The 56,566-nt window shown below is 62.3% G+C and carries 54 protein-coding genes, 2 pseudogenes and 1 riboswitch (1 of these 57 cut by a window edge); of the genes and pseudogenes, 35 read left to right on the forward strand and 21 right to left on the reverse strand.

The annotated features are described in order from the left end of the window. Positions 1-286 precede the first annotated feature (286 nt). Positions 287-1,074: pseudogene (locus GNZ13_RS01785) on the forward strand (transposase); the annotation flags it as partial. A 101-nt stretch (positions 1,075-1,175) separates the two neighbouring features. On the opposite strand, the gene ltrA reads toward GNZ13_RS01785, so the two are convergent. After that, entirely contained in the window at positions 1,176-2,483 is a 1,308-nt protein-coding gene (ltrA, locus tag GNZ13_RS01790) for a group II intron reverse transcriptase/maturase (protein WP_172159939.1), read from the reverse strand. A 537-nt stretch (positions 2,484-3,020) separates the two neighbouring features. On the opposite strand from ltrA, the pseudogene GNZ13_RS01795 reads away from it, so the two are divergent. After that, positions 3,021-3,410, forward strand: a pseudogene (locus GNZ13_RS01795) (transposase); the annotation flags it as partial. A gap of 115 nt (positions 3,411-3,525) precedes the next feature. Here the strand turns inward: GNZ13_RS01795 and GNZ13_RS01800 are convergent. Together GNZ13_RS01800 and GNZ13_RS01805 are read right to left on the reverse strand one after the other, a co-directional pair. Beyond that, positions 3,526-3,714: a DUF2934 domain-containing protein gene (locus GNZ13_RS01800; protein ID WP_172159941.1), complete on the reverse strand. Its 189-nt coding sequence runs from the start codon at positions 3,712-3,714 to the stop codon at positions 3,526-3,528. 51 nt (positions 3,715-3,765) lie between these two features. Further along, a complete protein-coding gene (locus GNZ13_RS01805; RefSeq protein ID WP_172159943.1) occupies positions 3,766-4,125 on the reverse strand; it encodes a superinfection immunity protein in 360 nt (119 codons plus the stop codon). 378 nt (positions 4,126-4,503) lie between these two features. Between GNZ13_RS01805 and GNZ13_RS01810 the strand changes: the two genes are divergently transcribed. Both GNZ13_RS01810 and GNZ13_RS01815 read left to right on the forward strand, forming a co-directional pair. Then, positions 4,504-5,388, forward strand: coding sequence for an SDR family oxidoreductase (locus GNZ13_RS01810; protein WP_172159945.1), 885 nt, complete (start codon positions 4,504-4,506; stop codon positions 5,386-5,388). A 421-nt stretch (positions 5,389-5,809) separates the two neighbouring features. Further along, positions 5,810-6,139 carry a hypothetical protein gene (locus tag GNZ13_RS01815; RefSeq protein ID WP_172159947.1) on the forward strand — a complete coding sequence of 110 codons (330 nt, stop codon included), beginning with the start codon at positions 5,810-5,812 and terminating at the stop codon, positions 6,137-6,139. 125 nt (positions 6,140-6,264) lie between these two features. Here GNZ13_RS01815 and GNZ13_RS01820 read toward each other — a convergent pair whose 3' ends face one another. Continuing rightward, positions 6,265-6,708, reverse strand: a complete 444-nt coding sequence (locus tag GNZ13_RS01820) for a MarR family winged helix-turn-helix transcriptional regulator (protein ID WP_172159949.1) — start codon at positions 6,706-6,708, stop codon at positions 6,265-6,267. 156 nt (positions 6,709-6,864) lie between these two features. Between GNZ13_RS01820 and GNZ13_RS01825 the strand changes: the two genes are divergently transcribed. Next, a complete protein-coding gene (locus GNZ13_RS01825) occupies positions 6,865-8,403 on the forward strand; it encodes a DHA2 family efflux MFS transporter permease subunit (protein ID WP_172159951.1) in 1,539 nt (512 codons plus the stop codon). Positions 8,404-8,450: 47 nt separating this feature from the next. On the opposite strand, the gene GNZ13_RS01830 is transcribed toward GNZ13_RS01825, so the two are convergent. Then, positions 8,451-9,128: a FadR/GntR family transcriptional regulator gene (locus GNZ13_RS01830; protein WP_407945598.1), complete on the reverse strand. Its 678-nt coding sequence runs from the start codon at positions 9,126-9,128 to the stop codon at positions 8,451-8,453. Positions 9,129-9,380: 252 nt separating this feature from the next. Here GNZ13_RS01830 and dgoD point away from each other — a divergent pair, with 252 nt between their 5' ends. From dgoD to GNZ13_RS01845, 3 genes are all read left to right on the forward strand, one after another. After that, positions 9,381-10,529 carry a galactonate dehydratase gene (gene dgoD, locus GNZ13_RS01835; protein WP_172159953.1) on the forward strand — a complete coding sequence of 383 codons (1,149 nt, stop codon included), beginning with the start codon at positions 9,381-9,383 and terminating at the stop codon, positions 10,527-10,529. Positions 10,530-10,816: 287 nt separating this feature from the next. After that, entirely contained in the window at positions 10,817-11,119 is a 303-nt protein-coding gene (locus GNZ13_RS01840; protein ID WP_172159955.1) for a hypothetical protein, read from the forward strand. Positions 11,120-11,145: 26 nt separating this feature from the next. After that, on the forward strand, positions 11,146-11,385 hold the full coding sequence (locus tag GNZ13_RS01845; RefSeq protein WP_172159957.1) for a YodC family protein: 240 nt from the start codon (positions 11,146-11,148) through the stop codon (positions 11,383-11,385). An 84-nt stretch (positions 11,386-11,469) separates the two neighbouring features. On the opposite strand, the gene GNZ13_RS01850 is transcribed toward GNZ13_RS01845, so the two are convergent. Further along, the gene (locus GNZ13_RS01850) at positions 11,470-12,399 is read right to left on the reverse strand and encodes a CopD family protein (protein ID WP_172159958.1); all 930 of its coding nucleotides are present in this window, start codon (positions 12,397-12,399) and stop codon (positions 11,470-11,472) included. Then, positions 12,396-12,773, reverse strand: coding sequence for a copper homeostasis periplasmic binding protein CopC (copC, locus tag GNZ13_RS01855; protein ID WP_172159959.1), 378 nt, complete (start codon positions 12,771-12,773; stop codon positions 12,396-12,398). The genes GNZ13_RS01850 and copC overlap by 4 nt, the downstream gene beginning before the upstream one ends. Positions 12,774-13,141: 368 nt before the next feature. Here copC and GNZ13_RS01860 point away from each other — a divergent pair, with 368 nt between their 5' ends. The 4 genes from GNZ13_RS01860 to GNZ13_RS01875 all read left to right on the forward strand — a co-directional run bounded on the left by GNZ13_RS01860 (position 13,142) and on the right by GNZ13_RS01875 (position 17,727). After that, positions 13,142-13,873, forward strand: a complete 732-nt coding sequence (locus GNZ13_RS01860; RefSeq protein ID WP_172159960.1) for a c-type cytochrome — start codon at positions 13,142-13,144, stop codon at positions 13,871-13,873. 21 nt (positions 13,874-13,894) lie between these two features. Beyond that, positions 13,895-15,193: a c-type cytochrome gene (locus tag GNZ13_RS01865; protein ID WP_172159961.1), complete on the forward strand. Its 1,299-nt coding sequence runs from the start codon at positions 13,895-13,897 to the stop codon at positions 15,191-15,193. Between the two features lie 121 nt (positions 15,194-15,314). Next, positions 15,315-15,935, forward strand: a complete 621-nt coding sequence (gene trhA / locus GNZ13_RS01870) for a PAQR family membrane homeostasis protein TrhA (protein ID WP_172160061.1) — start codon at positions 15,315-15,317, stop codon at positions 15,933-15,935. 223 nt (positions 15,936-16,158) lie between these two features. Further along, entirely contained in the window at positions 16,159-17,727 is a 1,569-nt protein-coding gene (locus GNZ13_RS01875; RefSeq protein WP_172159962.1) for a DEAD/DEAH box helicase, read from the forward strand. Positions 17,728-17,765: 38 nt separating this feature from the next. Here GNZ13_RS01875 and GNZ13_RS01880 read toward each other — a convergent pair whose 3' ends face one another. From GNZ13_RS01880 to ggt, 4 genes are all read right to left on the reverse strand, one after another. Then, the gene (locus GNZ13_RS01880; RefSeq protein WP_172159963.1) at positions 17,766-18,290 is read right to left on the reverse strand and encodes a hypothetical protein; all 525 of its coding nucleotides are present in this window, start codon (positions 18,288-18,290) and stop codon (positions 17,766-17,768) included. Positions 18,291-18,418: 128 nt separating this feature from the next. Further along, complete coding sequence (locus tag GNZ13_RS01885) at positions 18,419-19,246, reverse strand: ferritin-like domain-containing protein (RefSeq protein WP_172159964.1); 828 nt, start codon at positions 19,244-19,246, stop codon at positions 18,419-18,421. 341 nt (positions 19,247-19,587) lie between these two features. After that, positions 19,588-20,964: an MFS transporter gene (locus tag GNZ13_RS01890; RefSeq protein ID WP_172159965.1), complete on the reverse strand. Its 1,377-nt coding sequence runs from the start codon at positions 20,962-20,964 to the stop codon at positions 19,588-19,590. After that, positions 20,965-22,602: a gamma-glutamyltransferase gene (gene ggt / locus GNZ13_RS01895; RefSeq protein ID WP_172159967.1), complete on the reverse strand. Its 1,638-nt coding sequence runs from the start codon at positions 22,600-22,602 to the stop codon at positions 20,965-20,967. Between the two features lie 331 nt (positions 22,603-22,933). Between ggt and GNZ13_RS01900 the strand changes: the two genes are divergently transcribed. The 3 genes from GNZ13_RS01900 (at position 22,934) to GNZ13_RS01910 (ending at position 24,942) form a co-directional block, all read left to right on the forward strand. Beyond that, on the forward strand, positions 22,934-23,713 hold the full coding sequence (locus tag GNZ13_RS01900) for a DeoR/GlpR family DNA-binding transcription regulator (protein ID WP_172159969.1): 780 nt from the start codon (positions 22,934-22,936) through the stop codon (positions 23,711-23,713). A 308-nt stretch (positions 23,714-24,021) separates the two neighbouring features. After that, positions 24,022-24,219 carry a hypothetical protein gene (locus GNZ13_RS01905; protein ID WP_172159971.1) on the forward strand — a complete coding sequence of 66 codons (198 nt, stop codon included), beginning with the start codon at positions 24,022-24,024 and terminating at the stop codon, positions 24,217-24,219. A 96-nt stretch (positions 24,220-24,315) separates the two neighbouring features. After that, positions 24,316-24,942, forward strand: coding sequence for a TetR/AcrR family transcriptional regulator (locus GNZ13_RS01910; protein ID WP_172159973.1), 627 nt, complete (start codon positions 24,316-24,318; stop codon positions 24,940-24,942). 88 nt (positions 24,943-25,030) lie between these two features. Here GNZ13_RS01910 and GNZ13_RS01915 read toward each other — a convergent pair whose 3' ends face one another. After that, a complete protein-coding gene (locus tag GNZ13_RS01915; RefSeq protein ID WP_172159975.1) occupies positions 25,031-25,405 on the reverse strand; it encodes a hypothetical protein in 375 nt (124 codons plus the stop codon). A gap of 202 nt (positions 25,406-25,607) precedes the next feature. On the opposite strand from GNZ13_RS01915, the gene glpD reads away from it, so the two are divergent. From glpD to GNZ13_RS01935, 4 genes are all read left to right on the forward strand, one after another. Continuing rightward, complete coding sequence (gene glpD / locus GNZ13_RS01920; protein WP_172159977.1) at positions 25,608-27,137, forward strand: glycerol-3-phosphate dehydrogenase; 1,530 nt, start codon at positions 25,608-25,610, stop codon at positions 27,135-27,137. Between the two features lie 265 nt (positions 27,138-27,402). Beyond that, entirely contained in the window at positions 27,403-28,902 is a 1,500-nt protein-coding gene (gene glpK / locus GNZ13_RS01925) for a glycerol kinase GlpK (protein ID WP_172159979.1), read from the forward strand. Between the two features lie 85 nt (positions 28,903-28,987). Further along, positions 28,988-29,701 (forward strand): MIP/aquaporin family protein, encoded by a 714-nt coding sequence (locus GNZ13_RS01930; RefSeq protein WP_172159981.1) that lies wholly within the window; start codon positions 28,988-28,990, stop codon positions 29,699-29,701. Between the two features lie 198 nt (positions 29,702-29,899). Beyond that, a complete protein-coding gene (locus GNZ13_RS01935) occupies positions 29,900-30,586 on the forward strand; it encodes an HAD family hydrolase (RefSeq protein WP_172159982.1) in 687 nt (228 codons plus the stop codon). A 110-nt stretch (positions 30,587-30,696) separates the two neighbouring features. Here the strand turns inward: GNZ13_RS01935 and ribB are convergent, their stop codons facing one another. The 4 genes from ribB to GNZ13_RS01955 all read right to left on the reverse strand — a co-directional run bounded on the left by ribB (position 30,697) and on the right by GNZ13_RS01955 (position 34,401). Further along, positions 30,697-31,416 carry a 3,4-dihydroxy-2-butanone-4-phosphate synthase gene (gene ribB / locus GNZ13_RS01940; protein WP_172159984.1) on the reverse strand — a complete coding sequence of 240 codons (720 nt, stop codon included), beginning with the start codon at positions 31,414-31,416 and terminating at the stop codon, positions 30,697-30,699. Positions 31,417-31,562: 146 nt separating this feature from the next. After that, a riboswitch (FMN riboswitch) is annotated at positions 31,563-31,745 on the reverse strand. Between the two features lie 133 nt (positions 31,746-31,878). Beyond that, complete coding sequence (locus GNZ13_RS01945; protein ID WP_172159986.1) at positions 31,879-32,568, reverse strand: helix-turn-helix domain-containing protein; 690 nt, start codon at positions 32,566-32,568, stop codon at positions 31,879-31,881. A 233-nt stretch (positions 32,569-32,801) separates the two neighbouring features. Further along, complete coding sequence (locus GNZ13_RS01950) at positions 32,802-33,968, reverse strand: MFS transporter (RefSeq protein ID WP_172159988.1); 1,167 nt, start codon at positions 33,966-33,968, stop codon at positions 32,802-32,804. Positions 33,969-33,999: 31 nt separating this feature from the next. Then, positions 34,000-34,401, reverse strand: a complete 402-nt coding sequence (locus GNZ13_RS01955; protein WP_172159990.1) for a VOC family protein — start codon at positions 34,399-34,401, stop codon at positions 34,000-34,002. A 115-nt stretch (positions 34,402-34,516) separates the two neighbouring features. Between GNZ13_RS01955 and GNZ13_RS01960 the strand changes: the two genes are divergently transcribed. The 7 genes from GNZ13_RS01960 to lnt all read left to right on the forward strand — a co-directional run bounded on the left by GNZ13_RS01960 (position 34,517) and on the right by lnt (position 42,280). Next, entirely contained in the window at positions 34,517-35,500 is a 984-nt protein-coding gene (locus tag GNZ13_RS01960) for a LysR family transcriptional regulator (RefSeq protein WP_172159992.1), read from the forward strand. Between the two features lie 172 nt (positions 35,501-35,672). After that, positions 35,673-37,046 (forward strand): tRNA (N6-isopentenyl adenosine(37)-C2)-methylthiotransferase MiaB, encoded by a 1,374-nt coding sequence (gene miaB / locus GNZ13_RS01965; protein WP_172159994.1) that lies wholly within the window; start codon positions 35,673-35,675, stop codon positions 37,044-37,046. Positions 37,047-37,093: 47 nt separating this feature from the next. Beyond that, the gene (locus tag GNZ13_RS01970; protein ID WP_172160011.1) at positions 37,094-38,167 is read left to right on the forward strand and encodes a PhoH family protein; all 1,074 of its coding nucleotides are present in this window, start codon (positions 37,094-37,096) and stop codon (positions 38,165-38,167) included. A gap of 83 nt (positions 38,168-38,250) precedes the next feature. Beyond that, positions 38,251-38,712 carry an rRNA maturation RNase YbeY gene (gene ybeY, locus GNZ13_RS01975; protein ID WP_054034485.1) on the forward strand — a complete coding sequence of 154 codons (462 nt, stop codon included), beginning with the start codon at positions 38,251-38,253 and terminating at the stop codon, positions 38,710-38,712. A 27-nt stretch (positions 38,713-38,739) separates the two neighbouring features. After that, entirely contained in the window at positions 38,740-39,420 is a 681-nt protein-coding gene (locus GNZ13_RS01980) for a gamma-glutamylcyclotransferase (protein ID WP_172160012.1), read from the forward strand. A 198-nt stretch (positions 39,421-39,618) separates the two neighbouring features. Beyond that, on the forward strand, positions 39,619-40,512 hold the full coding sequence (locus GNZ13_RS01985) for an HlyC/CorC family transporter (protein WP_172160013.1): 894 nt from the start codon (positions 39,619-39,621) through the stop codon (positions 40,510-40,512). A 49-nt stretch (positions 40,513-40,561) separates the two neighbouring features. Continuing rightward, positions 40,562-42,280 (forward strand): apolipoprotein N-acyltransferase, encoded by a 1,719-nt coding sequence (gene lnt, locus GNZ13_RS01990; RefSeq protein WP_172160015.1) that lies wholly within the window; start codon positions 40,562-40,564, stop codon positions 42,278-42,280. Positions 42,281-42,417: 137 nt separating this feature from the next. Here the strand turns inward: lnt and loiP are convergent, their stop codons facing one another. Together loiP and GNZ13_RS02000 are read right to left on the reverse strand one after the other, a co-directional pair. After that, on the reverse strand, positions 42,418-43,176 hold the full coding sequence (gene loiP / locus GNZ13_RS01995) for a metalloprotease LoiP (RefSeq protein ID WP_172160017.1): 759 nt from the start codon (positions 43,174-43,176) through the stop codon (positions 42,418-42,420). A gap of 287 nt (positions 43,177-43,463) precedes the next feature. Then, on the reverse strand, positions 43,464-44,078 hold the full coding sequence (locus GNZ13_RS02000) for a glutathione S-transferase family protein (protein ID WP_172160019.1): 615 nt from the start codon (positions 44,076-44,078) through the stop codon (positions 43,464-43,466). Positions 44,079-44,282: 204 nt separating this feature from the next. Between GNZ13_RS02000 and GNZ13_RS02005 the strand changes: the two genes are divergently transcribed. From GNZ13_RS02005 to ruvB, 8 genes are all read left to right on the forward strand, one after another. Next, positions 44,283-45,689, forward strand: a complete 1,407-nt coding sequence (locus GNZ13_RS02005) for an aminopeptidase P N-terminal domain-containing protein (RefSeq protein WP_172160021.1) — start codon at positions 44,283-44,285, stop codon at positions 45,687-45,689. Between the two features lie 55 nt (positions 45,690-45,744). Beyond that, entirely contained in the window at positions 45,745-46,980 is a 1,236-nt protein-coding gene (locus GNZ13_RS02010; RefSeq protein WP_172160023.1) for a UbiH/UbiF/VisC/COQ6 family ubiquinone biosynthesis hydroxylase, read from the forward strand. 262 nt (positions 46,981-47,242) lie between these two features. Continuing rightward, a complete protein-coding gene (gene dusB, locus GNZ13_RS02015) occupies positions 47,243-48,310 on the forward strand; it encodes a tRNA dihydrouridine synthase DusB (protein ID WP_172160025.1) in 1,068 nt (355 codons plus the stop codon). Then, on the forward strand, positions 48,307-48,540 hold the full coding sequence (locus GNZ13_RS02020) for a Fis family transcriptional regulator (protein ID WP_007180440.1): 234 nt from the start codon (positions 48,307-48,309) through the stop codon (positions 48,538-48,540). The genes dusB and GNZ13_RS02020 overlap by 4 nt, the downstream gene beginning before the upstream one ends. A gap of 46 nt (positions 48,541-48,586) precedes the next feature. Further along, positions 48,587-50,152 carry a bifunctional phosphoribosylaminoimidazolecarboxamide formyltransferase/IMP cyclohydrolase gene (gene purH, locus GNZ13_RS02025; RefSeq protein WP_172160027.1) on the forward strand — a complete coding sequence of 522 codons (1,566 nt, stop codon included), beginning with the start codon at positions 48,587-48,589 and terminating at the stop codon, positions 50,150-50,152. A 177-nt stretch (positions 50,153-50,329) separates the two neighbouring features. After that, positions 50,330-50,872 carry a crossover junction endodeoxyribonuclease RuvC gene (ruvC, locus tag GNZ13_RS02030; RefSeq protein ID WP_063497310.1) on the forward strand — a complete coding sequence of 181 codons (543 nt, stop codon included), beginning with the start codon at positions 50,330-50,332 and terminating at the stop codon, positions 50,870-50,872. A gap of 180 nt (positions 50,873-51,052) precedes the next feature. Beyond that, positions 51,053-51,634, forward strand: coding sequence for a Holliday junction branch migration protein RuvA (gene ruvA / locus GNZ13_RS02035; RefSeq protein ID WP_172160029.1), 582 nt, complete (start codon positions 51,053-51,055; stop codon positions 51,632-51,634). 161 nt (positions 51,635-51,795) lie between these two features. Then, positions 51,796-52,860, forward strand: coding sequence for a Holliday junction branch migration DNA helicase RuvB (ruvB, locus tag GNZ13_RS02040; RefSeq protein WP_172160031.1), 1,065 nt, complete (start codon positions 51,796-51,798; stop codon positions 52,858-52,860). A 125-nt stretch (positions 52,861-52,985) separates the two neighbouring features. Here ruvB and GNZ13_RS02045 read toward each other — a convergent pair whose 3' ends face one another. The 3 genes from GNZ13_RS02045 to tyrS all read right to left on the reverse strand — a co-directional run bounded on the left by GNZ13_RS02045 (position 52,986) and on the right by tyrS (position 55,531). After that, positions 52,986-53,663, reverse strand: coding sequence for a histidine phosphatase family protein (locus tag GNZ13_RS02045; RefSeq protein WP_172160033.1), 678 nt, complete (start codon positions 53,661-53,663; stop codon positions 52,986-52,988). Positions 53,664-53,774: 111 nt separating this feature from the next. Continuing rightward, positions 53,775-54,233 (reverse strand): D-aminoacyl-tRNA deacylase, encoded by a 459-nt coding sequence (gene dtd / locus GNZ13_RS02050; RefSeq protein WP_172160035.1) that lies wholly within the window; start codon positions 54,231-54,233, stop codon positions 53,775-53,777. Between the two features lie 53 nt (positions 54,234-54,286). Then, positions 54,287-55,531, reverse strand: coding sequence for a tyrosine--tRNA ligase (gene tyrS, locus GNZ13_RS02055; RefSeq protein ID WP_172160037.1), 1,245 nt, complete (start codon positions 55,529-55,531; stop codon positions 54,287-54,289). Between the two features lie 206 nt (positions 55,532-55,737). Between tyrS and GNZ13_RS02060 the strand changes: the two genes are divergently transcribed. Continuing rightward, on the forward strand, positions 55,738-56,566 hold the 5' portion of the coding sequence (locus GNZ13_RS02060) for an anhydro-N-acetylmuramic acid kinase (RefSeq protein WP_172160039.1). Its footprint extends 302 nt past the window's final position; only the first 829 of its 1,131 coding nucleotides appear in the window; it begins with the start codon at positions 55,738-55,740; the stop codon falls past the right edge of the window.

Raw genomic sequence — 56,566 nt, forward strand, 5'->3', positions numbered from 1 at the left:
TGTCAACCATCAGTCACTGGCTCGGTCACGCCAGCATCAACACCACCAATCGTTACGCAAGTGCCGACCTGGAAATGAAGCGTCAAGCAATTGCTCGCGCAGGAGTCGCTAATCCTATCAGGCCAAACGCTTCATGGCGTCGCGACACTTCCGTGATTGAGTGGCTTGCTGCGCTTTAGGGGCGATCTAATGGGGAGTCCGGTCGCTCGGACTCCTCTACCTGTAACCGCTTCCATTGGCGACTCCACATTACTGAACTCTCGACATTAGTCAAGTAACGTTATGTGTAGCATTAATCGACGACGAAGGGGTGTACCAGCCCAGCGAATCGAGCTTCCAGTGCGTGCTGCGCGAGCATGGGCCGACCCAACACCGAGGCCATGCCAAAGCACCGCGCAAGAACCGTCCGCCAACCACGCATGTAGCCATCGCACCGCGCCAGTTGCGATGTTGGGACATGACGTACTTGCCTGCCGAGATCGTTGGGCGCTGGATTTACTTGTGCCTGATTCTGGACGTGTACAGCCGCAAGATTGTGAGCTTCGAGGTGCACGACAGTGACGACGCCGACCATGCGGCGCACCTGGTCAAGCGCACGGCGCTGGCCGAAGGCACCAACGCCATGACGGCCAAGCGTGTGCCGCACGGTGACAACGGCTCGACACTCAAAGCCACGACCGTCTTGGCGATGCTGAACCGGCTGGGCGTTAAGCCGTCGTACTCCCGCCCGCGCGCGAGAGCAATGACAATGCTTACGTCGAAAGCCTGTTCCGCACGGCAAAGTATCGGCCGGAGTTCCCCGACAAGGGCGTCGCCAGCCTCGACGAGGCTCGCGCTTGGGCTTCGCGTTTCGTGCATTGGCTCAACCACGATCACCGGCACAGCGGCATCCGCTACGTCAGCCCCGCACAACGTCATGCGTGTGAAGACGCCACGATCCTCGCCGCTCGTCACGAGGTATATCTCCAGGCCCGTGAACGAAGTCCGCGGCGCTGGTCGGGCACCAGGCGGAACTGGGCACCCATCGGCGCGGTGACCCTGAACCCCGAACGTGATTCCATCGTCAAGACACATTCTGGAGCGATATACAGCCATTGGCCGCATGACCGAAGGTCGAGTGGCCCGAGGGAACTGCCCCCTCAGGCTCTCACAGATCCGTACGTGAATCTCTCGATTCATACGGCTCCTCGTGTCCGCCGTTCTTCGAAACAGAAATCCCAGTGCGCGAACAGTTGGGGAAGACTCTCCCGACATCGTTTGAGCCATGCCCAAGATCGTCGTTTGTGTCCCCTCAGCCGCTTGTACTTGTTGCGCGCCCACCCGCCAAGCCGTAAGTCTATTCTGACCAGGAACCGTTTTAGCGGCTCCGGATAGAAGGCACCGTAGTAATTCACCCATCCCCGTACCATTGGGTTTATGCGCCGCGCCAACTCGCGCAGTGTCAATGAGGTACTCCGATTAAGACTCATGCTTCGGATGGCCTGAGACATACGCTTCAGCGCCTTTTGACTCACCGCGGGTCCGAAACCCGTGAACAACTGCCCCGCTCGGTCTTGCACTGTCCGAGCGTGAAAGCTGAAACCAAGGAAGTCGAACTTAGTGTGGGTATGTTCCTCTCGACGTCGTCCATCTCTGCAGTAAACCAAGCGCGTCTTTTCCGGGTGTAGCGAAAGCCCACAAGCGGTAAGCCGCGCCCGCAAGGCAGACAAAAACTTTTCCGCCTGCTGCTTCGTCCTGCAATGACAGACAACATCGTCGGCATACCGTTCAAACGGCACCTCCGGATGCTCAGTCTGAACCCATCGATCAAACGCGTAGTGAAGAAAGAGATTAGCCAATAGCGGACTGATCACTCCACCTTGCGGAGTGCCTCGATCCCGAGCAACCAGCTCCCCGGTTTGCTTCTGTACCGGACTCTCTAGCCAGCGTCTGATGTAGAGTCGTGCCCATGGCTCCGAAACGTGCTTTTCTACCGCACGCCTGAGAAGCCCGTGGTCGATGGTGTCAAAGAAGGATTTCAGGTCAATGTCGACTACCCAGTCGTAGCGCCAGCAGTTCCTTCTCGCTTGCGCAACAGCTTGCTTCGCCGATTTGTTAGGCCGATAACCGAACGATGATGAATGGAATATCGCATCGATTCCCGGCTCAACCAGTAACTTGACCGCCATCTGAGCCACTCGGTCAGTGATTGTCGGTACCCCGAGAGGACGAAACCCGTCCCCCTTCGGTATCAGCACCTCCTTGACCGGTTGAGGAAAGTAACTCCCCGAACTCATTCGATTCCACAGAGCGTACAGATTTCTCGCCAAACGATTGCGGAAGGTTTCAATACTCTCCCGGTCCACGCCCGGTCCGCCTTGATTGGCAGCCACGCGTTTCCAGGCTTCCCAGATCAATCGCTTGGGTATCTCGAACGACTTGGCGTCAACCCCGGAATCATCCCGCGTCGCAGTTGTTCCATGATCTCCACCAGACAAGGTCATGCCTTCGCTCCGGAAGTCATTACAACCCCTTCAACGCTACTACGCATGACTCCGCCCCTGTGCCTCGCATCGGTACTCTCACTCTCACGGGTTCTCCGCTTGAGTTTCTCCCTTGACATCGAGACGACAGGTTCCCAAGTTCCATATCCACGCCTGCAGAAAGGTCGCGCCACCTCTATGCCGGATGCCGTCAAACCCACCTTCAGGTTGCCGTTTGACTGATCCCGAGGCGTTGTCGAGTCCTCGGTTTTGACATCATTGCAATTATCGACACTTCTTCGATGGTTCACTTTCGTTCGCCTCCTTACTGCACACCTGACGGGATTCATCCCGCCTTTTCCACAGACGCTCACCACACCCGCTCTTAACGAGTGCAGCTCTGGGTGGTTTGGTATCACCGCCTGATCGGCGACACCGAGGGGCCGGCCCTCATCACGGATACAGCATGTACAGCGACGTACTATCGCTTTCCTTCTTGGCACACCGACAACTATCTTGTCACGTCCGGACAAGATAATTGTCGCCGCCCAGTCAACCGTTCTTGCTGCCGTGCTGCGTGACGCCGGCGCCGATCCCAAGCAAGTCCTTGCCGACGCGGGCTACCGGTCGGAAGCGACGTTCGAACAATTACGCGAGCATCCGGCCGAGCTGATCGTGGCGCTCGGACGCGAGGGCAAAAAGGACGTGAAGATCGATGCCAGCAAGCGGCCGCTGTGCGCCGCGATGGCTGAAAAATTCACGTCTGCCGAAACACAGGCCGCCTATCGCAAACGCAAATGGCTATCCGAGCCGCCAAACGCCTGGGTAAAAAGCGTGCTCGGGTTCCGCCAATTCAGCATGCGCGGACTGGCCAAGGCCCAGGCCGAGTGGAAGCTCGTCTGCACGGCGTTGAACCTGCGCCGAATGGCGAAAATGATGTACGCGTAAGCCCGGAAAGGGGGGCCATTTCAAGCAATTTCGTCGTCGACCAAGCCATTCTTTGGTAGGTCGGCGCGCCAAACCGAAAGCGGTCGCGATGCCGGACGCCGCAGCGTCCCCGCTGTCAGCTCAAAACTCGTCTGCCGCGCAGACTCCTAGTATCTGAATCCAATTCTGCGAGCGAGCCATCTGCGCCTAGCTGCTGCCGTGCCTTTCCCCAATATTCCTGGGAGCGCCCGTCCGGACTTCCTTCTTTCTCCCAAAGATAGAACGCGAGCGTACGAATTTGCTCCTCGGTAACAGGTACATCCATTTTCAATCTCCCAAAAAATACCTTCAATTCATGCGTGGTCCGCGACAACCGCTAACCTCTTTGTTGGTAACGACGGTTTGCTGCGATTCGCGCGACTACTGGCACCAAACGAGGGTTCAACACAGGAATTGAGCCAGCACGACTTTCAGCTCGAGCAACTATTGCATCAATGGTGACTCGTGCGACCGCGCGTTGTGCCCGCCTCGCGAAGTGCTTCAGTCGACGGTCGCTGACCGGATGCCGCGCCCATACTAGCGCTGCGAACCAACCGATTACCGTCCATCCGAGCAGGATGTTCACCATGGTCACCGCAAAGGCGTCTTCGCGTTCTCTTGCGTCTGCAATCATTGCAGGCACCAGATAAAGCATCAGCGCACCTAGGAACGCTGCACCCTCAATAATCTTCAGCATTTCGACACCTCGCTACAGCCTTGGTCAGTTGACGAACTTCAGATTAGTGGCCTGCGTACACACGTCCGACAGAGGTAGTAGCTGCAACGAGCAACGCCGCAAGAATTTTGCTTTTCATGATGCAATCTCCAATCCGATTCCAGGAGCGCCGCAAGTCCGGTGAGACGCGCGCCGCTTACAGGAATCAGTTTAGATGCGGCCTATCTTTTTTCTAGACCGATAGCGTGAAATCACTATTGCAAAAGGCCAAACAATGGCGCTCCCTACCGCCCATCGCAGGTTCGCGGGTATCCCTATGCTGGAGGAGGTCTTCGCACTGTCCCCTGCGCGCCAATGACTGCAGAAGCGTATGCTGCTGTAAGTCATCAGGAGACGACCATGACCCTTGCTGGCAAGACACTATTCATGTCTGGTGGCAGTCGCGGCATCGGACTCGCGATTGCACTCAGAGCCGCACGCGACGGCGCGAATGTCGTGATTTGCGCAAAGACTGCCGACCCAGACCCGCGTCTCGAGGGGACGATTTATACGGCGGCTGCAGCTGTTGAAGCTGCTGGCGGCAAGGCGCTCCCGCTTGTTGTGGATATTCGCGACGAAGAACGCGTGAAAGCCGCAGTTGCCGAGACCCTTGGGTTGTTCGGTGGCATCGATATCCTCGTCAACAATGCCAGCGCCATTCGACTGACCGGCACGCTTGACACACCCGTCAAACGGTACGACCTGATGCATGGGGTCAATGGCAGAGGAACGTTCGTGTGTGCACAAGCGTGTCTGCCTCACCTCCTCAATTCGTCGAACCCGCACATCCTTACGCTGTCACCGCCACTGGTCAGCGACGCGAAGTGGTTTAAGGATTTTCCGGCATACGCCATCGCAAAATACACGATGAGCCTATTCACGCTGGCTCTTGCCGGAGAGTTCAAAGACCGAGGTGTCGCAGTCAATTCGCTATGGCCCCGAACAGCTATCGCGACCGCTGCTGTGCGAAACGAGATTGGCGGTGCGGAAATGATTGCAGCATGTCGCAAGCCCGAGATAGTCGCCGACGCGGCCCACTATATCCTGACGCGCCCGGCCAAAGAGTGTTCGGGAAATTTCTTCCTCGACGACGAAGTCCTGCTGGCAGCCGGTGTGCGCGACTTTGCACAGTACGACGTGCAGGCTGGGGCTGCATTGCAAGCGGATTTCTTTGTGGAGGCCTTGCCGGGCATGTTGGCGGCGGACAATATGACGAAGCGTACCTCCCGCAACCCACTCCTCTAAAAAGTTAGGGTGTGCGGAAACGGACGCAGTTACGTGCGCTAGAATCGCTAACTTCGTTGACCTGGCCGAGTAATTCTGAAGTGCGCGGTCGCGCGATTCGCTGGCCGCACAATGAGCGCAGGCTAGCCGCCGAGCACCGAGTCTAACGAACTGAAGTCACAACGCCGACGGGACACCTTGACCACACCGGAAGCAACGCGGAAACCGTCCCTGAAACCGATTGTAAAACTAGGCGCGACTGCTACCTGGAGCTGCTATCCTGAGAACCTTAGCAGCCGCGAAACCAAGCCGGACAAGGCTCACCGGCCATCTGCCGCGAGTCCCTGATTCGCCACCAGTTGCAAGAGAAAGCCGCTGATCCACAAGGTCAGCGGCTTTTTTGTTTTGGCTTTCCAAACAGCAACTTCAAGGAGGGTTCTTGATGACGTTCCGTACCGCCGCGCTTGCCGTGGCCACCGCATCCGTCGCGCTTGTCACCGCCGCATCATCGCTTTGCGCTAACGCCCAAACGCCGCCCGACAGTCAGTGGCGCGCCAGTCCGATCACGCTTCCGACGTTGCTGCAGGACGGCTACAAAATCGTCGCCGTCGTAAACGGCGCTCGTGTCAATGCCGGCTCGGCCGATACGATTTTCGTTCAGCGCGATCAGAGCGCCTTCAAATGCATCGACCCGTCGCCGGCCGATGCGAAAGCCAGGGCTGCGTGCTTCGAACTGGTTCAGCCGTCGGGCGCCGCGCCTGAATCCAAATAAGCGGATGACTTTGCAGATGCGAGCCATCGGCTTTAACGCTCGCAACAAAAAAGGAGCTGGCTTGCCAGCTCCTTCGCAATCTCTTCTCCCGGTCCTGCTCCAACTAAAACAGGCAAGCCCCGCGCTCAGCGATCCACCAACCGGCTGAGATTTCCGCGCACCCGTTGCAGCAGCGCGATGAGCTGCTTCGCTTCTTCGTCGGTAAAACCGTTCAGCGCTTCGAGCGCGATTTCATCGCCCACTTTGCGGGCCTTGCCGAGCGTGCGCTCGGCCTTCGGCGTCATACGCACCTGGCGCTCGCGGCGATCCTGCGGATTGGGCGTGCGCTCGATCCAGCCGCCCTCTTCCATACGGTCCAGCAGACGTCCCGCCGAAATCGGCGCGACTTCGAGCAGGTCCGCGAGTCGCGCCTGGTTGACGTCGCCGTAATGGGCGAGGTTGGCCAGCACGCGGCACTGCGCGCGCGTCAGATCGACCGATGACTTCGCGAGATCGTCGAAACGCTTGCCTGTCAGGCGGCCGACGTCGGAAATCAGAAAGCCGAAGCGTTCTTCGAGTTGGATGGTCATGCCCGGATTATACGAAAGGCTTTCGTTTGTCATCGTCGAAACGGGTGCAAAACCGGCGCAGCGTGCGCAATTCAGGCTCCGCATAAATCCTGGTGGGCGGATGCGCTTGCAGCCAATATAATAAGCATGCTTACTATCTCGAAGATCCCCCTCCCCATGTCCTCCGACTCCCCGTCGACGAGTGCCGCCGCCCCGCTCAACCGGCCGATGATCACCATCTCGATCATGCTCGCGACGCTGATCCAGACGCTCGACAGCACCATCGCCAACGTCGCGCTGCCGCATATGCAGGGCACGCTGTCGGCGTCGCAGGATGAGATCACGTGGGTGCTGACCTCGTATATCGTCGCGGCCGCGATCGCCACGCCGCTGACCGGCTGGCTGTCCGACCGGCTGAGCATCAAGCGGCTGCTGATCTTCTCGATCGGCGGCTTCACGGTGGCCTCGGCGCTGTGCGGCTTGTCGGAAACGCTGACGCAGATCGTCGCGTCGCGTTTGCTGCAGGGGATTTTCGGGGCCTCGCTGGTGCCGCTGTCGCAGTCGATCCTGCTCGACATCAATCCGCGCGAAAAGCAGGGCCAGGCGATGGCGGTGTGGGGCATGGGCGTGATGGTCGGACCGATTCTCGGGCCGACGCTCGGCGGCTGGCTCACCGATAGCTACAACTGGCGCTGGGTGTTTTTCATCAACGTGCCGATCGGCGCGTTTGCGCTGTTCGGCGTAGCGACCTTCCTGCCTGCGCGTGAACCGAAGCACGACGCGAAGTTCGACGCGTTCGGCTTTGCCACCCTGGGTCTCGCCATCGGCGCGCTGCAGGCGATGCTCGACCGCGGCGAGCAGCTCGACTGGTTCGGTTCGCATGAGATCGTCATAGAGGCGCTGGTCGCGGCGATCAGCTTCGCGTTCTTCCTCGTGCATACGGCGACGGTCGGCAAGAAATCGTTCTTCAAATATGAGTTGCTGAAGGACCCGAACTTCGCCACCGGCACGTTCTTCATCTTCGTGATCGGCGCGGTGATGTATGCGACGCGCGCATTGCTGCCGCCAATGCTGCAGAACCTGATGAACTATCCGGTCGCGACCACGGGTCTCGTCACGGCGCCGAGCGGCGCGGGGACCATGGTCGCGATGCTGTTTGCCGGGCGGCTATTGAAGCGGATCGATGCGCGGCTGTTGCTGCTCGCCGGCTTCCTGATCTCGGCGTTCGCGCTGTGGCAGATGATGCATTACACGATCGTGCTGTCGGCATCGGACATTGTCTGGCCTGGCGTGATCCAAGGCTTCGGCCTGGGCCTTGTGTTTGTGCCATTGAGCGCGCTGACCTTCTCTACGCTCGCGCCCGAACTGCGTGCGGACGGCACCGCGACGTACAGCCTGATGCGCAATATCGGCAGCAGTATCGGCATTTCGATCGTGCAGACATTGATGACGCGCAACACACAGGTCTCGCATGCTGACCTCGCGGCGAATATCACACCCTTCAATCCGGCGATCCAGCCCATGCTCAACAGCGGTTCAAATTACGACCTGGCGGCGCTGAACGCGTCGATTACGCAGCAAGCGTCGATGATCGCGTATCTGAACGACTTCAAGCTAATGTTCCTGGCCACGCTGCTGGTCATTCCGCTGCTGCTGTTGATCCGCCCAGCGCGCCAGGCACCGGATGCTTCTGTGGCGCATGCGGCGATGGATTAAACGCGATGAAGGAGTCAAGCGGGAGCGGTGGCGCACTCGCGTCACGCTCACCCCTCGATTCTTCCGCGCGTCACGCCCAGCAACCCCGCCATCGCCTCTCGCGCCGCCACGGCATCACGGTCGCGGATCGCTTCGAACACCGCCGTGTGTTCGGCCAATGATGCGTTGAACACATCCGCGCGTTTCGCATTCAGGCGTAACTGCGCTTCCAACGTTCGCTCGATCAGCGTGCCGAGCGGAATCAGCAATTCGTTGCTGCATGCCGTCAGCACGCTCAAATGAAACTGCAGATCGGCACGGACCCATTCATCGACATTGCGCGCCGCGACCATCGACGCATGCGCTGCGGCCAGCGCGTTGAACGTGTCGTCCATATGCGAGGCCGCCGCCAGACCTGCCGCGTACGGCTCGATCATCTCGCGCATTTCCTGCAACTTGAGCGCGAAGGCCATCGGCTCGGCGACGCGCGAGTACCAGTCGAGCACATCGACATCGAGCAGATTCCAGGCGTGTTTCGGCCGCACCCGCGTGCCCACCCGCGGACGCGACTCGATCAGTCCTTTCGACGTCAGCGTACGCAGCGCCTCGCGCAACACCGTGCGGCTCACGCCGAAGGTGTCCATCAACTCCGCTTCACGCGGCAGGATCGAGTCGGGCGCGTAGTCGCCGCGCAGAATCGCGGTCGCCAGCAGATGGGCGACGCGCCCATGCAGATCGTGCTGAATAGCTTTCTCCCTGCAGCCTCTCGGCGCTATTGATATCGGACCTGAGCCCGGAATGGATGGCGATTATCCAGCATCTCGACCTTGACACCCACTGCTTCGCCTCAGTCCCAGGTAGCCACCACCTGACCACCCATCGGCCAATATTTGGCCAATAGTACTATTAATAGTACTTAACCGCGCTTTTGTTGTAGCATGTGAATCCTCGAAATTGGCCGCACACGCAGGCGCCCAGGCCGCAAGGAGACGCACACCATGAAAATCACCAAGCTCGAAACCTTCATCGTTCCGCCGCGCTGGTGCTTCCTGAAGATCGAAACGGACGAAGGCATCGTCGGCTGGGGCGAGCCGGTGGTCGAAGGCCGCGCGCATACGGTGGCGGCTGCCGTCGAGGAACTGTCCGACTATCTGATCGGCAAAGACCCGCTGCTGATTGAAGACCACTGGCAGGTGATGTATCGCTCAGGCTTCTACCGCGGCGGCCCGATCACGATGAGCGCGATCGCCGGTGTCGACCAGGCGCTGTGGGACATCAAGGGCAAGCATCATGGTGTGCCGATTCATGCGCTGCTCGGCGGCCAGGTGCGCGACAAGATCAAGGTGTATTCGTGGATTGGCGGCGACCGTCCGAGCGATGTCGCGAACAACGCGCGCGCCGTGGTCGAACGCGGCTTCAAGGCCGTGAAGATGAACGGCTCGGAAGAGTTGCAGATCATCGACACCTTCGACAAGGTGCAAGGCGTCATCAACAACGTCGCCGCCGTGCGCGAAGCGGTTGGGCCGAACATCGGCATCGGCGTGGACTTCCACGGCCGCGTGCATAAGCCGATGGCGAAGGTGCTGGCCAAAGAACTCGACCCGTACAAGCTGCTCTTCATCGAAGAGCCGGTGCTGTCGGAAAACGCGGAGGCCTTGCGCGACATCGTCAACCAGACCAACACGCCGATCGCCTTGGGTGAACGTCTGTATTCGCGCTGGGACTTCAAGCACATTCTGTCGTGCGGCTACGTCGACATCATCCAGCCGGACGCGTCGCACGCGGGCGGCATCACCGAGTGCCGCAAGATCGCGTCGATGGCCGAGGCGTACGACGTTGCGCTCGCGCTGCACTGCCCGCTCGGCCCGATCGCTTTGGCCACCTGCCTGCAGATCGACGCGGTGAGCTACAACGCGTTCATTCAGGAACAGAGCCTGGGTATTCATTACAACCAGGGCAACGACCTGCTCGACTACATCAAGAACCCCGAAGTCTTCAAATACGAAGACGGCTTCGTGTCGATTCCGCAAGGCCCGGGCCTCGGTATCGAAGTGAACGAAGAGAAGGTACGCGAGATGGCGAAGGTCGGCCACCGCTGGCGCAATCCGGTGTGGCGCCACGAGGATGGCAGCGTCGCGGAATGGTGATTGTGTAACGGCTTAACGGCTTGATGGAGCGCCGCCTGCGGGCGGCGTTTTCTTTCCGGCGCCCGGCGCGCGCGTTACGGCGGCGTGACGCGCACGCCGTCGCAGTTACGTAACATCACGGACCGGAACGGCCCGAAGTTGCACTTCCCAGCCTTTTAAACACCCCGCCCCGCATTGCGCAAAGCCTTATCCAGAAAGGCTTTCCCGCCGTTGGTTCGGCATCAGACATACGCATGGCCCGCTCCTTGCTCAAATGCATTCAAACAACACATGCATCGGGGAACATCATGGGCGAATTCCTTCCAGACTATCTGCTCCGCGAACAGGCCGCCGTCGGCGCGCTGGTGGTGTTCGGCGTGCTTCGCATCATCGGCGCGATGCTCGCCTATGAACGCGGCTGGCGCATCTCCGTGGTCGAAAAATGCTTTATCGCTGCCGCGGTGCTGTACTGCCTGCCGCAGCTCTTCGATCTGCTGACGCATATGTACGGCTCGCGTGCCGCAGGCGCGGAACTGGAAGGCAAAGCAGCGGGCTGCGCGATCGCGCTCTTCTGCGCGCCGATTCTCGGACATCGGCTCGGCCTCGAATAATCCGGCTGATCGAACGGATGCTCACCATGCGACTGGGAAAGAGACCTGCAAGGCCCCCGAAGCCCGCAAAACCCGCTTACCGCACCGGCGACGTCGTGACGCTCAAGTCCGGTGGACATCCAATGACGGCCACCTGGACCGGGCCGGTGCTGTTCGCGCCGGGCAACTGGCTGATCTGCCAGTGGTTCGGCGACGACGGCGAACTACAGCAGGAGATGTTTCCGGAAGAGACGCTGGAACGAGCGCACAACGCGCTCGCCGCCTAGAGTGCAGCAACGGATAGCCGGCCACCGCCGAGCGACCGTGTGTATTGCGCCGCACGCTTTTGCTGTGCGGCGCTTTTTTTAATCTCAGCCCAACGCAGCGAATGCCGGCACGCTGTGCGACAACACCGCCGCTGCGACGAACACGCCGATGATCGCCAGCGCTTCCAGATACAGCACGTTGACGAAGGTGTGCGCGTCCATCGTCGAGGCCGTGCGGCGCAAGCGCGGCAGCGCCAGGAAGCGGTTGAGTCCGCCGAGCACCAGCGCGAGCGCGACCAGCGTAAGCTTCAGCGTCAGCACATGGCCCCACGTGCTCATCTCGATCGCTTCGAACGAGCCGCCCGAACCGCGCACGGCATTGAAGATGCCCGTCAGCAGTACCAGTCCGACCGCCGCCAGCGATACGTTCGACACCTGCGTCGCCGTGCGGATCAGCATCCCACGGGCGGTGGACGTGCCGAGCGCGGGCAATACCGAGAGCCCCGCCGCCATCGCCAGGCCGCCCCAGACGCCCGTGACCAGCACATGCAGCGTCTGCATGCCGATCGCCGCCGAGACGGGGCCGGCATCGGCCGCGTGCCCAAGCGACGCCTTGCCCGCCGCAATCGCGATCACCGCGAGCCACAGCAGCGCATTGCGCAGCATGCCCGTATGGCTGGCCATGGCCGTGCCCAGCAACACCAGCGCGCCGGCGAACGCCACGCTCCAGCCGTAACCGACATGGGTTTGCGTCAATACGGTCGGCACCACGCCGATGGCCGACGGCAACGCGACGCCACTCATCGACGCCGCCTGATACAACAGCCAGCCGAGATCCGCGAGCACAAGCACGACGGTGGCTATCAGCATCGACCGTTGCGCGCGCAACCAGGCCGGCCGCGCAGGGTTGATCTTGGCCTGCGCGTCCTTGGCAAGCCACGCGCCGAGCAAGGCCGAACCGACGGCAAACGCAAAGGCGACATTCATGAGCGCGGCCATGGCGACCTGCCCGATCCACAGTCCGTCCATGCTCATTTGACGATGAACGCGAAGTTGCCTTGCGTGCGGTGGCCATCCGTGGCAACCGCAGTCCAGTGCACCGCATAGCGGCCGGCCGTCAACTGCGGCAGCGCCAGATGCATCACCTTTGCGTCACTTTGGTCGACTTGCGACGCAGCCGTCGCGGCCGGTTTGCCGCTCGCGTCGCTCAGTTCGATCCTGCTGAAAGCCGGCTCGAGCGGTTCGGTGAAACGGATCGTCACTTCAGTGGCGGCGGCCACTTCGGCGTTCGCCGCCGGCTCGCTCGACACCAGATGCGCATGCGCGAACGCCGTGAACGTCATGACCAGCGCGGCGGCGCCGAACGTCAACGCACGCTGCGCCGGACGGGAAAAATTGAATAGCTTCATGTAAGGCCGATAGCTTGTGGAAAGTAAACGGTGGACGTTGAGCCAGGGAGCGTGGGCGTCGGACAGACGCCGGCGCGCCCGGAAGTGTACGCTTCGATGGTCGGCGCGCGCGTCGGTTCAACCTGCTTTGTTATGCAAACCGACGGAAACGAGACTTGTACCCGCGGTCCCACAGACAAAATCGAGATGGCCGGCCCACTTGTCAGACGGTGGCGCGCGGCAAACTGTCGCATAGCTGTGACACCCGGAACCTTCTCTAATGTGGCAAATAGTCACCATCACCCTTCGATGATAGAATGCTGCGTCGCCGCAGCGCCGGCTGCCCTTCACACCGAGCCGCTCGAAGTTCGGTCAGGTCCCCGATTTTGATGGAGTTACGCGTGTCTTCAAGACGCATTTTCCGCCCGTTGCTTGCCCTTCTGCTGATCGGCTCCGCGGGTGTCTATAGCGCTGCGAAAGCGCAGACTCAACCGAAGGCCCCCGATACGATGGAAGCGCGCGTGCAAGGCTGCACGGCCTGCCACGGCTCGCATGGCCAAGGTACCGACAACGACTATTTCCCGCGTCTGGCGGGCAAGCCGGCCGACTATCTGTACAACCAGTTGCAGAACTTCCGCGAAGGGCGCCGCAAGTACCCGCCAATGAACTACCTCGTCACGTACCTCTCGGACGACTACCTTCACCAGATCGCCACGTACTTCTCGCAGCAACGCCCGCCCTACCCGGCGCCGGCCAAGCCGACCGTGTCGGCGGCCATCGTTGCGCGCGGCCAGCAGATCGTGCTGAACGGCGACGCATCCAAACAGATTCCGGCCTGCGCGGCCTGCCACGGCAAAGCGCTGACCGGCATGGAACCCGCTATCCCTGGTCTGGTCGGGCTGCATGCTGATTACATGAGCGCGCAGTTGGGCGCATGGCGTTCGGGCTCGCGTCATGCCATCGCACCTGATTGCATGCACACCATCGCCACGCGTCTGACCGATGACGACGTGAACGCCGTCGCTTCATGGCTTGCCACGCAAACGGCCCCACAAAACCCCGTGCCGGCTCCGGCCCGCTCGATGAAGACTCCGCTTGCCTGCGGCAGCGAACCGCAATAAGGCACCGGGAGAGACACTCAAATGAAACGCAAGTCTTTGTTCGCCCTCTCGGCAGTCGTCGTCGTTGCGGCTGCCGCACTCGTTCCCGTCCTGTGGTCGGGCGGCGACAACCTGCATAACGGCACGGCCATGGCGGCAACGCCCGCCGACCAGGCCGCACTGATCAAGAAGGGCGAGTATCTCGCCCGCGCCGGCGACTGTATCGCCTGCCACACGGTGCGCGGCGGCAAGCAGTTCGCCGGCGGCCTGCCGATGGCTACGCCGTTCGGCACGATGTTCACGCCGAACATCACGCCTGACGACGAGTACGGTATCGGCAAGTGGACGCAGGACGACTTCTACCGCGCGATGCACACGGGCCGTTCGAAAGACGGCAGCTTGCTGTACCCGGGCTTCCCGTTCACGAGCTACACGAAGGTCACGCGCGCCGACTCGGACGCGATCTACGCGTACCTGCGCTCGGTTACGCCGGTCAATGTGCCGAGCCGTCCGCACGAACTGAAATTCCCGTTCAATCAGCGCAACATGCTGATCGGCTGGCGCACGCTGTTCTTCCGCGAAGGCGAGTACAAGGCTGATCCGACCAAGTCGGTCGAATGGAACCGTGGCGCGTACCTGATCGAAGGCCTCGGCCACTGCGGCATGTGCCACACGTCGATCAACGCAATGGGCGGCCCGGTCAGCTCGGCTGCGTTTGCCGGCGGCTTGATCCCGCTGCAGAACTGGTATGCACCGTCGTTGACGTCGAACAAGGAAGCCGGTCTCGGCGACTGGGAAACCAAAGACATCGCCGATCTCCTGAAGACCGGTGTGTCGAACCGCGGCGCGGTGTTCGGTCCGATGGCTGAAGTGGTTCACAACAGCCTGCAGTACATGTCGGACGAAGACATCAACGCGATGGCTACGTACCTGAAGACGATTCCTCAGAAGAGCGAAGCGCCGGAACCGCTGCAGCTCGAGACCTCGGAAAAGTTCGGTGGCGAACTGTTGAAGCAAGGTCAGAAGATCTACGCTGACAACTGCGCGAAGTGTCACGCGGAAAATGGCTTGGGCATGCCGTCGTCCTTCCCGCCGCTTGCGAACAACCAGTCGATCCAGATGCCGTCGGCGGTCAATCCGATCCGTATGGTGCTGAACGGCGGTTACCCGCCGAGCACGGAAGCCAACCCGCATCCGTACGGCATGCCGCCGTTCGCACAGGCGCTGTCGAACACGGAAGTGGCAGCCGTCGTGACGTACATTCGTATGTCGTGGGGCAACCACGGTACGGCTGTGTCGCCGCAGCAAGTGTCCGATCTGCGTTCGGCGCCACTCGACTAAGCAGCGTGAGATGCACCTGGGGCGCGGCCTGCGAATAACGCGGCCGCGCCCTTCGTTTTTTCAGGACCGGTATCATGTGGGTGGTATAAACCCTTATGAAACCGTGCAGGAGGAAAGAGCCGTGCATGTCGGTGAGCGTTTCAACAGCATTACCCATCTCGTCGGCGCCGTGCTGTCGGTGGCGGGGCTGGCTACGCTCGTGACAATGGGCGCGCTCGACGGCGACGCGTACAAGGTGGTGAGTTTCAGTGTCTACGGTGCGATGCTGTTCGTGCTGTATGCTATCTCGACGCTTTACCACAGCGTGCGCAACCCGCGTGTCAAAGCGGTTCTGCAAAAATGCGACCATTCGGCGATCTATCTGTTGATCGCCGGCAGCTACACCCCGTTCACGCTTGTCACCTTGCGCGGACCGTGGGGCTGGTCGCTCTTCGGCGTAAGCTGGGGGCTTGCCGCTCTCGGCATCGTGCAGGAACTGACGCTCGGGCGACGCACCCGCAGCGTTTCGATGGTGCTGTATGTATTGATGGGATGGCTCGCGCTCGTTGCCGTCCGCCCGCTGGTTCAAGCTTTACCAGCAGCGGGTACCGCCTGGCTCGTGGCCGGCGGGATCATCTACAGCGTCGGTATCTACTTCTTCATCAACGACGAGCGCATCCGGCACGGACATGGTATCTGGCACCTGTTCGTACTGGCGGGCAGTCTGTGTCAATTCGTCAGTGTTGCGCGCTACGTCGCGTGACATCCCACGGCGGCGAAATGCAACTTAAGGCCAGTCAACGTGTCTGCATAGCGCGTTGAAGCATTCGGCACGCATTTGAGCGTGCCGCCGATTTCTCTGCGACCGGAACCGGGCTTTGGCCTCGAACGCGCCATGCGGGCGTGTTCATGCCGTGCTTGTATCAGCTTGGGCCCAATTGGTGCCGTCTGGTGCCGTTCGCGAAACTGCATTGCAAAGAGCATTTATGTCTTTTGATTCCCTCGGCTTGTCCGAACCGCTGGTCCGCGCTGTACACGAACTCGGCTACACCACCCCGACTCCGATCCAGACGCAAGCGATCCCCGCCGTGCTCAACGGAGGCGACCTGCTGGCCGGCGCGCAGACCGGCACCGGCAAGACCGCCGGCTTCACGCTGCCGATCCTGCAGCGTCTGAACACCATGCCCGCTGTCACCACGGCCTCGGGCAAGCGCGCCGTCCGCGCGCTGATCCTCACGCCGACGCGTGAGCTGGCCGCACAGGTCGAAGAAAGCGTGCGCGCCTACGGCAAGTATCTGAAGCTGAAGTCGACCGTGATGTTCGGCGGCGTCGGTATCAATCCGCAGATCGGCGCGCTGCGCAGCGGCGTGGACATCGTCGTCGCGACGCCGGGCCGTTTGCTCGACCACATGCAGCAGAAGACCATCGATCTGTCGCATCTCGAGATTCTCGTGCTCGACGAAGCCGACCGCATGCTCGACATGGGCTTCATCCACGACATCAAGCGCGTGCTCGCGAAGTTGCCGCCGAAGCGTCAGAACCTGCTGTTTTCGGCCACCTTCTCCGACGAGATCAAGACGCTCGCCGACAACCTGCTTGACTCGCCGGCGCTGATCGAAGTCGCCCGCCGCAACACGACGGCTGAGACGGTCGCGCAGAAGATCCACCCGGTCGACCGCGACAAGAAGCGTGAACTGCTCACGCACCTCATCAAGCAGCACAACTGGCACCAGGTGCTGGTGTTCACGCGCACCAAGCACGGCGCGAACCGCCTCGCCGAACAGCTGACCAAAGACAGCATCAGCGCACTGGCGATTCACGGCAACAAGAGCCAATCGGCCCGCACACGCGCGCTCGCCGAGTTCAAGGACGCCACGCTGCAAGTGCTGGTCGCGACAGACATCGCCGCACGCGGCATCGATATCGATCAGTTGCCGCACGTGGTCAACTACGATCTGCCGAACGTGCCGGAAGATTACGTGCACCGCATCGGCCGCACGGGCCGTGCAGGTGCGACGGGCGAAGCGATCTCGCTGGTGTGCGTCGACGAACTGCAACTGCTGAAGGACATCGAGAAGCTGATCAAGCGTCAGGTGCCGCAGGAAGTGATCGCCGGTTTTGAGCCGGATCCGACTGCGAAGCCGGAACCGATTCTGCGCCGTGGCCAGGGTGGTGGTGGTGGCGGCGGTGGCCGTTCGCCGCGCCAGGGCCAAGGTGCGCCGAAACGCGACGGCGCCCGACGTGAAGGCGCATCGTCGTCTGCAAAGCCGGCGCAACGTTCGGGTCAGCGTCCGGCGAATGGTCAGCAGCAGCCGAAACCGCAAGGTGCGAAGCCGGCCGGCAACGGTGGCCAGCCGCGCCGCGACGGCCAGCGTCATGACGGTCAGCCGCGTGCAGCGGCGCACGAAGGCAGCGCCGCGCAACATGCGCCGCGCAAGCCACAGGGCGCAAAGCCGCAAGGCGGCAATCCGGGTGCGTTGCTGGGTGGCGCAAAGCCGCGCAACGACGCGCCGCGTGGCGGCCAGCCGACGCGCAGCGGCCAACGCGGCCGTTAAGTTTTAAGCACTGCCTGCTCGCTAGCTGTCGTCCCAGACTAACGGCTAGCCGCAGCGGCAGCTTGCTTCAGGTGCTCGATCTGCCGTTCCCATCGATCGAGCACCGTCTCCCCTTCCCCTTCCAGTTCAAACGTAATGCCGCTTGTCAGGCGCGCATAACGCACGCTCTGCGCCTCCCCTGTGTCGATCGAGCCGATGAGGTACACGAGGCCGCTGTCATCGCCTGTCACGCCCGCTAGCGGCGTCCAACGCAACTGCACTTGATAGAACGCCTCGTCGCAGACGAACGTCAGCGCTGCCTGGCCGCTTTGCGCGATCACGCGCGCCGCCCGAGCCTGTGGCCACAATGCGATGCACAGCGAGCGCGAATCAGGCGCGTACAACTCGCCGACGCCGACGAGCGACGTGCGCACGTGGCCGTTCGCATCGACGGTGAGCAGCGACGCGGTGAATCCCGTCTTGCTCGCCAGTGAAGAACCGTCGAATAACGTGCGGACGGCGTCAGGCCATTCGTCGAACACGTTCTGTTCGAGCGGACTTTCGGGGGAAGGAGAATCGCTCATCGTATCGATCCGGTCAGAAACAAGTTGCGAGGGTTGCCAGGATCAATCATGCCTCGAAAAACGAATGGCCCGCACAACAAGCGGGCCATTCATCTTTTTCTGTACGCTGCGGACTCAGCAGAAAAACATCAGCGAAAGAACACATGCTGCGTGATCTTGGCAAGCGGGTAATGCACGCCCGGCTGAATCTTGGCCGGCAGATTAAGCGGCTTGAGCAGCATCTTCACGCACATGTCCGCCGACAGATTGCGCCGCACCAGTGCATTGATGCGCGCCGCGCGTTCGCGGTTATAGGCCGAATCGTGCACGCGCTCAGGATAACGAATCGCGAAGACATGGCGCAACGCGATCTCCGAGTCTTCGTTCTTGATTTCCATCACACGGCGCATCAACGCGCCGAGAACCGCAAGACGGCCATTGCCTTCGATCTTGTTGTACTTCTTGAAGAACTTGAAAAAGTGCTTGTAATGGCGGACTTCGTCCGTGCGGATGTTGTCGGTGATCTGCTTGAGCACCGGTTCGTCCGAACATTCGCCGATCGCGCGATACAGCGTTGCGGTGCCCGTTTCCACCACACAGCGGGCGACCATCTCGAGCGCGCGGGTCTTTTCGAAGTCTTCGACCGAGCAGGTCAGCGAATACTCTTCCATGAAATTGCGGAATGCGGTGTCCCAATCGAACTCAGGCCAGACGTAGGCGACATACGTCTTGAGCGCGCGGCCATGCTGCATTTCTTCTGGCTCCCACTCCTGGTTGAGCCAGGCCGAAACTTCCGGGTCGCCGTTGAAAAAAGTGCTCAGATTGCTGGTGTAAAGATCGGTGCCGCTTTCGATAAACGAAGCGGCGCACAACAGAAGCAGCAGGTCTTCGTTAGCGACTGCCTTCTGGCGATCTATGCGGGTGAGGTCGATATCCTCGATCCGCCAGGGCATCACATGGTTCAGCTCAGTGTGCATTGTGTCTTTGCTCCGAAAACTGTATCGACTCGTGGAGCGCGCTCGGAACCGCCCGCTATCGCAAGGGCAGCCCGCCGTGCCAGATACAGCGCCTTGAATTAGAGTTAACCCCTTGTATCTTGCATCTTAGCCGGTGTTTAGCAACTCTGCAGATAACCCAGCACAGACCCTGCCGGATCGCCGCAGTTCCAATTTCACGGTAGTCGAATCCTTCGGTCGGTTACAAGCGGCGCACGCAAGGCACAAAAAAGCCAGCTCGAAGAGCTGGCTTTGACTTGAACAGGGTGCACGTCTAGCGCGGCAAGGCTCGCTGCGGAGCACAACGGCCGCCGGCAAGATCATCACGCGAGCTGAATGCCCGCGAGGTGCCGGACGCGCCGCATACGCCACGCGACCACCACGAGCGACAACCCCGACAGCACTGCGGCAATCAGCACGTAGTAACTTGGTGCGAGCTTGTCGCCGGTCAAGTGAATGAAGGTCTCCACAATCGTCGGCGCAAAGCCGCCGAAAATCGTCACGCCGATGCTGTAACCGATTGAAAGACCGGTCGAACGCACCTGCGTCGGGAAGATCTCGGACATCAGCGCGGGCATTGGTCCGGAGTAGGCCGCCTTGAAAATTCCGGCTGTGCCTTGCAACAGTAGCAGCCAGCCGATCGTCGGATGTGATTGCAGCAAAGCGAACATCGGGTAGATCAGCACGCCCATCAGAATCGACGTGGTGAGCATGATGCGAATCCGGCCGATGCGGTCGGACAATGCGCCCATCACCGGCGACAGTAGGAACTGCAAGCCGCCGTTGAGCACCACCACACCGAACGACGCCGCAGCCGGCATGTGCAACTGCTTGACCGCGTACATCGGCATGTAAAGTTGCAGCACGTAAACGCCGACCGTGGATTGCGCAACGATGCCCACAGCCAGCAGCAGATTCACCCACTGGTTGCTGAATGACGCGCTCTTTTCCTCGGGCATCTCGTGACGCTTGCTCGCGGTCTCACGCGCCGCTTCACGCACTCGACGCAACGCGAGAAACTCCGGCGTCTCGTCGAGATGCGAACGGATGTAATAGCCTACGGGCCCAACCAGCAGGCCGAACACGAACGGCAGGCGCCAGCCCCAGCTATTAAGTTGCTCGGGCGGCATCCATGCGGTCAGGAGCGAACCAAAGGCCGCTGCGGTGATCGCGGCCAGGCCCTGGCTCGCGAACTGCCAACTCGCGTAGTAGCCACGCCGTGACGCGCTGTGCTCGACCATGAAGGCCGTCGCGCTGCCGAATTCACCGCCCACCGCGAAGCCTTGTACGAGCCGCGCAAGCAGAATCATCACGGGCGACGCCATCCCGATCGACGCATACGGCGGCATCACCGCCATCGTGAAGGTGCCGACCATCATCAGCGCGATGGCGAGCGTGAGCGCCGCCTTACGGCCCTTGCGGTCGCCGTAGACGCCCAGCACGACGGCACCTAGCGGCCGCATCAGGAACGAGATGCCGAAAGTGGCGATGGCGAGCAGCGTCGAGAGCCACTCGTCCTGCATCGGGAAGAACTGCTTCGCGATGATGGTCGCGAAGTAGCCGTAGACCAGAAAGTCGAACCACTCGAGCGCATTGCCGACCGACGACGAAAACACGATCCGCCGCACCATCGCTTTGGAAAGCGGCGCGGGCGTGGAATGAGGGGAAGCTGTCGCGGGTTGCGACGCGGGGATGTTCATTTAGAACCCGGCTGCCAGCCCGTCGCGACGACTGTCGCTCGCCGCCACGTAGCCGCGGTCCGGATCGTTACGGTCGAGCTTCCAGATGTACTGGCCGGAGCCGAAGTCCATGTACGGATCGTCGACCGACTTGATCGTGTGGCCCAGCTTCTGCAGTGCCGCGGCGGTCTTCGGATCGAGCGTCGATTCGATGTCGATCGTGAAGTCGCGGTTGACCTTCCAGCGCGGCGCATCGCACGCGGCCTGCGGCTGCTGACCGTAGTCGAGCATCCGCACGATCGATTGCAGATGGCCTTGCGGCTGCATATCGCCGCCCATCACGCCGAAGCTCATCACCGCTTCCTGCTTGCCGTCCACCTGCTGTGTGAGGAACGACGGGATGATGGTATGGAACGGCCGCTTGCCGCCTTCCACCACGTTCGGCGATTTGGGGTCCATTGAGAATCCGCAGCCGCGGTTTTGCATTGCAATGCCGCTGTCCGGCACCACGATGCCCGAGCCGAAGCCCATGTAGTTCGACTGGATGAAGCTGACCATCATGCCCCGCTCGTCCGCCACCGACATGTAGATCGTGCCGCCGGCCTTCGGCATGCCGAAGTCGAACTGCGTGGCGCGCTTGGGGTCGATCAGCTTCGCGCGCGACGTGAGGTACGCGTCGTCGAGCATCTGCTCGGGCGTGACTTCCATCGAACGCGGATCGGCGACGTAGCGGTAGACGTCGGCGAACGCCAGCTTCATGGCTTCGATCTGCAAATGCTGCGACTCGACGTTGTCGACGGCGAGTTCTTTCACGTCGAACTTTTCGAGGATGCCCAGCGCGATCAGCGCCGCGATGCCCTGGCCGTTCGGCGGAATCTCATGCACGGTGTAGCCGCGATAGTCCTTGCCGATCGGCTCGACCCAATCCGCGCGGTAGTTGCGCAGATCGTCGAGGGTCAACGCGCCGCCGCCTTCACGCGCAAACGCCGCGATCTGTTCGGCGATCTCGCCTTCGTAGTACGCACGCGGACCTTGTTCAGCGAGCTTGCGCAACGTCTTCGCGTGGCCGGGAAAGCGCACCAGTTCGCTCACTTCCGGCGCGCGGCCGCGCGGCATGAAGGTTTGCGCGAAGCCCGGCAGATCCTTCAATTCCGGCACGGCCGCCGCCCACTTGTAGGCGACGATGCTCGCCACCGCATGACCACGCTCGGCGATTTCGATCGCCGGCTCCATCAGATCGGCGAACGGCAGCGAGCCGAATTTCTGATGCAGCGCTTCCCAGCCGGCGATCACGCCCGGCACGGTCACAGCGTCCCAGCCGCGCTTGGGCTGTTTCGCGAGACCGCTTTCCTCACCGTACTTGCGCTTGAAGTAGTCGACATTCCACGCCGCCGGCGAGACGCCCGATGCATTCAAGCCATGCAGCTTCTTACCGTCCCACACCAGCGCGAAGGCGTCGCCGCCAAGGCCGCACGACACCGGTTCGACCACCGTGATGGCGGCAGCCGCCGCGATTGCCGCGTCGACGGCATTGCCGCCTTTCCACAACATCCGTAGCCCGGCTTGCGCGGCGAGCGGATGCGAAGTCGAAACGATGTTGCGCGCGAATACAGGCAGACGCGGCGTCGGGTAGGGGTTTTGCCAATTGAAGCCAGTCATGTCGAACACTCTCGAAAGCGCGGCCCGGCGCGTTCTCGAACGCCGGAAACCATGGGAAATGGGTAACACGCGGGTAAAACGCGGAGCCTTGGATTGCAGCGCGATCCGGCACAAAAAACAAATTCATTTATCAAATGAATAAATGCGCAAATTACCTGAATGGGTCGCTGCACGGTCGTCCAGGATCCGCTGCATGTCGCACGAGTTGGCAGACAAGACGTGCGATGGTCTTACAATACGCTCACCCTTTTTCACGCATGACCCGTTTTCCGGCCCGGCTTATCGCGCCAGTGGCGGGCAGCGCCGACAAAAAACCCACGACCCGAGACACATGACCCGAGACCCCCGCCTGACTCTCAACGCCCGGCAACAGGAACTGCTGGAGTGGGTGCAACGCGACGGCTTCGTGACCGTGGACGACCTCGCGGCCCACTTCGACGTGACGCCGCAGACGATCCGCCGCGACGTCAACTGGCTCGCCGACATGAACCTGCTGCGCCGCTATCACGGTGGCGCCAGTCTGCCGACCAGCTCCGAGAATGTTTCGTACACGGCGCGTCAGCGGATGTTCCACGAAGAGAAGCGGCGCATTGCGGCGCTAGTGGCCACTCACATTCCCGACCAGGCGTCCCTCTTCATCAACCTCGGTACGACTACCGAGGAAGTCGCACGGGCGCTCAACCGGCATCGCGGCCTGCGCGTGATCACCAACAATCTGAACGTCGCCAGCATGATGAGCGGCTATCCGGATTGCGAAGTGCTGGTGACGGGCGGCATCGTGCGGCCATGGGACAAGGGCATCGTCGGCGAACTGGCGATCGACTTTATCCGGCAGTTCAAGGTGGATTTCGCGATCATCGGTACGTCGAGCATTGAAACGGACGGCACGCTGCGCGATTTCGACACCCGCGAGGTGCGCGTGGCCGAGGCGATCATCCAGCATGCGCGCACGGTGTTTCTCGCCGCCGACAACTCCAAATTCGGCCGTCCGGCGCTCGTCCGCCAAGGTCATCTCGACCAGATCGACGCGCTGTTCACCGACGCCGCCCCGCCCGCCGAGATGGCCGAAACACTCGCTGCCGCCAATTGCCAGGTGTTTATCGCCGAGTAATCCAGGCGACTTCGGCCATGTTGCAGCGCACGCGAAACTTCGAGTGAAATCAAGGATTTGACCGCTGCCCCAAACCGCCTCTGAGGGTCCCAATTGTCAAACGGAAAATTTACAGTGGCCCCTTTGGTGTTTATCTGGCGGTTGACTACACTCCAGTTCCCCGGCGTCCGTTCCGCGCTACGCGGAGTGCCGGTTGCCTAAACCTGTGTGCATGAGCCGTACCTCCCGCCTGATCCTCTAGCGGACTTCACTGGCATTGGGCCAGTCGCCGGCAAGGCCGTCCGCGTTAGCTTGACATGGAGAGAACGATGCTGAGTCCGCATGAATTCGCCACGTTGTTGCTCGTCAAGGACGCCCCCAATCAAGTCGATATGGAGCGAGAAGAACTCGACGCCTTGCTGGAACGCCAGCTTGTACAACTCGAACTGCTCGCGTCGGGCAACGAACAATGGCGCGTGACCGAAACCGGCGACAGCGCACTCCGGGCCATCAAGCGTTTCTCATAGCATGTTGGATATTGAAGCGGCCGCTCACACGGCCGCTTTGTTGTGTCCAATTCATTTACACGGTAAATTGACGCGACGGACCTTCTGCCTTCGCGCATGCCAAAAACGCTCTCCTCCGACGACATCCAGCAATTCCGCGAAACCATGCGGCGCGTGGCCGAAAACGCGTTCGCCACGCGCGGCGCGCAAGGCGTGACGATGCGCGAACTGGCAAAGGAGCTGGGTTGCAGCGCGATGACGCCCTATCGCTACTTCCGCGACAAGGACGAGATTCTTGCGATGGTCCGCGCTGCGGCGTTCAACCGCTTCGCGGCTCGCCTTGAAGCAGCAGCGAGGGAAGCGCCCGCGACTGACCACTCCGCCGTCAGCGACGCCTATGTGGCGTTCGCACTCGACGAGCCGCACGCCTACCGCCTGATGTTCGATCTGACCCAGCCGGAAGGCGCCTACCCGGAACTCACGGCCGCGTCGCAGCGCGCCTGGAAGATGCTCGGGGCGCACTTCGAGCAGCTCGTTGCCGCGGGCATTATGGAAGGCGATCCACAATTGATCGGCTACGCATACTGGGCAAGCCTGCACGGCTTCACGATGCTGGCGCTCGCCAATCAGTTGCCTTTGCCACAGGCGCAACAAGTTGCCGGGAGCAACGCGCCGACGCGCGAAGCCGTGTTCGCGCAGATTCGCCGGATGTTGTGGCGCGGGGCCCAGCCGCAGCGCGGCTAGCCCCGCGTTAGCCCGAGTTAGCCCCTAAACTCGCTCGACGCGAATATCCCGCCGGGAAGGACTGGATTGAGAAAGCCGGGCGCGAAGTTCAGCCCGCGCGCAAGGTCGGATCGACCGCCGCGCGCCAGCTCAACGCCTTGGCTCGCTGGTCGGTGAAGAACGCAACCCACTGATTACGCACCTGCGGATCGGCACTCGCCCCTTGGCTCGTATAGCGCTGCGCGAGCGACGCCTGGAAGGCGCAGTAATCGTCCTTCGACAACTTGCCGCGCCGGTTCGCAACGTACGCATCGAACAGCGTCGCGTAGACGCCTTGCGCGTCGTTGCCGTAGTCGACCGTCTGGGCACTGCACATCTGTTGCAACGATGCGAACGAGGGCGCGCCCATCGTCCCGTTCAAGCTCGGCGAGCTGACGCACCCCGTCAGGAGCGCAGCGGCGCCGATCATCCAAAGTCCACGCATGAATTCACCTCGAAATGGCTGCTGCCGAAAGTATCGTCCGTGCCCGCGCGTTGCGCCACCACCTTAGCCAACCACTAGAGGGGCGCCTAAGCAAACCGAACTTTACTTTTTCGAATATGTTCATTAAAGTTCGAAAACGAACACTATGGGTTCGATAGTTTTTCCCAACAGCTTTCCGGATACGACGTAGGGGACACAGCAGGTGACGCAAGGCTCGAGATACGATTTGCTCGTCGTGGGCGGCGGGATCAACGGCGCAGGCATCGCACGCGATGCGGCGGGCCGCGGCCTGTCGGTGCTGCTCTGCGAACAGGACGATCTGGCATCCCATACGTCGTCGGCCAGTACCAAGCTGATTCACGGCGGTCTGCGCTACCTCGAGTACCGCGAGTTCGGGCTGGTGCGCAAAGCCCTGCAGGAGCGCGAAACGCTGCTGCGCGCAGCACCTCACATCATGTGGCCGCTGCGCTTCGTGATGCCGCAAATGCCCGATCTGCGCCCGGCCTGGCTCATTCGCGCCGGCCTGTTCCTTTACGATCACCTCGCCAAGCGCGAACTCCTGCCCGGCTCGCGCGGCATTGTGATGCGCAACCATCCTGCTGGCGCACCGCTGATCGATTCGATCAAGCGCGGTTTCGTGTATTCGGATGGCTGGGTGAATGACGCGCGTCTGGTCGTGCTGAACGCGCTGGATGCGCAGGAACGCGGCGCAAAGATTCTCACGCGCACCAAGCTACTGAGCGCGGTCCGCGCCGGTGGCGAATGGCGCGCGCAACTCAAGCGCGCGGACGGCACGATCCTCGACGTGCGCGCTGCTTCGATCGCAAACGCCGCCGGTCCGTGGGTCGGCGAACTGCTGCAAGGCGCGCTCGGCCGCGAGGCGACGCACAGCGTGCGCCTTGTGAAAGGCAGCCATATCGTCACGCGCCGCCTGTTCGAGCACGATCACGCGTACATCTTCCAGAATCCGGACAAGCGGATCATCTTCGCGATTCCGTACGAACACGATTACACGCTGATCGGCACAACCGACCTCGAATATCGCGGCGACCCCGCGCAAGTAGCGATCGACGCCGACGAAACACAGTACCTGTGCGATTCGATCAACCGCTACTTCAAGCAGAAGATCTCGCCGCAAGACGTGCGCTGGACCTACTCGGGCGTGCGTCCGCTGCTCGAGGAAGAAGGCGCAGACAACCCGTCGGCGGTCACCCGCGATTACTCGCTCGAACTCGACGCGCCCGCGGGCGAAGCACCGCTTCTGTCCGTGTTCGGCGGCAAGATCACGACATTTCGCAAGCTGGCGGAAGAAGCCGTCGGCAAACTCGCGCACGCGCTGCATAAGGGCACGCCTTCGTGGACGGCCGGTGCGCCGTTGCCCGGTGGCGATATTCCGCAAGCCAACTTCGAACGCTTCCTCACCGGCTTCAAGCAGCAGAATGCATGGCTGCCCGCCGATCTGGCTCACCGCCTCGCTCGTGCGTACGGCACGCGCGTGAAGCATGTCATTGGCAATGCGCGCTCGGTGGCAGACCTCGGCCGCGCTTTCGCGCCAGGTCTCTACGAAGCCGAACTCACTTATCTGCGCGACACCGAATGGGCGCGCAGCGCGCAGGACGTGTTGTGGCGCCGTTCGAAACTCGGCCTCCACGTCGAACCGGGCACGCTCGATTCGATCACACACGACATTGACGCATGGTTCGCCCGCGAGCCGGTCCGACAGAGCGCTTAGTTACGTCACTTAGTTAGGTCGTTCAGTTAGGCCACGTAGTTGAGTCACTTAGTTGACCCACTTCGTCAGACCACCTGGTCAGGCGATAGCAACGCAGCTTGGCTACGTGGACGAACCCACATGAACCGAATCGATTTTCACCCCCTCGGCTACTGAGAAAGCCGGGACGCACCACCTCAAACTGTTGCAGCCCGCTTAAAACAACAAGCCGTTCCCGTCGCCGGTCAGCAGTCCGGCGATTCATAAAACGCATGGAGAAGACACAATGCAGGATCAGTACATCCTCGCGCTTGACCAAGGCACCACCAGCTCCCGCGCGATGCTGTTCGACCGGCTCGGCAACGTCGTGTCGACCGCTCAGAAAGAATTCCAGCAAATCTATCCGCGTCCGGGTTGGGTCGAGCACGACCCGCAGGAAATCTGGTCGACCCAGGCCGGCGTCGCCGCCGAAGCCGTCACACGCGCCGGCATGAACGGCACGTCGATCGCCGCGATCGGCATTACCAATCAGCGCGAGACCACCATTGTGTGGGACCGCGAAACCGGCCATCCGATCTATAACGCGATCGTCTGGCAAGACCGCCGCACTGCCGACTTCTGCGATCAGCTCAAAGAGCAGGGCCTCGAAGAAAAAGTCCGCGCGAAAACCGGCCTGCCAATCGACTCGTACTTCTCGGCGACCAAAATCCGCTGGATTCTCGACAACGTCGAAGGCGCACGCGAAAAGGCAAAGCAAGGCCGCCTCGCTTTCGGCACGGTGGATAGCTGGCTGGTGTGGAATTTCACCAAGGGCGGCCTGCACGTCACCGACGTGACCAACGCGTCGCGCACGATGCTGTTCAACATCCACACGCTGAAGTGGGACGACGAACTGCTCGAAGCGCTCGACATTCCGCGCAACATGCTGCCGGAAGTGCGTGCGTCGTCGGAAGTGTACGGGCCGACCAAGACCACCGTGTTCGCTTCCAAGATTCCGCTCGCGGGCATCGCCGGCGACCAGCATGCGGCCCTGTTCGGCCAGATGTGCACGGAGTCGGGCATGGTGAAGAACACCTACGGTACCGGCTGCTTCCTCGTGATGAACACCGGTGAAAAGCCGATCGAATCGAAGAACAATCTCGTCACCACGATTGCCTGGCAAATCGGCGACCAGATCAACTACGCACTCGAAGGCAGCATCTTCATCGGCGGCGCGGTGGTGCAATGGCTGCGCGACGGCCTCGGCATCATCAAGAACGCCGCTGAAATCGAAACGATGGCGCGCAGCGTACCGCATAGTGACGGCGTGTATCTGGTGCCCGCGTTTGCCGGCCTCGGCGCGCCGCACTGGAATGCCCGCGCGCGCGGCACGCTGTTCGGCGTGACGCGCGGCACGACCTCGGCACATATCGCCCGCGCCGCGCTCGACTCGATCGCCTATCAATCGCTCGACGTGCTGAAAGCAATGGAAGCCGACTCTGGCATTCGCATCGGTGAATTGCGCGTGGACGGCGGCGCTTGCGCGAACAATCTGCTGATGCAATTCCAGGCGGACATTCTCGGCGTCGACGCAGTACGGCCGAAGGTATCGGAGACGACCGCATTGGGCGCGGCGTATCTGGCCGGTCTCGCGGTCGGCTACTGGAAAGACGTGAACGAGCTGAAAAGCCAATGGGCGCTCGATCGCCGTTTCACGCCTGCCCTGCCGCATGCCGATGTCAAGGAATGCCTCGACGGCTGGAAGCGCGCGATTCGCGCCGCGAAGGCCTGGGCCGACACGCCCTGATCCCAGCTTTCACACAACACTTCTCGATATAACGAAGCCGCTTGTCCCGCGGCTTCCCTAACAACTATATTTCGGATAACCAACCATGTCTCCTTACATTGCGGAATTCATCGGCACCGCGCTCCTGGTGCTGCTCGGCAACGGCGCTGTCGCCAACGTGCTGCTCGCCCGCACCAAAGGCAAAGGCGCGGACCTGATCGTGATCGTGATGGGCTGGGCGATGGCCGTGTTCATCGCCGTGTACGTCACGGCATCGTACAGCGGCGCGCACCTGAATCCTGTGGTGACGATCAGCCTCGCGCTGGCAAGCAAATTCGCGTGGGCCAAAGTACCCGGCTATATCGCGGCGCAGATGCTCGACGGCATGGCGGGCGCCCTGCTCGTGTGGCTTGCGTATCGTCAGCACTTTGCGAAAGAAGGCGATGCCGACGTGAAGCTCGGCGTGTTCTGCACGTCGCCCGCCATTCGCAGCGTGCCGCATAACCTGCTCACCGAAATGATCGCGACTTTCGTGCTGATTCTCGGCGTGCTGTACCTGGCTTCGCCGCAAGTTGGCCTGGGCGCGCTCGACGCACTGCCGGTCGGCCTGCTCGTGCTCGGCATCGGCATTTCACTCGGCGGCCCGACCGGTTACGCGATGAGCCCGGCGCGCGACCTGTCGCCGCGTCTGATGCACGCGCTGCTGCCGATTCCGGGCAAGCGCGACAGCGACTGGCGTTATTCGTGGATTCCGGTGTGCGGTCCGCTGCTGGGCGGCGCGCTGGCAACGGGGCTGTATCTGTACCTGCACGCGCACTGATCTTGCGGCGCACATCGGGCGCATATAAAGGGGCGCGCCCGATGTGCTCCAAGAGCACACTGAAGGCGGAATTAAGCGCCGACGGAAAGCGAAGGCGCCGCGCATGCGGCGCCAAAGCACGTATCATGATGCTTTCAATCTCCGCGCATGAGCTTGCAACTGTCTTGCTCGCGTGCCTCTCGCTTTCCGTTTTAAAGCATGATCGACCACCTCATCTGTGACTGCGACGGCGTGCTCGTCGACAGCGAAATCATCGCTGACCGCGTGATGCTCGACACGCTGTCAGCCACCTTCCCGGGCCTCGACTTCGAACCCGTCGTCAAGACGGCGTTCGGCCAGCAGACCTCGCGCTTTCTCGAAGGCATCGAGGAGTCGTTCGATATCACGCTGCCGGCCGATTTCTTCAATACGATCGAACACAACGTCGAACTCGCGCTCGCGGCATCGCTCAGCCCGATCAACGGCGTGCGCGACGCATTGCAACGCGTGACGCTGCCGGCCGCTGTCGTGTCGAACAGCCGGATGGCACGCGTCAATGCGTCGGTGCGGCGCGCGGGTTTGCAGCAGATTTTCGGCGAACGGATTTTCAGCGCCGAACAGGTGGCGCGGCCGAAGCCTTATCCGGATGTGTATCTGTTCGCGGCGAAGACGCTCGGTGTGGAGCCGGCGCGCTGCATCGTCGTGGAAGATAGCGTGGCCGGTTTGAATGCGGCGCGGGCGGCGGGCATGAAGACGATTGCTTTCGTCGGCGCGAGCCATATCCCCGACGGTTACGCGGATGCACTGCGCAAGATGGGCATGACACGCATCATGAAGCATATGGACGAACTGCCCGCGCTGGTCGAAGCCGGCGTGCGCGGTGAGTTTGGCGACGTGCAGTCTTAACGGGTGCAACAAGAAAAAAGCCGGCTGCAATTGCCGGCTTCAGGATTCAGGCTTCAGGCTTCAGACTGCTGACTAACCCCACACCGCCGCACGCGACACACCCTTACGCATCAAACCTCATCCGCGACGCATTCGCGCGCCGTCGCCAGCGACTGACGGAATTCCACCAGCTCCGCAATCGTCAGCATCGGCAGATTGTGTTGCGCCGCGAAGCGCTCCACATCCGCGCCGCGCGTCATCGTGCCGTCCGCGTTCATCAGTTCGCACAGCACGCCAGCCGGCTTCAGACCCGCGAGAATCGCCAGATCGACCGTGCCTTCGGTGTGGCCGCGACGCGCGAGCACGCCGCCCGGTTGCGCACGCAGCGGGAACACGTGGCCCGGGCGCACGATATCGGCAGGTTTCGCCGTATCGCTGATGGCCGCGCGAATCGTCGTCACGCGATCGAGTGCGGACACGCCGGTGGTCACGCCATCGCGTGCTTCGATCGAAACCGTGAACGCGGTGCCATGACGACTTTCGTTATTGACGGCCATCGGCGGCAGTTCGAGTGCACGAATCTTGTCGTCGGGCAGGCACAGGCAGACGATGCCGCTGCATTCGCGAATCAGCAAGGCCATGGTTTCGACGGAAAGACGCTCGGCCGAGACGATCAGATCGGCTTCGTTCTCGCGATCGTGATCGTCTTGCAGGACGACGGCTCGGCCATCGCGCATGGCTTGCAGCGCGGCGGCGATACGCGGCGGAACTGCTTCGGTAGCGAGCAGGGGGAGATCGAGGAATGCGCTATCCGCAATCACCGACGGAGCAGGAAAAGTAACAAAGGACATAGTTGAAACGCTCATCGCAAAAGTTGGGCGAGAAACGTTTCAGGGCATTGCAAACAGACAAAGACGCGCCGTTGAACGCCGCGCAAAGCGACGCTCGCGCACCGCTCCAACCTCTGGCGGCGCCCCGGAAACGAACATGACTATCTGCACATCTTCTTCCATCCGGACTCTAACCGTCGGCTCTGGCTTCTCACCAGATCTGCTGACCCCACTGCGCTTTCGGTACGCTGAAAGCCGAACGACGCGGGCGCTCGCGGGCTCACCGGCTCACGCTTTCGCGCTGCCGGCATACCGCCGGTGGGGAATTTCACCCCGCCCTGAAGACGCACTGATTGCCGGATCAACCGGCTGGCAAAGAATACAACAGTCGCGCAAAACCTGCAGCGCAACCCCTACCGACTAGACGGACATCGCTGCTTCAGAGCCGATCCTCACAGCACATCCGCCTGAAAACCTGACTCGTCAAACCGGCGCGGCCTGCCGCGTCAAATCGTGCGGCGCAGGCACGTCCCAGCGCGGCGGCGTTTCCGCCTTCAGTGTCACGCGAAACGCGCGCGCTTCGGTGTCACCGGGATTGCGCAGGCTGTGCGGCTGGTCAGCGTCGAACACGATCGCGTCGCCCGTTGCCAGCAATTGGCGCTGGTCGTGCACGCTCACTTCCAACGTGCCTTCGCTCACCACCAGATTCACCGTGGTGCCAGGCGCACGGCGCGTGCCGGCCTCGGTATGCAACGGCGCGATACGCAGCTCGTGAAACTCGGCGGCGGTCGGCTCGGCGTCCGGATACAGCGGCCGGGCCGAGTAGCGTCCATTCGAACTGACGACACGCGACGAACGCTCCGCTGGCAAATGTTCGAAGCCGTTGGTCGCATGACGCCGCAAGAACGCCGCCACCGATACCTTCAACGCCGATGCCACCTTGCACAGCACCTTGATCGACGGCACGCTGCGCGCCGACTCGATCTGCGCGAGCATCGCTCGCGAGACGCCCGAAGCACGGGCGAGAGCGTCGAGCGAAAGTTGGCGCTCGGCGCGCAAACGGGCGAGATTCACGCCGACCAGATGTTCAAGAGCATCGAAGGGTTCAGCAGCACGCGGCGACGCATGGGTATCGGCCGTGGGATCGCGAACCAGCGCAAGCGGGGAATGCATGATTGCCTCCAGGAGCGCCGCCAGACGGCGGGCAAGCGGTTGGTGGAAGCAAGATAGCATCGCGCCTCGCCGCGCCCAACGAAGTTATCTTCACACTGTTATCAGCATTGCGGAGGACGATTCTCGCAAAGCTTGTGCGAATTTTTCATATGGGCGTGTTCGGGCTCAGATGCGCTCAAGCACGTACACACACTCAAGCACATGTGAGCACATCAGGTGTGCCGCACCTACACTCACGCCCGCTGCGCGACGACCGATGCAGGTGCATCCATCCGCGACGCGAACCACGTGAGCAGCAACGCCACCACGCTGACCGCCGCCGCGACCCACGGCAACGTATCGAGCGAATGACCGTGATTGATCACCAGACCGCCGAGCCACGCGCCGCCCGCATTGCCCACGTTGAACGCACCGATGTTCAACGTCGAAGCCAGATTCGGCGCCGCCGCGGCCTTCTCGACCACGCGCATCTGCAGTGGCGGCACCGTGGCGAACGCCGCAATGCCCCACACGAAAATCGTAATCGCCGCGGCCACCTGCGAATGGCTGGTGCGCGCGAAGAGCGCCATCACCACCGCAAGCGCCACCAGAATGCCCATCAGCGAAGGCATCAGCGCGCGGTCCGCGAGCTTGCCGCCCACGGTATTGCCGATCGTGAGACCAATACCGAACAGCACCAGAATCAGCGTCACGCCACGCGGCGAGAAACCGCTGACCTGCTCGAGAATCGGCGCGATATAGGTGAACACGACGAACACGCCGCCGAAGCCGAGCACCGTCATCGCGAGCGCGGTCCAGACTTGCGGGTCCTTCAGCACGCGTACTTCGTGACCCAGGCCGACCGGGCCGGAATCGTGATTATTCGGCACCAGCAGCGACACGCCGGCCAGCGACAGCACCCCAAACACGCTGACGATCCAGAACGCCGCACGCCAGCCGAACTCCTGGCCGACAAACGTCCCGAACGGCACGCCGAGCACATTCGCGAGCGTCAAGCCGGTGAACATCAGCGCAATCGCGCTCGCCCGCTTTTCAGCCGGCACGAGCGACGCCGCCACCACCGCGCCGATGCCAAAGAACGACCCGTGCGCGAACGACGTCACCACGCGCGCGATCATCAGCACGGAATAGCTGGACGCGATCGCGCACAGCGTATTGCCGACGATGAACACCCCCATCAGCAACTGCAACGCGAGCTTGCGCGGCATCTTGGCGGTGACCACCGCGAGCAGCGGCGCACCGACCGCGACGCCCAGCGCATAGCCGCTCACCAGCAAACCAGCCGACGGAATCGACACAGCCAGATCGCGCGCGACCTCGGGCAGCAAGCCCATGATCACGAACTCGGTCGTGCCGATCGCGAAAGCGCTGATCGCTAGCGCCAGTAATGGAATGGGCATTTTTCTACTCCAGGTTCTAAAGTTAAGCGTGTTAGCTACGGCGAACGTGACGCAGCGCCGTCACGAATTCGATGACCACACCCGGTGCGAGCGCGACGAACAGTTGCAATTCGGCTTGCTGCGGACCCATCTGCGGCACTTCGGCGAGTTGATAAGGCAGGTCCGGCGCATGCAGGCGCTGCAATAGCGCTTGCCATTCGTCGGCGCTCTCCAGCCGGAAGGCGATATGGTCGATGCGCGGCGCGGCCCTTCCCGTCTGGGCGGGCACCGTCGCGTCGATCAGATGAATCACCGGGCGGCCGTTTGCATACAGCCAGTAGCCGTCGATCGAAAACGGCGGACGCGCGCCCTGCGTCAGCCCGACGACGTCGACGAAGAAACGTCGCGCGGTCTCGAGGTCGGCGGTAACGATCGTCGCGTGATCGATTTGCATGGCGGGGCTGCACGAAGCACAAAGGGTTTACGAGGAGTGCATTGTGAGCGGAGCACATCGATTTGATAATTGGCGTAGCATTTGAAGCATTTTCAAATAATTTTGAAAGATCGCGATGGATAACCTCGGTGACATCCGCCTGTTCGTCGAAGCGGCGCAGCAAGGCAGCCTCTCGGCAGCGGGCCGCAAGATGGGGCTGACACCGGCCGCCGCCAGCGCGCGGCTGGCCAAGCTCGAAGCCGTTCTGAAAACACGCCTGTTCGAGCGCACCACCCGTCAACTCAGGCTCACCGACGAGGGCCGGCTGTATCTGAACTGCTGCCGCCAGGCGCTGCAATCGCTCGACGACGCCGAGGCCGCGCTGCAAGCCGGCCAGGGCGTGGTGCGCGGCAAAGTCCGAATCTCGGCAACTTCGGACTTCGGTCGCAATCTGCTGATGCACTGGCTCGACGAGTTCAACGCGCTTTACCCCGAAGTCACGTTCGCGCTGACGCTGTCGGACTCGCTATCGAATCTGGTGCAGGAAGACATCGATCTGGCGATCCGCTTCGGCGTGCCGCAAGACAGCTCGCTCGTCGCCCGCAAGCTGGCACCGAACCGGCGGGTGCTGTGCGCGTCGCCGGACTACATCGCACGCAAGGGCGAGCCGAAAGATCCGCGCGATCTCGTGAATTTCGATTGCATCGTGCTCGGCACCGCATCCGGCCCGGCCAACGAGTGGCGTTTCACTCGCGGCGACGAAGTGCAGCAGTACACGGTGCCGTTCGAGACCTCCCGGGAAACCAACGACGGCGCCGTGGCCCGCGAATGGGCGCGGCGCGGCTACGGGATCGTCATCAAGTCGATGTGGGACGTGGAAGCGGACTTGCGGGGCGACTGCCTGAAAATCCTGCTGCCTGAATGGCGCTATCCGGACGCGCCGTTGCATGCGCTCTACCACCGCAACCGTTTCATGGCGCCGCGCGTGCGCGTGCTGCTGGATTTCCTGAGCGAGCGCTTCGCACAAGTGTCGAACGAACTGGAAGGCCTGCTGGGCTTGCCGCCGGAGCGGCCGCGGGCAATGGCCGCGGCAGAAACCGCGTCCGACGAGGGGCTATAATATTGAGCTACGCTGCGAACGTGCATTGAAAGTGGAGCGAAATTGGCTCAAGCGGGCCAAAGCGGGCTCAAGCGCCGCCCGCGCGGCCCGTCCGTACGCTACCCGTACGTTTGCCCCCTCTTCACCTTTTAAACGACGCCCCCAGGTTAACCACTGCGACCGGCGAAAATCGATGACCAAGAAAGTTTATGTAAAGACCTACGGCTGCCAGATGAACGAGTACGACTCCGACAAGATGGTCGACGTACTCGGCGCGGCTGAAGGCCTCGTCAAGACCGACACCCCGGAAGACGCGGACGTCATTCTCTTCAACACCTGCTCGGTACGCGAAAAAGCACAGGAGAAAGTCTTCTCCGAACTCGGCCGTGTGCGCGAGTTGAAAGAAGCGAACCCGAATCTGATCATCGGCGTGGGCGGTTGCGTGGCGAGCCAGGAAGGCGCGTCGATCGTGGCGCGCGCACCGTATGTCGATCTGGTATTCGGTCCGCAAACGCTGCACCGTCTGCCGCAAATGATCGACAAGCGTCGCGAAAGCGGGCGCGCTCAGGTCGACATCTCGTTCCCGGAAATCGAAAAGTTCGATCACCTGCCGCCGGCGCGCGTCGATGGCGCGAGCGCATTCGTGTCGATCATGGAAGGCTGCAGCAAGTACTGCAGCTACTGCGTCGTACCGTACACGCGCGGCGAAGAAGTGTCGCGTCCGCTGGACGACGTGCTGACCGAAATCGCCGGTCTCGCCGACCAGGGCGTGCGCGAAGTCACGCTGCTCGGCCAGAACGTGAACGCCTACCGTGCCGGCATCACGCTCGGCTCGAGCGAAATCGCCGACTTCGCTCAGCTGATCGAATACGTCGCGGATATTCCGGGCATCGAACGGATTCGCTACACCACGTCGCATCCGAAGGAGTTCACGCAGCGCCTGATCGACACCTACGCCAAGGTGCCGAAGCTCGTCAGCCATCTCCACCTGCCGGTGCAGCACGGCTCCGACCGCATCCTGATGGCAATGAAGCGCGGCTACACGGTGCTCGAATACAAGTCGGTGATCCGCAAGCTGCGCGCGATCCGTCCTGACCTGTCGCTCTCGACCGACATGATCGTCGGCTTCCCCGGTGAGACGGAAGAAGACTTCGACAAGATGATGGCGTTGATTCACGAGATGAAGTACGACACCAGCTTCTCGTTCATCTACAGCCCGCGTCCCGGCACGCCGGCCGCGAATCTGCACGACGACACCCCGCGTGAAGTGAAGCTCAAGCGTCTGCAACATCTGCAGGCTACGATCGAAGAAAACGTGCAGCGCATCAGCGATTCGATGGTCGGCAAGGTCGAGCGGATTCTGGTCGAGCGCCCGGCGCGCAAGGACCCGAACGAACTCGCGGGCCGCACCGAAAACAACCGCGTGGTGAATTTCCCGGCGCCGGTCGTATCGCACGCGCGGTTGATCGGCCAGATGGTGGACGTGAAAATCGTCCATGCGTACCCACATTCGTTACGTGGCGAGCTCGTGCTGGTGCACGACGACACGCCCGCGACCACCCACTGAGCGACGCCCGCCCGGCGTCACGAACCCGACAGGATCGATCCACCGCCTTGAAGACCACTCAGCAGCATCTGGAATTCACCGCACCGCGCGACGACAACGCGCGGCTCGCCAACCTCTGCGGACCGCTCGACGAAAATCTGCGGCAGATCGAGCAGGCGCTCGACGTGACGCTGCAACGCCGTGCCCACCGCATCACGATTCGCGGGCGCGGCGCGAAACTCGCGCTCGCGGCGCTCGAAAACTTCTACAACAATGCGCGCGAGCCGCTGTCGGTCGACGACATCCAGCTCGCGCTCGTCGAAGTGCGCCACCCGGTGCGCCATCGTGTGAACGGCAATGGCCAGGGCGCGGACGCGGCAGACGTGCGTTTCCCTGGCACCCCGGATCATCCGTTCGATCAACCCGCCGACACCGGTGATGACGACCTCGAAGAACTCGGCCCGAAGCTGTACACGCGGCGCGCCGACCTGCGCGGCCGCACGCCGATGCAACGCGAATATCTGAAGCAGATCATTTCGCACGACGTGACGTTCGGCGTCGGCCCGGCGGGGACGGGCAAGACGTATCTCGCGGTGGCTTGCGCGGTGGACGCGCTGGAGCGCGACCAGGTCAAGCGCATCGTGCTGACGCGTCCGGCCGTCGAAGCGGGCGAACGCCTCGGGTTCCTGCCGGGCGATCTGGCGCAGAAGGTCGATCCGTATCTGCGTCCGCTGTACGACGCGCTGTACGACCTGCTCGGCTTCGACAAGACCGCCAAGATGTTCGAGCGGCAAATGATCGAAATCGCGCCGCTCGCGTACATGCGCGGCCGCACGCTGAATCACGCGTTCATCATCCTCGACGAGGCGCAGAACACCACGCCCGAACAGATGAAAATGTTCCTCACGCGGATCGGCTTCGGCTCGAAGGCCGTGGTTACCGGCGACACGACGCAGGTCGATTTGCCGCGCGGCGCGAAGAGTGGGCTGATCGAAGCGCAGCAGGTGCTGGCGGACGTGCGCGGCATTGCACTCACGCGCTTCACGAGCGCGGACGTGGTGCGGCATCCGCTGGTCGCGCGAATTGTGGAGGCGTACGATGCGCATTCGCAGAAAACCGCCGGTCCGGCGGATTCACGCTAATTTGCGGCGTTAATTTGCCTCGCTAATTTGCCTCGAACTCCACTGGATATGCCGCAGCAACCCAAGCAACAAATCGACCCTGCATGAGCCGCGCACCGAAACTGACGTTGAATCTGCAATTCCCCGCCGCCAAGACCTGGCCGGAACACAAGGCGCTGCTGCCGCGCGCCACCGTAGCCGGTTGGATCAAGGCGGCGCTCTTCGCGGACGGCGAGCTGACCGTGCGTTTCGTCGACGCCGAAGAAGGCCGCACGCTTAACCGCACCTATCGCGGCAAAGACTATTCGACCAACGTGCTGACGTTCGCGTACGCCGAATCGGAAGACGATCCGGTGACCGGCGACCTGATCCTGTGCTGCCCGGTGGTGGAAAAGGAAGCCGCCGAACAGGGCAAGCCGCTGATCGCGCACTACGCGCACCTGTTGGTGCACGGCACCCTCCATGCGCAAGGCTACGACCACGAGGTCGAGGAAGAAGCCGAGGAAATGGAAGCGATCGAGACTGAAATCCTCGGCAAGCTCGGTTTCCCGGATCCCTATCAATAGTCTTCGTCACCGCTGCTAAAAGCCACCGTGAGCACGTCCTCCCCTGAAGCCGATACGCGAAACACGCCCTGCCCGGACTATCCGCCCGCGCTCGGCGAATCGCGGCTGCTGACGGACGATGAGTTGCGCGCGTCGCTCGAATGCACATTGCGCGACTGGGACCGCAAGAGCGATCTGTGGCTGTTCGGCTATGGTTCGCTGATCTGGAATCCCGGTCTGCCCACGGTCGAAGCCGCCCGTTCGAAAGTGCACGGCTATCACCGCGGACTGTATCTGTGGTCGCGCGTGAATCGCGGCACGCCGGAACAACCGGGCCTCGTGCTCGCGCTCGATCGCGGCGGCTCGTGCTCCGGCATCGCCTTCCGCCTCGCCGCCGAGGGTGCGATGCCGCATCTGGAAGCGTTGTGGCGCCGTGAAATGCCGATGGGTTCGTACCGTCCGGCGTGGCTGCCCTGCGTGCTCGCCGACGGCCGGCGCGTCGACGCGCTCGCGTTCGTGATGCGCCGCGATGTGCCGACCTACACCGGCAAGCTGCGTGACGAGGTCGTCAAAACCGTGTTCGGCTGCGCGCGCGGCCGCTACGGCACCACGCTCGACTACGTCAGCCGCACCGTCCATGCGCTGCGCGAAAGCGGCATGCCCGACCGCGCGCTGGAGGCGCTTCTTGAACGTTGCCGTGAGGAAAGCCGCGAGGCCGGTCAGGAATAGGGCAATCCGTACTTTTTTGCTCCGAAACGCTTTTCCCCGCGTAATCAGTTAGGATGGACCCACGTCCACCGTACGCGGCCGGGCGGTTTCATCACAGCATCACCCATCGCCCAGCCAGGCGGGACACGGTCCTGCCATGTGCCTGGTGTATCCTTAATGCTCTGCAACAGCGCGCCCAGTCTCGCCGGGCGCACTACCATGAACGACACGTATCCCAGTCGACGCCAAACCGACAAACCGCACGAAAAACGCTCACTCCTCGAGCGTCTGACCGACTTCATCTCGCCCGAGCCCGACTCGCGCGCAGAACTCCTGGAAATCCTGCAGGACGCGCACGAGCGCAACCTGATCGACGCCGACTCACTATCGATGATCGAGGGCGTGTTCCAGGTGTCCGAACTCAGCGCCCGCGACATCATGGTGCCGCGCGCACAAATGGACGCGATCAACATCGCGGACAACCCCGCTGAATTCATCCCCTACGTGCTGGAAAAAGCACACTCGCGCTATCCGGTCTTCGAGGGCAATCGCGACAACATCATCGGTGTGTTGCTCGCGAAAGACCTGCTGCGCTACTACGCTGAAGACGAATTCGACGTGCGCGGCATGCTGCGCCCCGCCGTCTTCATCCCCGAGTCGAAGCGGCTGAACGTGCTGCTGCACGACTTCCGCGTAAATCGCAATCACCTCGCGGTGGTGGTCGACGAATACGGCGGCGTGGCCGGCCTGATCACGATCGAAGACGTACTGGAACAGATCGTCGGCGATATCGAAGACGAATACGATTTCGACGAGGAAAGCGGCAACATCATCGCCTCGCCGGACGGGCGCTTCCGCGTGCGCGCGCTCACGGAAATCGAGCAGTTCAACGAGGCCTTCGGCACGCATTACTCGGACGACGAAGTCGATACGATCGGCGGCCTCGTCACGCATCGTTTCGGACGGGTGCCGCATCGCGGCGAAAAAGTCCGTATCGACGATCTGATCTTCGAGATTCTGCGCGGCGACGCCCGCCAGATTCACATGCTGCTGGTGCGCCGCGACCCGCTCGCCGGCCAGCGTGAGCGCGAAGCACAGCACGTGCAGACCTGATCCGCTTCTTTTCTTCGCTTCTTCAACTCCTCACGCCGACCGCGCAACAATGGCCGACCCGATTACATCCCGTTCGCGCCGCGGCGTGAGTGCCCCTGCCGCCCGAGAAGCGCGCGGCCGTGCACTGCCCCGTTGGCATTACCTCGTCGCTTTGGCCGCCGGTGCGGCCAATACGCTGTCGTTCGCACCGACGCCGCACGGCGGCTGGCTCGAACTGGTGATCTTCGGCCTCTTCTTTGCGTGGCTGACGCGTACCACCGGCTGGAAAAGCGCAGCGCTGACGGGCGGCGCTTTCGGCTTCGGCAACTTCGTCACCGGCGTGTGGTGGCTGTACGTCAGCATGCACTACTACGGCGGCATGGCGGCCCCGCTCGCGGGCGCGGCGGTCGTGCTGTTCTCGCTGTATCTGGCGGTGTATCCGGCGCTCGCTGCAGGCATCTGGTCGTTCTGCGCAGGACACGCGCGCAATGGCACGTCCGATACCGACCAACCGTTCTCGCCGACCTGGCACGGCGCGCTGGCTTTTGCGAGCGCGTGGGCAATCGGCGAATGGCTGCGCGGCACTGTGTTCACTGGCTTTCCGTGGCTTGCGAGCGGTTATGCGCAGGTGGACGGTCCGTTCGCCGGCTTTGCGCCCGTCGCGGGTGTATACGGCGTCGGCTGGATGCTCGCGCTGGTGGCCGCGTTGATCGTGCAGGCGCTGTTGCCGCTGCTGGCCTCGCGCGGGCAACTCGATGCCGCGGCAGTCGGCAATGCTGGAAATGCCAGCAAAGGGGCTAACCGTCGTATCGCGCGCGTCGCGGTGCCGGGGGGAATCACAATTGCGCTGATCGCGGCCGGTTTGCTGCTGCCGCTCGTGCAATGGACCCTGCCGGCCAACGCGCCGCTGACGGTGCGCCTCCTGCAAGGCAACGTCAGACAGGAAATGAAGTTCGAAGAAGCCGGCATGCGCGCCGCGATCGACCAGTATCAGCAGATGATTACGTCGAAGCCGGCTGACCTGATCGTCACGCCGGAAACCGCCATTCCGGTGCTCGCACAGCAATTGCCGCCGCAGTTCGCGTCGGCGGTGCGCAACTTCTCGGATACAACAGGCACCGCGATCGTGTTCGGCGCGATCGGCGGCACCATCACGCCGGAAGGCCAAGTGGTCGACTATACGAACAGTCTGTTCGGCGTCACGCCGGGCAAGCGCGACGTGTATCGATACGACAAACACCATCTCGTGCCGTTCGGCGAATTCGTGCCGTGGGGCTTCCGCTGGTTCGTGAATCTGATGAGCATTCCGCTCGGCGATTTCGCGCGCGGCGCGCCCGTGCAGAAGCCGTTCATCGTGCATAACCAGCCGGTCGCCGTCGACATCTGCTACGAGGATATTTTCGGCGAGGAGATCGCGCGGAGCATCCGCGAGAGCGATACGCCGGCGGGCGTCTTGGTCAACTCGACCAATCTCGCCTGGTTCGGCGACACCATCGCACTGGATCAGCACTTGCAGATCGCGCGTATGCGTTCACTGGAAACCGGCCGGCCGATGCTGCGTGCCACCAACACGGGCATGACCGCCGCGATCGACGCCAACGGCAAGGTGATCGGACGCCTGACGCCGTACACGATCGGCTCGCTGGATGTGTCGGTGCAGGGGACCTCGGGCAGCACACCCTATGTGACGAGCGGCAATAACGCGGTGCTGGCTGTTTCGTTGCTGCTGCTGGCGTTCGGGTTTGCGTTCGGGCCGGGGATAACGCGGCGGCAAAACGGCAAAAAATAATTCGCGACAAACCAGGTGACTGTGCGCATGCCGTTTATGCGCGAAAGCGCCGTGACAAATCGCGGCACAAAACCCGCCCCAATAGAAAAACGCGCGCCCCGGAACACCGTGAGCGCGCGCTTATAAAGAATCAGGCTTTACTGATTCGACGCGATCCGCTGCTGAATATGCTGTGCGCGTGCCGGCGAAGCCGGATGCGAACTCAACATACTCGACTTGCCGCCATCCAATTGTGCGAGTTTGTTGAAAGCCGTCACCAATCCCGACGGATCGAGATTCTTCTTTTTCTGCAAGTCGAACGAATAATCGTCGGCTGCGCTTTCCTGGCTTTGCGAGAACTGCGCATTAATCAGCTTCTCGGAAAAATCGCCCAGTTGCGAGCCGGACAACGTCGCCGCCACGCCACCCGCCGACGACGCCACCGAGCGCACCGCCGAAGTCGCGTACGCGAGCTGCATTGCCTTTCGGGTATGTCCCAGCGCCACGTGGCCCATTTCATGACCGACCACACCGCGCACTTCGCTGTCGTTCATGATATCCATCAGACCGCTATAAACGCGCACGCAACCGTTGGCCATCGCCCATGCGTTGACGTCCTTGGTGACGTACACCTTGTAATTCACCGGCACGCCGTCGATGTTGTCGCCCAACTGCGCGGCTATCCCGTTCAGGCGCTTCTGATAAGTGCTGTTTGCCGCGGCAATCTGGTTTTCGCTGTCTAGCTGCGCGCATGACTTGTCGGTCAGCGCGCGCACGTCAGCGTCGCTCAGCATGGCGGCCTGAGTGGCCATCTGGCCGGACTGGATCAATGCAGTCGGATCCAGACTGCTGACACTCGCGCACGAAGCAAGCAACGCACAGGCGGAAGCGGCAATGACAAAGCGGTACGGTTTCATGGCGGAAATCTCTACGCGGATGTTTTTAATTTCGGACGGCAAGCTCCCCTGCCAGTCCATTCCGCAACGGCTACGCATCACCTAAATCACCGGAGACAATTCGGTATGTGAATCGCATAAACCATTGCGCCACACGCCACGCAAAAAAAAGCGCCTGACGAGCAGGCGCTTTTTACCACGAACGTAAGTTTCAATTCAGGATTTTGCAAGCTTTCATAACATCATTTTGCAATCTTGCGAAAATTGCGGGCAGTATGTTCAAAAACTCTGCCGGTCATTGTCCTTGCTCAATTCGCCGGCACCGTATCAATAAACGACTGACGCAACGACAGTTTCTGGAAATGCTTATCCAGATTCGGATACGGTTCGCGCCAGTTCAACTCAGGCATGCGGAAATCGAGGTAGCCCAGCGCGCAGCCCACCGCGATGTCCGCGAGCGTGTAGTGGTTGCCCGTGCACCACGGCTTGTTGCCCAAGCCTTGCGACATCGCGATCAGGCCTTCGTCGATCTTGCGTTGCTGCCGCGCGACCCACGCGTCCACGCGCTGCTCTAGCGTGCGCTGGGTGCCTTCGAGGCGAATCAGCACCGCGGCGTCCAGAATGCCGTCGGCGAGCGCTTCCCAGCAACGCACTTCGACGCGCTCGCGGCCCGACGGCGGAATCAGCTTACCGACTGGCGACAGCGTATCCACGTATTCGCAGATCACCCGCGAGTCGAACACCGCTTCGCCGTCCTCCATCACGAGGCACGGCACCTTGCCGAGCGGATTGAAGGTGTGAATGGTGGTATCCGGCGCCCAGACGTTCTCGGGCACGAGTTCGTAGTCGATTTTCTTGTCGGCCAGAACGATCCGCGCTTTACGCACGAATGGGCTGGCGAGCGAACCGATGAGTTTCATCATGACCATCTGCCTTTTCTTGAATTCGGCGAAAGTATAAGTGGTCGGCGCTGTTCCCGAGCATAGCGCCGCATCTTCGCAAGCCGCATGAATGCTGGCTGTGGATGGATAGCAACATTGCCGCACCGCGCGCCAGGCAAGCGCAGCCACCTCGAACACTAGTATCCGCGCAAAATAAGTCGCTGCATTGGGCGCTACAATCGCGAAATGAACCAGCCGACCGAACCCACCATCGCCATCGACGTCTACCGCACGCGCCGCGAGCGCGTACTCGCCGCGCTGCGCGCAGCGGGCGGGGGCGTCGCCATCGTCCCCACCGCGCCGGAAAAGCTGCGCAACCGGGACGCCGACTACCCCTACCGGCACGATAGCTACTTCTACTATCTGACGGGTTTCACCGAACCCGAGGCATTGCTGGTGCTCGATGCAAGCGCCGCGCCAGGCGGGCCGGCTTCGTTCCTGTTCTGCCGCGAGAAGAATGTCGAGCGCGAGACGTGGGAGGGTTTCCGTTTCGGGCCGGAGGGCGCGCGCGAGGCGTTCGGCTTCGACGCCGCCTTCGCCGTGAGCGAAGTCGATACGCAACTGCCGCACATTCTCGCTGACAAGCCGGCGCTGCATTACGCGCTCGGCACGTCGACGGAACTGGACGAACAGGTGCGCAGCTGGCTCGACGTTGTGCGTGCGCAAGGCCGCAGCGGCGTCGCCGCACCGACTGTCGCGCGTGATCTGATCCCGTTGCTCGACGACATGCGGCTCATCAAGGATCCCCACGAACTCGCCATCATGCGCCGCGCCGGACAGATTTCGGCGCAAGCCCATCGCCGCGCAATGGCCGCCTGCCACCCCGGCGTGCGCGAGTACGAACTCGAAGCCGAGCTGCTCTACACGTTCCGCAAATTCGGCGCGCAGGCGCCGGCTTATACGTCGATCGTCGCCGCGGGCGCCAACGCCTGCGTGCTGCACTACCCGGCCGGTAACGCGATTGCCCAGGACGGCGAGCTGATCCTGATCGACGCCGCCTGCGAACTCGACGGCTATGCATCCGACATCACCCGCACCTTCCCGGCGAACGGCCGCTTCACGCCCGCGCAACGCGAGCTATACGACATCGTGCTGGTCGCGCAGCAGGCTGCCGTCGACGCCACCCGCCCCGGCGCCACCTTCGACGATCCGCACCAGGCCGCCGTGCGCGTGCTGTCGCAAGGTCTGCTCGACACCGGCATCATCGACCGCACGAAGTTCGCCTCGGTCGACGAGGTGATCGCCGAGCGCGCCTATGCGCCGTTCTATATGCACCGTACCGGCCACTGGATCGGCATGGACGTGCACGATGTCGGCGACTACCGCGAACGCGGCGCGCCGCGCGACGAAGCGGGCGCGCTGCCGTGGCGCACGCTGCAGGCAGGGATGGCGCTGACCATTGAGCCCGGCCTATATATCCGTCCGACTGAAGGCGTGCCCGAGCGCTACTGGAACATCGGCATCCGCATCGAAGACGACGCGATCGTCACGCCGGCCGGTTGCGAGCTGATGACACGCGACGTCCCGGTGGCCGCCGACGAAATCGAAGCACTGATGCAGGAAGCCCGCGCGGCCCAGCCAGCAAAGCAGTAAGTCAAGCAATGAGCCAGGCAGTAATTCCGGTAGTGAGCGAAGGAAGCAAACCGCAATGAACGACGTTTCCCAGTCGACGGTAATTCTGAAACCCGCCGCGTCCGACCATCCCTTCGATTTCGACGTGACGATCGTCGGCGCCGGGCCGGTCGGGCTGGCGCTTGCCGGCTGGCTGGCGCGCCGCAGCGCGACGCAGGCGCTGAAGATCGCGCTGATCGACGCGCGCGAGCCGGAAGATTCGATTGCCGATCCGCGCGCGATCGCCGTGTCGCACGGCAGCCGGATGATCCTCGAACCGCTGCGCTGGCCCGCCGACGCCACCGCGATCCAGCGCATCCACGTGTCGCAACGCGGCCACTTCGGCCGCACGCTGATCGACCACAGCGAGCACGGCTTGCCGGCGCTCGGCTACGTGCTGCGTTATGGCGCGATCGTGCATGGTCTCGCCGAGGCGGTTCATGCGACGTCCGTACACTGGTTCCGTTCCACCTCCGCCGCGGCGCCGACTCAGGAACTCGACGGCGTCACGCTGCCGATCGAAACCGCGGGTGTCACACGCAATCTGCGCACGCGGATTCTGGTCAATGCTGAAGGCGGCCTGTTCGGCGACCAGAAAACCGCCGGGAGCGCGGGTAGAAGCGCTGGCGGCGGTACGCGCGATTACGGGCAAACCGCGCTGGTCGGCACGGTCAGCGTGTCGGCGCCGCAACCGCATGTGGCGTGGGAGCGCTTCACGTCGCAGGGGCCCATCGCGCTGCTGCCGATGGGCGGCGTGCGCGGCGCGAATTACGCACTGGTCTGGTGCTGCGCACCCGACGAAGCCGCGCGACGCGCGCAGCTCCCGGACGACGAATTCCTGCGCGAACTCGACGCCGCATTCGGCAACCGCATGGGCCGCTTTACGCAAATAAAGGGGCGCGCGTCGTTCCCGCTGGGACTGAACGCGGTCGATACGCTCGTGAAGGGTCATGTTGTCGCCATCGGTAATGCGGCGCAGACGCTGCATCCGGTGGCGGGCCAAGGTCTGAATCTCGGTCTGCGCGACGCGCATGCACTCGCCGATGCCTTGTCGGCGGAAGGCCCCACCCCGCTCGCTCTGGCTACGTTCGCGCAACGCCGTGCGCTCGACCGCCGCCTGACGATCGGCGCGACCGACACGCTCGCACGCCTTTTCACCGTCGACTTCCCGCCGCTCGCCGCCTTGCGCGGCCTCGCCCTCACCGCGCTCGAATTCGCGCCGCCGGTGAAAACCGCGCTGGCGCGGCAAATGATGTTCGGTCAACGCCGCTGAACGCACCGCCCGCTCGCGCCCCACAGCCGCTGCAGCCTTTTTAGGCACCATAGTTAGGCGCATAAGCGGAGCCGCGCGAGCCGTGCCGGTTCTATGAACCGGACCACTTTCATAGAAGATTTAATGAGTTACGACAGACGCAAGTCGGGTGTCGGCTACCCGTTAACGCTAAAATGGTGGTTCTCCCTCGCATTTCGCGAATGGTCCGATTGACAGAATCTGAAAAGAAACTGAAACGATCGGCCGCAGGCGCGTCCAAGTCATGCCTACTCTCGGCTCCCACAATCTGCGTAATAACCTGTTCGTCGCCCCCATGGCCGGCGTGACCGACCGGCCGTTCCGGCAATTGTGCAAACGGCTGGGCGCGGGCTATGCGGTGTCGGAAATGGTCGCCTCGAATGCGCAGTTGTGGAAAAGCGAAAAGACCATGCGCCGTGCCAACCACGCGGGCGAGGTCGAGCCGATCGCCGTGCAGATCGCCGGCGCCGATCCGGCCATGATGGCCGAGGCCGCGCGCTACAACGTGGCGAACGGCGCGCAGATCATCGACATCAACATGGGCTGCCCGGCCAAGAAGGTGTGCAACGTGGCCGCGGGTTCTGCCTTGCTGCAGAACGAACCGCTGGTGCAGCGCATCGTCGAGGCGGTGGTGGGCGCGGTGGGCATCGGCCCTGACGCGGTGCCCGTCACGCTGAAGATCCGCACCGGCTGGGACCGCGACAACAAGAACGCGCTCTCCGTCGCGCATCTGGCTGAAGCCGCCGGCATTTCCATGCTGACAGTGCATGGCCGTACGCGCGCCGACCTGTATCACGGCGACGCCGAATACGAGACCATCGCTGCCGTCAAAGCGGCGGTGCGCATTCCGGTGGTCGCCAATGGTGACATTACGTCGCCGCAAAAAGCCCGCGAGGTGCTCGCCGCCACCGGCGCCGACGCCATCATGATCGGCCGCGCCGCGCAGGGGCGTCCGTGGCTGTTCCGCGAGATCGAGCATTTCCTGCAAACGGGTGAGTTGCTGCCGCCGCCGCGCATCGACGAAATCCAGCAGGTCATGAACGAGCATCTCGAAGATCACTACGCGTTCTACGGCGAATTTACGGGTGTGCGCACAGCGCGTAAGCATATCGGCTGGTACACTCGCGGCCTTTCTGGCGCCAACGTGTTCCGGCACCGTATGAATACGCTGGACACCACGCGCGAACAACTCCTCGCCGTCAACGAATTCTTCGACGCCCAAAAGGCGATTTCCGACCGCCTCGTCTACGTCGACGAGACGCTCAACGAGAACGACGGCGAGCCGGACCATACCGACCGACTAGCAGCATGAGCAAGAACAATATCGAACAATCTGTCCGCGACAGCCTGGGGATGTATTTCCAGGATCTCGACGGCTCCAATCCGCATGACGTCTACGACATGGTTATTTCATGCGTGGAAAAACCCTTGCTCGAAGTGGTGCTCGAGCAGGCCGGCGGCAATCAGTCGCTGGCCGCCGAGTATCTCGGCATCAACCGCAATACGTTGCGCAAGAAACTGCAACAGCACGGTTTGTTGTAGTTTTTCGGCGCCCTGCCACGCTTCCCCTCGGCTTTTCGTCTTCATCATGATCAAGCAAGCGCTCATCTCCGTTTCCGACAAGTCCGGCATCGTCGACTTCGCCAAGTCGCTGTCGGACCTCGGCGTCAAGATCCTGTCGACCGGCGGCACCGCGAAACTGCTCGCGGACGCGGGCCTCTCCGTCACCGAAGTCGCCGACTACACGGGCTTCCCGGAAATGCTGGACGGGCGTGTGAAAACGCTGCATCCGAAGGTGCACGGCGGCATTCTTGCGCGCCGCGATCTGCCGGAACACATGGCAGCGCTTGAAAAGCACGACATCCCGACGATCGACCTGCTGGTCGTGAATCTGTATCCGTTCGTGCAGACCGTGTCGAAAGAAACGTGCTCGCTGGAAGACGCGATCGAGAACATCGACATCGGCGGCCCGACCATGCTGCGCTCGGCCGCGAAGAATCATCGCGACGTGACGGTGGTGGTCGATCCGGCGGACTACGCGGTCGTGCTCGACGAAATGCGTGCGAACAACAACACGGTCGCCTACAAGACGAACTTCCGTCTGGCCACCAAGGTGTTCGCGCACACCGCGCAATATGACGGCGCGATCACGAACTACCTGACGAGCCTGACCGACGAATTGCAACATTCGTCGCGCAACGCTTACCCGGCTACGTTCAACCTGGCGTTCAACAAGGTGCAGGACCTGCGCTACGGCGAAAACCCGCATCAGAGCGCTGCGTTCTACCGCGACCTCTCCGTGCCGGCCGGCGCGCTGGCGAACTACAACCAGTTGCAAGGCAAGGAACTGTCGTACAACAACATCGCCGATTCCGATGCAGCGTGGGAATGCGTGAAGACCTTCGACGTGCCGGCTTGCGTGATCGTCAAGCACGCGAATCCGTGCGGCGTGGCAGTGGGCGCGGATGCGAACGAAGCGTATGCGAAGGCGTTCCAGACCGATCCGACCTCGGCGTTCGGCGGCATCATCGCGTTCAACCGTGAAGTCGACGAAACGGCGGCGCAAGCGGTGGCCAAGCAGTTCGTCGAAGTGCTGATCGCCCCGTCGTTCAGCGCGGCGGCTCGCCAGGTGTTCGCGGCCAAGCAGAACGTGCGTCTGCTGGAAATCGCGCTGGGTGAAGGCCATAACGCGTTCGATCTGAAGCGCGTCGGCGGCGGCCTGCTGGTGCAATCGCTCGATTCGAAGAACGTGCAGCCGCGAGAGTTGCGCGTGGTCACGAAGCGTCACCCGACGCCGAAGGAAATGGACGATCTGCTGTTCGCGTGGCGCGTCGCGAAGTACGTGAAGTCGAACGCGATCGTGTTCTGCGGCAACGGCATGACGCTCGGCGTCGGCGCGGGCCAGATGAGCCGCGTGGACTCGGCGCGTATTGCGAGCATCAAGGCGCAGAACGCCGGTTTGACGCTGAACGGTTCGGCCGTGGCGTCGGATGCGTTCTTCCCGTTCCGCGACGGTTTGGATGTGGTGGTCGCGGCAGGCGCGACCTGCGTGATTCAACCGGGCGGCTCGATGCGCGACGACGAAGTGATCGCCGCAGCTGACGAGCACAACATCGCGATGGTGGTGACCGGCGTGCGTCACTTCCGGCATTGATTTAGGCTTCGCGGACGCCGCCTGATTCTTTGTGATGCGGTAGTCGCTAGCGTAGTTTGAGCGAAACGGCTCGGTGGAATTTCCGCCGGGCCGTTTTGTTTTGGAACACCGACCGCCACACGGCGCGTTCGTTGTAGTATCGCAAGCACTTAGTTTTCACCGCACGTGCGGCACCTCATGAGAATTCTCGGCATCGACCCCGGCTTGCGCGTGACCGGCTTTGGCGTAATCGATCAAACCGGACACACGCTCAGCTACGTCGCAAGCGGCGTGATCAAAACCGCCGACGCCGATCTACCGTCGCGTCTCGGCACCATTTTCGAAGGCATTTCGACGCTGATCCGTCAGCATTCACCGGATCAGTCGGCGATCGAAAAGGTGTTCGTCAACGTCAACCCGCAATCCACCCTGCTGCTTGGCCAGGCGCGTGGCGCGGCGATCTGTGGACTGGTGGCGGGCGGCGTGCCGGTCGCCGAATATACGGCTCTGCAGTTGAAGCAGGCTGTGGTCGGCTACGGCCGCGCGACCAAGGAGCAGATGCAGCAGATGGTGGTGCGACTGCTCAACCTCTCCGGCGTGCCCGGCACCGACGCCGCCGACGCGCTCGGCATGGCGATTTGCCACGCGCACGGCGGCACGACGCTGAGTACGCTCGGTGGAATTGCGCCGTCGCTCGCTAAAAAAGGCTTGCGTGTGCGGCGTGGACGGTTGGTGGGGTAATCCCAAAGCTCCGCGCGACGCCAGCCACCTTCGTGTCCCACACGTGCGAGAACCCGCCAAAAAGGGATCTCCGTCTAGGAGGCAACAACACGCTGGTCAACCGCGATTGCGCATCATGCACCACGCCTGCCGCGGACTCGCTGCGCTACACTCGCCCTTTCTCTAAAGATTGAATCCGCCATGATCGGTCGCATTGCCGGCGTTCTGCTGGAAAAAAACCCGCCGCATCTACTCGTCGACTGCAACGGTGTCGGTTACGAAGTCGATGTGCCGATGAGCACGTTCTACAACCTGCCGTCGACAGGTGAACGCGTCGTGCTGCTCACGCAAATGATCGTGCGTGAAGACGCGCATTTGCTCTACGGCTTCGGCACCGCCGAGGAACGCTCGACCTTCCGTGAATTGCTGAAGATCACCGGCATCGGCGCGCGCATGGCGCTCGCCGTGCTCTCCGGCATGAGCGTGCACGAACTCGCGCAGACCGTCACGATGCAGGACGCAGCGCGTCTGACGCGCGTGCCGGGTATCGGCAAGAAGACGGCGGAGCGGCTGCTCCTCGAACTGAAAGGCAAGATCGGCGCCGACCTGGGCGCGCTGGCTGGCGCGGCGTCGGCATCCAACCATGCGTCCGATATCCTGAACGCACTGATCGCATTGGGCTACTCCGAAAAAGAAGCGTTGGCGGCAGTCAAGAACGTGCCGGCCGGCACCGGAGTTTCCGAAGGCATCAAACTCGCATTGAAGGCGCTATCCAAAGGCTGAACAAAGGCTGAACCTCAAGCCTCGGCGGTTAGCCCCCCGGCCGATGGGTAAAGCTTCGCACACAGCCCTTCGCTGCGCACCTTGGCCATTCGGCCAAGTTCCGCAACGGGCGCCCCCCCCCAAGGGGGCTTCCTTCGGGCCGCGCGCGGTACAATGCCCCCATGATCGAAACCGACAAACTCGCCGCCGAGCGCATCATCGCGGCCACGCCCGTCTCGCCGAACGAAGAAGCGTTCGAGCGCGCGTTGCGCCCGCGCCAGCTCGAAGAATATGTCGGGCAGGAAAAAATACGCGGTCAGCTGGAAATCTTCATCGAGGCTGCCAGGCGCCGGTCGGAATCGCTCGACCACGTGCTGCTGTTCGGGCCGCCGGGTCTTGGCAAGACCACGCTCGCGCACATCATCGCGCGGGAAATGGGTGTCAATCTGCGGCAAACCTCCGGCCCGGTGCTTGAACGCGCCGGCGACCTCGCCGCGCTGCTCACCAATCTCGAAGCCAACGACGTTTTATTCATCGACGAAATCCACCGGCTCTCGCCGGTCGTCGAAGAAATTCTGTATCCGGCGTTGGAGGATTATCAGATCGACATCATGATCGGCGAAGGGCCGGCCGCGCGCAGCGTGAAGCTGGATCTGCAGCCGTTCACGCTGGTCGGCGCGACCACCCGCGCGGGCATGCTGACCAATCCGCTGCGCGATCGCTTCGGGATTGTCGCGCGGCTCGAGTTCTATAACGCCGAGGAGCTGGCGCGTATCGTCACGCGTTCGGCATCGCTGCTGCATGCGCAGATCCACCCGGATGGCGCGTTCGAAATCGCCAAGCGCGCGCGTGGCACGCCGCGGATTGCGAACCGGCTGCTGCGCCGTGTGCGCGATTTCGCCGAGGTGAAAGCGGACGGCAACATCACTGCGCAAGTGGCCGACGCAGCGCTCAAAATGCTCGACGTGGACGCGGTCGGCTTCGATCTGATGGACCGCAAGCTGCTCGAAGCGATCCTGCACAAGTTCGACGGCGGCCCGGTCGGCGTCGACAATCTGGCGGCTGCTATCGGCGAAGAGCGCGACACGATCGAAGACGTGCTCGAACCGTATCTGATCCAGCAAGGCTTCCTGCAACGCACGCCGCGCGGCCGCGTCGCCACGCTGCTCACGTACAGGCATTTTGGTCTCGCCGCGCCGGACGCTTCGAGCCCCATAACCACCCTGTGGGATTCGGCCGCAACCTGAGCCGGATGCGAGCCGCTGGTGAAAGGTGTATCGAAGCGGGCACGCCACCGCGTTGCCGCCACGCGCGAGTTGAAGTAAGCCGCGTCTGCGAGACAGCCCCCTGCCAGTTAGCCTCGCCGCACCGCTTAACGTCCCGGTTCCGGCACTCGCTTGAAACTATCGTCCGCGCTCGGCGCGTCGAGATGCGACACGTCCGCCCACGATACGATCGTCGCCTTGCTGGCGTCGTCGGCATAATCCACCACGTTGACGCTCGTGTTCAGCAACGCGTAATCACGCGGCGCATCGAGCGATAACCCGCAAGCAAACCGGCGCACACAGTCCAACACGCCACCGTGCGCGACACAGGCGATCCGTCCGCCCGGATGCGCAGCCACCAGAGGCTCGATCGCATGCAGCACGCGATGGTAAAGCGTGCGCTGCGATTCGCCTTCAGGGGGCGCGAAACCCGGATCGCGGGTTTGCCAGTGCGCGTATTCATCGGGGAAACGGACGGCGATCTCGTCGCTGTCATGCCCCTGGAACGCGCCGTATGAGCGCTCGCGCAAACCTTCACGCAGTTGCAACGGCAGGCCGAGTGCATCGGCGATCGGCTGCGCGGTCTGCTGTGCGCGTTGCAGATCGCTTGAATAGATCGCGTCGAAGCGCGCGCCCTCTTTCACCTCATTCGCGATGCGGCGTGCAAGGCGTTGCGCCTGCGCATGGCCGGTCGTCGCGAGCGGGATGTCGATGTGACCTTGAATGCGCTTGATGCGGTTCCAGTCGGTCTCGCCGTGGCGGATGAACAGAATCTGCGTGGTCATGGGATGAGGGTGGGCGCCAGTAGCCGGTTATGCCGAGTCGCCATTGTCGCAAAAAGCGGCTGGAGGAGTGGATACGTGCCCCCGCATGCACCATGCGGCGGCAGTCGAGACTCAAGCGTTTGTCTGCAGCCAGAACGTGACCGGCCCGTCATTGACGAGCGACACCTGCATATCGGCGCCGAACTCGCCTGTCTCGACGATCGGGTGCTTTGCGCGCGCTGCCGAGACGAAGTAATCGAATAGCCGCTTGCCCTCGTCGGGCGGTGCGGCGGGCGTAAAGCTCGGGCGCAGGCCGCTGTTGGTATCAGCCGCCAACGTGAACTGCGAGACGAGCAGCAAGCCGCCTGCGCGCCCGGCGCCGTCGAGATTCTGCACGGAGAGATTCATCTTGCCGGCTGCATCGCTGAAGACACGGTAGCCGAGCACCTTGGCAAGCAACCGGTCAGCTGCGGCCTCCGTGTCGCCACGTTCGGCGCACACGAGCGCGAGCAGGCCCGCCTCGATCGCGCCGGTCACGCGGTCGCCCACGCGCACTTCCGCGCGCCGCACGCGCTGAATCAGCGCGATCATCGGCTCGACTCCGGATGCAACGCTCGAGTCATCATCGCGTTATCGCTGAACCATCAAGCCGTCAGCGTGACGCGCGCAAAACGACGCTTGCCGACCTGCACGACGTACTCGCCGGCCTCGACCTTCAAGCCCTTGTCTGACACGGTCGTGCCATCGATCTTCACGCCGCTCTGCTCGATGTTGCGCAACGCCTCGCTCGTCGACGGCACGAGGTTGGCCTGCTTGAGCAACTGGCCGATTGCAAGCGGTGCGCCCGCGAGCGTGACCGACGGAATATCGTCCGGCACGCCGCCCTTCGCACGATGGTTGAAGTCTTCGAGCGCGCGCTCGGCATCGGCTTGCGAGTGGAAGCGCGCGACGATTTCCTGACCGAGCATCACCTTGAAATCGCGCGGATTGCGGCCCGCTTCGATCTCTTTTCTGAAGCCGGCGATCTCGTCCATCGGACGGAACGACAGCAATTCGAAGTAACGCCACATCAACACGTCGGAGATGCTCATCAGCTTGCCGAACATGTCCGTCGGCTTTTCGCTGATGCCGATGTAATTGTTCTTCGACTTCGACATCTTCTCGACGCCATCCAGGCCTTCGAGCAACGGCATCGTCAAGATGCACTGCTGTTCCTGACCGTACTGCTTCTGCAGTTCACGGCCCACCAGCAGGTTGAACTTCTGGTCCGTGCCGCCGAGCTCGAGGTCGGCATTGAGCGCGACCGAGTCGTAGCCTTGCATCAGCGGGTACAGGAATTCGTGGATCGAGATCGGCACGCCGCCCTGGAAGCGCTTGGTGAAATCTTCGCGCTCGAGAATCCGCGCCACCGTGTAGCGCGATGCGAGCTTGATCATGCCGTCGGCGCCGAGCGGCATCGACCATTCGCTGTTGTAGCGGATTTCGGTCTTGTCGCGGTCGAGCACGAGTGCGGCCTGCTCGAAATACGTTTTCGCGTTCGATTCGATCTGCTCGCGCGTGAGCGGCGGGCGCGTGGCGTTGCGGCCCGACGGATCGCCGATCAGCGATGTGAAGTCGCCGATCAGGAAAATCACTGTGTGACCGAGGTCCTGCAACTGGCGCATCTTGTTCAGCACGACCGTGTGGCCGATGTGGATGTCTGGCGCGGTCGGATCGAGCCCGAGCTTGATACGCAGCGGCACGCCGGTCGCCGCGCTCTTCGCGAGCTTTTGCGCGAATTCGTCTTCGATCAGCAGTTCGTCGACGCCGCGTTTGGTGACCGCGAGTGCGTGACGGACTTCGTCGGTGATCGGGAAGGCGGGGCTGGGCTTGGTGGACTCGGTGCTCATGCTGGAAACTTGAAGTCGCGAAAAAAGGAGATTGTCCCATAGATGCGCGCCGCCGCGCCCACTGACTCAGCCATAAGCGCCCTGCCGGCGCATGATTTCGGCTTGTCGGGACGCGCCATTGGCGTCGTGACGCTTTATATTCGGCCGCGATTGCGCCGATAATCTGCTAAAACAGATCGCAACGAATCATCGAGAGGAGCAGCAACGTGGCGCAAGACCCCGCAGACGGCGTCTACTTTGGATTGATGTCCGGCACGAGCATGGACGGCGTGGACGGTGTGGCCGTCAAATTTGCCCAAGGGAAGCCGCCGGTGGTGCTGGCCGAAGCGTTTGTCGGCTTCGCGGCAGGCTTGCGCGACGCGCTGTTCGCGCTTCAACAGTCGGGGGACAACGAGATCGAACGCGAAGCGCTGGCCGCTAATGCGCTCGCCACGCGCTACACGGTGTGCTGCCACGAATTGCTGCAAGGCAGCCGCGTACCAGCCTCGGAAGTCCGTGCAATCGGCGTTCACGGCCAGACGGTGCGGCATCGGCCGGAAAAGGGTTACACGCGGCAGATCAACAACCCCGCACTGCTCGCGGAAATGATGAGCATCGACGTAGTCGCCGATTTCCGCAGCCGCGACGTCGCGGCCGGCGGCCAGGGCGCGCCGCTCGTACCGGCGTTTCACGCCACGGTGTTCGGCGCGAAAGAGGAAACGCGGGTGGTCTGCAATCTGGGCGGCATCAGCAATATCACGATCCTGAACGCGACCGGCGGCGTGCGCGGGTTCGACTGCGGGCCGGCGAACGCGCTGCTCGACGAATGGGCCCAGCGCCATCTCGGCAAGCCTTTCGACGAAAACGGCCATTTCGCCGCGAGAGGACAGGTCGATCGCACGTTGCTTTGTGCATTGCTCGACGAACCCTTTTTCGCGCAACAACCGCCGAAAAGCACCGGCCGTGATTTGTTCAACGCGCAATGGCTGGATGCAAAGCTCCAACCGTATGCCGCGCTCGCCCCTGCCGACGTGCAAGCCACACTGGTCGCACTGA

Source organism: Paraburkholderia elongata (genome assembly GCF_013177735.1).
Lineage (GTDB): Bacteria > Pseudomonadota > Gammaproteobacteria > Burkholderiales > Burkholderiaceae > Paraburkholderia > Paraburkholderia elongata.

Coding starts and splice junctions, on each gene's coding strand:
- GNZ13_RS01880 (WP_172159963.1), bottom strand. CDS start 18,290: ATGAGCGATTCTCCTTCCCCCGAAAGTCCGCTCGAACAGAACGTGTTC.
- GNZ13_RS01860 (WP_172159960.1), top strand. CDS start 13,142: ATGGAGTTACGCGTGTCTTCAAGACGCATTTTCCGCCCGTTGCTTGCC.
- purH (WP_172160027.1), top strand. CDS start 48,587: ATGATCAAGCAAGCGCTCATCTCCGTTTCCGACAAGTCCGGCATCGTC.
- lnt (WP_172160015.1), top strand. CDS start 40,562: ATGGCCGACCCGATTACATCCCGTTCGCGCCGCGGCGTGAGTGCCCCT.
- dusB (WP_172160025.1), top strand. CDS start 47,243: ATGCCTACTCTCGGCTCCCACAATCTGCGTAATAACCTGTTCGTCGCC.
- GNZ13_RS01890 (WP_172159965.1), bottom strand. CDS start 20,964: ATGAACATCCCCGCGTCGCAACCCGCGACAGCTTCCCCTCATTCCACG.
- GNZ13_RS01800 (WP_172159941.1), bottom strand. CDS start 3,714: ATGGATGTACCTGTTACCGAGGAGCAAATTCGTACGCTCGCGTTCTAT.
- GNZ13_RS02000 (WP_172160019.1), bottom strand. CDS start 44,078: ATGATGAAACTCATCGGTTCGCTCGCCAGCCCATTCGTGCGTAAAGCG.
- GNZ13_RS01810 (WP_172159945.1), top strand. CDS start 4,504: ATGACCCTTGCTGGCAAGACACTATTCATGTCTGGTGGCAGTCGCGGC.
- GNZ13_RS01945 (WP_172159986.1), bottom strand. CDS start 32,568: ATGCATTCCCCGCTTGCGCTGGTTCGCGATCCCACGGCCGATACCCAT.
- GNZ13_RS01815 (WP_172159947.1), top strand. CDS start 5,810: ATGACGTTCCGTACCGCCGCGCTTGCCGTGGCCACCGCATCCGTCGCG.
- GNZ13_RS01825 (WP_172159951.1), top strand. CDS start 6,865: ATGTCCTCCGACTCCCCGTCGACGAGTGCCGCCGCCCCGCTCAACCGG.
- tyrS (WP_172160037.1), bottom strand. CDS start 55,531: ATGAGCACCGAGTCCACCAAGCCCAGCCCCGCCTTCCCGATCACCGAC.
- GNZ13_RS01930 (WP_172159981.1), top strand. CDS start 28,988: ATGTCTCCTTACATTGCGGAATTCATCGGCACCGCGCTCCTGGTGCTG.
- ruvB (WP_172160031.1), top strand. CDS start 51,796: ATGATCGAAACCGACAAACTCGCCGCCGAGCGCATCATCGCGGCCACG.
- GNZ13_RS01915 (WP_172159975.1), bottom strand. CDS start 25,405: ATGCGTGGACTTTGGATGATCGGCGCCGCTGCGCTCCTGACGGGGTGC.
- GNZ13_RS01865 (WP_172159961.1), top strand. CDS start 13,895: ATGAAACGCAAGTCTTTGTTCGCCCTCTCGGCAGTCGTCGTCGTTGCG.
- GNZ13_RS01845 (WP_172159957.1), top strand. CDS start 11,146: ATGCGACTGGGAAAGAGACCTGCAAGGCCCCCGAAGCCCGCAAAACCC.
- dgoD (WP_172159953.1), top strand. CDS start 9,381: ATGAAAATCACCAAGCTCGAAACCTTCATCGTTCCGCCGCGCTGGTGC.
- loiP (WP_172160017.1), bottom strand. CDS start 43,176: ATGAAACCGTACCGCTTTGTCATTGCCGCTTCCGCCTGTGCGTTGCTT.
- miaB (WP_172159994.1), top strand. CDS start 35,673: ATGACCAAGAAAGTTTATGTAAAGACCTACGGCTGCCAGATGAACGAG.
- GNZ13_RS01885 (WP_172159964.1), bottom strand. CDS start 19,246: ATGCACACTGAGCTGAACCATGTGATGCCCTGGCGGATCGAGGATATC.
- GNZ13_RS02020 (WP_007180440.1), top strand. CDS start 48,307: ATGAGCAAGAACAATATCGAACAATCTGTCCGCGACAGCCTGGGGATG.
- GNZ13_RS01955 (WP_172159990.1), bottom strand. CDS start 34,401: ATGCAAATCGATCACGCGACGATCGTTACCGCCGACCTCGAGACCGCG.
- GNZ13_RS01850 (WP_172159958.1), bottom strand. CDS start 12,399: ATGAGCATGGACGGACTGTGGATCGGGCAGGTCGCCATGGCCGCGCTC.
- GNZ13_RS02010 (WP_172160023.1), top strand. CDS start 45,745: ATGAACGACGTTTCCCAGTCGACGGTAATTCTGAAACCCGCCGCGTCC.
- GNZ13_RS01820 (WP_172159949.1), bottom strand. CDS start 6,708: ATGACCATCCAACTCGAAGAACGCTTCGGCTTTCTGATTTCCGACGTC.
- ruvC (WP_063497310.1), top strand. CDS start 50,330: ATGAGAATTCTCGGCATCGACCCCGGCTTGCGCGTGACCGGCTTTGGC.
- GNZ13_RS01875 (WP_172159962.1), top strand. CDS start 16,159: ATGTCTTTTGATTCCCTCGGCTTGTCCGAACCGCTGGTCCGCGCTGTA.
- dtd (WP_172160035.1), bottom strand. CDS start 54,233: ATGATCGCGCTGATTCAGCGCGTGCGGCGCGCGGAAGTGCGCGTGGGC.
- GNZ13_RS01985 (WP_172160013.1), top strand. CDS start 39,619: ATGAACGACACGTATCCCAGTCGACGCCAAACCGACAAACCGCACGAA.
- copC (WP_172159959.1), bottom strand. CDS start 12,773: ATGAAGCTATTCAATTTTTCCCGTCCGGCGCAGCGTGCGTTGACGTTC.
- GNZ13_RS01905 (WP_172159971.1), top strand. CDS start 24,022: ATGCTGAGTCCGCATGAATTCGCCACGTTGTTGCTCGTCAAGGACGCC.
- ggt (WP_172159967.1), bottom strand. CDS start 22,602: ATGACTGGCTTCAATTGGCAAAACCCCTACCCGACGCCGCGTCTGCCT.
- GNZ13_RS01840 (WP_172159955.1), top strand. CDS start 10,817: ATGGGCGAATTCCTTCCAGACTATCTGCTCCGCGAACAGGCCGCCGTC.
- GNZ13_RS01805 (WP_172159943.1), bottom strand. CDS start 4,125: ATGCTGAAGATTATTGAGGGTGCAGCGTTCCTAGGTGCGCTGATGCTT.
- GNZ13_RS01910 (WP_172159973.1), top strand. CDS start 24,316: ATGCCAAAAACGCTCTCCTCCGACGACATCCAGCAATTCCGCGAAACC.
- GNZ13_RS01935 (WP_172159982.1), top strand. CDS start 29,900: ATGATCGACCACCTCATCTGTGACTGCGACGGCGTGCTCGTCGACAGC.
- ltrA (WP_172159939.1), bottom strand. CDS start 2,483: ATGACCTTGTCTGGTGGAGATCATGGAACAACTGCGACGCGGGATGAT.
- GNZ13_RS02005 (WP_172160021.1), top strand. CDS start 44,283: ATGAACCAGCCGACCGAACCCACCATCGCCATCGACGTCTACCGCACG.
- GNZ13_RS01900 (WP_172159969.1), top strand. CDS start 22,934: ATGACCCGAGACCCCCGCCTGACTCTCAACGCCCGGCAACAGGAACTG.
- glpK (WP_172159979.1), top strand. CDS start 27,403: ATGCAGGATCAGTACATCCTCGCGCTTGACCAAGGCACCACCAGCTCC.
- GNZ13_RS02045 (WP_172160033.1), bottom strand. CDS start 53,663: ATGACCACGCAGATTCTGTTCATCCGCCACGGCGAGACCGACTGGAAC.
- ruvA (WP_172160029.1), top strand. CDS start 51,053: ATGATCGGTCGCATTGCCGGCGTTCTGCTGGAAAAAAACCCGCCGCAT.
- GNZ13_RS01950 (WP_172159988.1), bottom strand. CDS start 33,968: ATGCCCATTCCATTACTGGCGCTAGCGATCAGCGCTTTCGCGATCGGC.
- ybeY (WP_054034485.1), top strand. CDS start 38,251: ATGAGCCGCGCACCGAAACTGACGTTGAATCTGCAATTCCCCGCCGCC.
- GNZ13_RS01960 (WP_172159992.1), top strand. CDS start 34,517: ATGGATAACCTCGGTGACATCCGCCTGTTCGTCGAAGCGGCGCAGCAA.
- ribB (WP_172159984.1), bottom strand. CDS start 31,416: ATGTCCTTTGTTACTTTTCCTGCTCCGTCGGTGATTGCGGATAGCGCA.